The 52,328-nt window shown below is 66.9% G+C and carries 44 protein-coding genes, 2 tRNA genes and 2 pseudogenes; 32 read left to right on the forward strand and 16 right to left on the reverse strand.

From position 1 onward, the window contains the following. Positions 1–484: 484 nt before the first annotated feature. Entirely contained in the window at positions 485–1,114 is a 630-nt protein-coding gene (locus tag X946_RS17035) for a glutathione S-transferase family protein (RefSeq protein WP_038749728.1), read from the forward strand. A 449-nt stretch (positions 1,115–1,563) separates the two neighbouring features. Here X946_RS17035 and proP read toward each other — a convergent pair whose 3' ends face one another. Further along, entirely contained in the window at positions 1,564–3,048 is a 1,485-nt protein-coding gene (proP, locus tag X946_RS17040) for a glycine betaine/L-proline transporter ProP (protein ID WP_038749730.1), read from the reverse strand. Between the two features lie 531 nt (positions 3,049–3,579). Between proP and X946_RS17045 the strand changes: the two genes are divergently transcribed. Then, on the forward strand, positions 3,580–3,912 hold the full coding sequence (locus X946_RS17045; RefSeq protein WP_038749732.1) for a YnfA family protein: 333 nt from the start codon (positions 3,580–3,582) through the stop codon (positions 3,910–3,912). Between the two features lie 653 nt (positions 3,913–4,565). On the opposite strand, the gene dnaQ is transcribed toward X946_RS17045, so the two are convergent. Genes dnaQ through X946_RS17065 form a run of 3 tightly spaced genes read right to left on the reverse strand, consistent with a single transcriptional unit; the run spans position 4,566 to position 6,600 of the window. Then, complete coding sequence (gene dnaQ / locus X946_RS17055) at positions 4,566–5,288, reverse strand: DNA polymerase III subunit epsilon (RefSeq protein ID WP_038749736.1); 723 nt, start codon at positions 5,286–5,288, stop codon at positions 4,566–4,568. Positions 5,289–5,344: 56 nt separating this feature from the next. Then, positions 5,345–5,791: a ribonuclease HI gene (rnhA, locus tag X946_RS17060; protein WP_038749739.1), complete on the reverse strand. Its 447-nt coding sequence runs from the start codon at positions 5,789–5,791 to the stop codon at positions 5,345–5,347. Next, positions 5,788–6,600: a class I SAM-dependent methyltransferase gene (locus X946_RS17065; protein ID WP_038749742.1), complete on the reverse strand. Its 813-nt coding sequence runs from the start codon at positions 6,598–6,600 to the stop codon at positions 5,788–5,790. The genes rnhA and X946_RS17065 overlap by 4 nt, the downstream gene beginning before the upstream one ends. A 20-nt stretch (positions 6,601–6,620) precedes the next feature. Between X946_RS17065 and gloB the strand changes: the two genes are divergently transcribed. The 3 genes from gloB to X946_RS17080 all read left to right on the forward strand — a co-directional run bounded on the left by gloB (position 6,621) and on the right by X946_RS17080 (position 10,547). Next, the gene (gene gloB, locus X946_RS17070; RefSeq protein WP_038749744.1) at positions 6,621–7,427 is read left to right on the forward strand and encodes a hydroxyacylglutathione hydrolase; all 807 of its coding nucleotides are present in this window, start codon (positions 6,621–6,623) and stop codon (positions 7,425–7,427) included. A 153-nt stretch (positions 7,428–7,580) separates the two neighbouring features. Next, complete coding sequence (locus tag X946_RS17075) at positions 7,581–9,167, forward strand: transglycosylase SLT domain-containing protein (RefSeq protein WP_038749844.1); 1,587 nt, start codon at positions 7,581–7,583, stop codon at positions 9,165–9,167. Between the two features lie 150 nt (positions 9,168–9,317). Next, positions 9,318–10,547 (forward strand): MFS transporter, encoded by a 1,230-nt coding sequence (locus X946_RS17080; protein ID WP_038749748.1) that lies wholly within the window; start codon positions 9,318–9,320, stop codon positions 10,545–10,547. 146 nt (positions 10,548–10,693) lie between these two features. Here the strand turns inward: X946_RS17080 and X946_RS17085 are convergent, their stop codons facing one another. Further along, positions 10,694–11,836 carry a DUF6670 family protein gene (locus X946_RS17085; RefSeq protein WP_038749751.1) on the reverse strand — a complete coding sequence of 381 codons (1,143 nt, stop codon included), beginning with the start codon at positions 11,834–11,836 and terminating at the stop codon, positions 10,694–10,696. Positions 11,837–12,064: 228 nt separating this feature from the next. Between X946_RS17085 and X946_RS17090 the strand changes: the two genes are divergently transcribed. The 6 genes from X946_RS17090 (at position 12,065) to X946_RS17115 (ending at position 19,758) form a co-directional block, all read left to right on the forward strand. Further along, on the forward strand, positions 12,065–13,087 hold the full coding sequence (locus tag X946_RS17090) for an AraC family transcriptional regulator (protein ID WP_038749754.1): 1,023 nt from the start codon (positions 12,065–12,067) through the stop codon (positions 13,085–13,087). A gap of 407 nt (positions 13,088–13,494) precedes the next feature. Beyond that, entirely contained in the window at positions 13,495–14,640 is a 1,146-nt protein-coding gene (gene carA / locus X946_RS17095) for a glutamine-hydrolyzing carbamoyl-phosphate synthase small subunit (RefSeq protein WP_038749758.1), read from the forward strand. Between the two features lie 31 nt (positions 14,641–14,671). After that, a complete protein-coding gene (leuE, locus tag X946_RS17100) occupies positions 14,672–15,343 on the forward strand; it encodes a leucine efflux protein LeuE (protein WP_038749760.1) in 672 nt (223 codons plus the stop codon). A 51-nt stretch (positions 15,344–15,394) separates the two neighbouring features. After that, entirely contained in the window at positions 15,395–18,661 is a 3,267-nt protein-coding gene (gene carB, locus X946_RS17105) for a carbamoyl-phosphate synthase large subunit (RefSeq protein ID WP_038749763.1), read from the forward strand. Positions 18,662–18,778: 117 nt separating this feature from the next. Further along, positions 18,779–19,255: a transcription elongation factor GreA gene (gene greA / locus X946_RS17110; RefSeq protein ID WP_038749766.1), complete on the forward strand. Its 477-nt coding sequence runs from the start codon at positions 18,779–18,781 to the stop codon at positions 19,253–19,255. Next, positions 19,255–19,758 (forward strand): DUF4149 domain-containing protein, encoded by a 504-nt coding sequence (locus tag X946_RS17115; protein WP_038749769.1) that lies wholly within the window; start codon positions 19,255–19,257, stop codon positions 19,756–19,758. The genes greA and X946_RS17115 overlap by 1 nt, the downstream gene beginning before the upstream one ends. Before the next feature lie 92 nt (positions 19,759–19,850). On the opposite strand, the gene X946_RS17120 is transcribed toward X946_RS17115, so the two are convergent. Continuing rightward, positions 19,851–20,396, reverse strand: a complete 546-nt coding sequence (locus X946_RS17120; RefSeq protein ID WP_038749772.1) for a YhbY family RNA-binding protein — start codon at positions 20,394–20,396, stop codon at positions 19,851–19,853. 193 nt (positions 20,397–20,589) lie between these two features. On the opposite strand from X946_RS17120, the gene X946_RS17125 reads away from it, so the two are divergent. From X946_RS17125 to phoR, 11 genes are all read left to right on the forward strand, one after another. Beyond that, positions 20,590–21,252: an RlmE family RNA methyltransferase gene (locus X946_RS17125; RefSeq protein ID WP_038749775.1), complete on the forward strand. Its 663-nt coding sequence runs from the start codon at positions 20,590–20,592 to the stop codon at positions 21,250–21,252. 167 nt (positions 21,253–21,419) lie between these two features. After that, complete coding sequence (gene ftsH / locus X946_RS17130; RefSeq protein ID WP_038749778.1) at positions 21,420–23,306, forward strand: ATP-dependent zinc metalloprotease FtsH; 1,887 nt, start codon at positions 21,420–21,422, stop codon at positions 23,304–23,306. Positions 23,307–23,418: 112 nt separating this feature from the next. Further along, positions 23,419–24,309: a dihydropteroate synthase gene (gene folP / locus X946_RS17135; RefSeq protein WP_038749781.1), complete on the forward strand. Its 891-nt coding sequence runs from the start codon at positions 23,419–23,421 to the stop codon at positions 24,307–24,309. Between the two features lie 25 nt (positions 24,310–24,334). Beyond that, entirely contained in the window at positions 24,335–25,693 is a 1,359-nt protein-coding gene (gene glmM / locus X946_RS17140) for a phosphoglucosamine mutase (protein ID WP_038749784.1), read from the forward strand. Between the two features lie 560 nt (positions 25,694–26,253). After that, positions 26,254–27,282, forward strand: a complete 1,029-nt coding sequence (pstS, locus tag X946_RS17145; RefSeq protein ID WP_038749786.1) for a phosphate ABC transporter substrate-binding protein PstS — start codon at positions 26,254–26,256, stop codon at positions 27,280–27,282. Positions 27,283–27,388: 106 nt separating this feature from the next. Continuing rightward, positions 27,389–28,375, forward strand: a complete 987-nt coding sequence (gene pstC / locus X946_RS17150; protein WP_038749789.1) for a phosphate ABC transporter permease PstC — start codon at positions 27,389–27,391, stop codon at positions 28,373–28,375. Then, on the forward strand, positions 28,372–29,265 hold the full coding sequence (pstA, locus tag X946_RS17155) for a phosphate ABC transporter permease PstA (protein ID WP_038749792.1): 894 nt from the start codon (positions 28,372–28,374) through the stop codon (positions 29,263–29,265). Before pstC ends, pstA begins: the two co-directional genes overlap by 4 nt. A 15-nt stretch (positions 29,266–29,280) precedes the next feature. After that, the gene (gene pstB / locus X946_RS17160; RefSeq protein ID WP_038749794.1) at positions 29,281–30,129 is read left to right on the forward strand and encodes a phosphate ABC transporter ATP-binding protein PstB; all 849 of its coding nucleotides are present in this window, start codon (positions 29,281–29,283) and stop codon (positions 30,127–30,129) included. Between the two features lie 20 nt (positions 30,130–30,149). Continuing rightward, positions 30,150–30,854, forward strand: coding sequence for a phosphate signaling complex protein PhoU (gene phoU, locus X946_RS17165; protein WP_038749797.1), 705 nt, complete (start codon positions 30,150–30,152; stop codon positions 30,852–30,854). 30 nt (positions 30,855–30,884) lie between these two features. Beyond that, positions 30,885–31,586 (forward strand): phosphate regulon transcriptional regulator PhoB, encoded by a 702-nt coding sequence (gene phoB / locus X946_RS17170; protein ID WP_038749800.1) that lies wholly within the window; start codon positions 30,885–30,887, stop codon positions 31,584–31,586. Between the two features lie 69 nt (positions 31,587–31,655). Beyond that, the gene (phoR, locus tag X946_RS17175; protein ID WP_038749803.1) at positions 31,656–32,966 is read left to right on the forward strand and encodes a phosphate regulon sensor histidine kinase PhoR; all 1,311 of its coding nucleotides are present in this window, start codon (positions 31,656–31,658) and stop codon (positions 32,964–32,966) included. 196 nt (positions 32,967–33,162) lie between these two features. Here the strand turns inward: phoR and ppk1 are convergent, their stop codons facing one another. Then, on the reverse strand, positions 33,163–35,223 hold the full coding sequence (gene ppk1 / locus X946_RS17180) for a polyphosphate kinase 1 (RefSeq protein WP_038749806.1): 2,061 nt from the start codon (positions 35,221–35,223) through the stop codon (positions 33,163–33,165). 274 nt (positions 35,224–35,497) lie between these two features. Here ppk1 and ppx point away from each other — a divergent pair, with 274 nt between their 5' ends. Further along, positions 35,498–37,012, forward strand: coding sequence for an exopolyphosphatase (gene ppx, locus X946_RS17185; protein WP_038749808.1), 1,515 nt, complete (start codon positions 35,498–35,500; stop codon positions 37,010–37,012). Positions 37,013–37,334: 322 nt separating this feature from the next. Here the strand turns inward: ppx and X946_RS17190 are convergent, their stop codons facing one another. After that, positions 37,335–37,778, reverse strand: a complete 444-nt coding sequence (locus X946_RS17190) for a hypothetical protein (protein WP_038749846.1) — start codon at positions 37,776–37,778, stop codon at positions 37,335–37,337. Positions 37,779–38,414: 636 nt separating this feature from the next. Between X946_RS17190 and X946_RS17195 the strand changes: the two genes are divergently transcribed. Beyond that, complete coding sequence (locus X946_RS17195; RefSeq protein WP_038749811.1) at positions 38,415–39,485, forward strand: phosphatase PAP2 family protein; 1,071 nt, start codon at positions 38,415–38,417, stop codon at positions 39,483–39,485. Between the two features lie 139 nt (positions 39,486–39,624). After that, on the forward strand, positions 39,625–40,194 hold the full coding sequence (locus tag X946_RS17200; RefSeq protein WP_038749848.1) for a hypothetical protein: 570 nt from the start codon (positions 39,625–39,627) through the stop codon (positions 40,192–40,194). 384 nt (positions 40,195–40,578) lie between these two features. On the opposite strand, the gene X946_RS17205 is transcribed toward X946_RS17200, so the two are convergent. Further along, a tRNA-Pro gene (locus X946_RS17205) sits at positions 40,579–40,655 on the reverse strand. Between the two features lie 165 nt (positions 40,656–40,820). Between X946_RS17205 and sixA the strand changes: the two genes are divergently transcribed. Then, positions 40,821–41,279 (forward strand): phosphohistidine phosphatase SixA, encoded by a 459-nt coding sequence (gene sixA, locus X946_RS17210; protein ID WP_038749814.1) that lies wholly within the window; start codon positions 40,821–40,823, stop codon positions 41,277–41,279. 150 nt (positions 41,280–41,429) lie between these two features. Continuing rightward, positions 41,430–42,248: a GNAT family N-acetyltransferase gene (locus X946_RS17215; RefSeq protein ID WP_038749817.1), complete on the forward strand. Its 819-nt coding sequence runs from the start codon at positions 41,430–41,432 to the stop codon at positions 42,246–42,248. 357 nt (positions 42,249–42,605) lie between these two features. Here X946_RS17215 and X946_RS35715 read toward each other — a convergent pair whose 3' ends face one another. Further along, the gene (locus tag X946_RS35715; protein ID WP_038749819.1) at positions 42,606–42,776 is read right to left on the reverse strand and encodes a hypothetical protein; all 171 of its coding nucleotides are present in this window, start codon (positions 42,774–42,776) and stop codon (positions 42,606–42,608) included. Between the two features lie 168 nt (positions 42,777–42,944). On the opposite strand from X946_RS35715, the gene X946_RS17225 reads away from it, so the two are divergent. After that, entirely contained in the window at positions 42,945–43,136 is a 192-nt protein-coding gene (locus X946_RS17225; RefSeq protein WP_038749822.1) for a hypothetical protein, read from the forward strand. Positions 43,137–43,346: 210 nt separating this feature from the next. Here the strand turns inward: X946_RS17225 and X946_RS17230 are convergent, their stop codons facing one another. The 3 genes from X946_RS17230 to X946_RS17245 all read right to left on the reverse strand — a co-directional run bounded on the left by X946_RS17230 (position 43,347) and on the right by X946_RS17245 (position 46,992). Further along, the gene (locus X946_RS17230) at positions 43,347–44,741 is read right to left on the reverse strand and encodes an MATE family efflux transporter (protein ID WP_038749825.1); all 1,395 of its coding nucleotides are present in this window, start codon (positions 44,739–44,741) and stop codon (positions 43,347–43,349) included. A 7-nt stretch (positions 44,742–44,748) separates the two neighbouring features. Further along, positions 44,749–45,069: a DUF2288 domain-containing protein gene (locus X946_RS17235; protein WP_038749828.1), complete on the reverse strand. Its 321-nt coding sequence runs from the start codon at positions 45,067–45,069 to the stop codon at positions 44,749–44,751. 297 nt (positions 45,070–45,366) lie between these two features. Then, entirely contained in the window at positions 45,367–46,992 is a 1,626-nt protein-coding gene (locus X946_RS17245; protein WP_038749834.1) for an acyl-CoA synthetase, read from the reverse strand. On the opposite strand from X946_RS17245, the pseudogene X946_RS36295 reads away from it, so the two are divergent. Then, positions 46,981–47,082: pseudogene (locus tag X946_RS36295) on the forward strand (heavy metal-associated domain protein); the annotation flags it as partial. The gene X946_RS17245 and the pseudogene X946_RS36295 overlap by 12 nt on opposite strands. Before the next feature lie 265 nt (positions 47,083–47,347). Here the strand turns inward: X946_RS36295 and X946_RS17250 are convergent. Both X946_RS17250 and X946_RS17255 read right to left on the reverse strand, forming a co-directional pair. Further along, positions 47,348–48,049 (reverse strand): peptidoglycan DD-metalloendopeptidase family protein, encoded by a 702-nt coding sequence (locus X946_RS17250; protein ID WP_038749837.1) that lies wholly within the window; start codon positions 48,047–48,049, stop codon positions 47,348–47,350. A 257-nt stretch (positions 48,050–48,306) separates the two neighbouring features. Next, positions 48,307–49,215, reverse strand: coding sequence for an aldose epimerase family protein (locus tag X946_RS17255; RefSeq protein ID WP_038749839.1), 909 nt, complete (start codon positions 49,213–49,215; stop codon positions 48,307–48,309). A 542-nt stretch (positions 49,216–49,757) separates the two neighbouring features. Here X946_RS17255 and X946_RS17260 point away from each other — a divergent pair. From X946_RS17260 to X946_RS17270, 3 genes and pseudogenes are all read left to right on the forward strand, one after another. Continuing rightward, positions 49,758–50,588, forward strand: coding sequence for an undecaprenyl-diphosphate phosphatase (locus X946_RS17260; protein ID WP_038749841.1), 831 nt, complete (start codon positions 49,758–49,760; stop codon positions 50,586–50,588). Between the two features lie 165 nt (positions 50,589–50,753). Next, positions 50,754–50,830, forward strand: a tRNA-Arg gene (locus tag X946_RS17265). A 123-nt stretch (positions 50,831–50,953) separates the two neighbouring features. After that, positions 50,954–51,568: pseudogene (locus tag X946_RS17270) on the forward strand (IS256 family transposase); the annotation flags it as partial. 53 nt (positions 51,569–51,621) lie between these two features. Here the strand turns inward: X946_RS17270 and X946_RS34015 are convergent. Beyond that, positions 51,622–52,104 carry a hypothetical protein gene (locus tag X946_RS34015; protein ID WP_161788670.1) on the reverse strand — a complete coding sequence of 161 codons (483 nt, stop codon included), beginning with the start codon at positions 52,102–52,104 and terminating at the stop codon, positions 51,622–51,624. Between the last annotated feature and the right edge of the window lie 224 nt (positions 52,105–52,328).

A 52,328-nucleotide genomic window follows, 5' to 3' on the forward strand; every position in this document is an offset into this window, starting at 1 on the left:
CACGCCACACGCCACACGCCACACGCCACACGCCACACGCCACACGCCACACGCCACACGCCACACGCCACACGCCACACGCCACACGCCGACCGCGCCGCGCGAATCCGGTTCCCGCATTTCACGAGCGCCCGCTAGGGCCCGTTCCCGCTAATAACGGGCTTGCGCTGGCCGCCAGAAGGGCCGATCGCAAGGATTGCGACGAAGCGAATACTCGACGTATTCGCGAGGAGCATGGCGCAGCGATCGGCCCTTCTGGCGGCCAGCCCCTCGACGGATTTTTTTGATCACGGGAACGTGCCTTTGCGCCCGCATGGCGGCGTCGTTCGTCGTTGCAATAGCGACCGCTATTGCGCCTCCTCGCTCCTTGCCCTGCGGGCGCAAAGGCACGTTCGCAAGCCCGTTATTAGCGGAAACAGGCCCTAGGCGAAGCGGGCGCGACGCGCTAAAGTCGACGCTCCCCACGTCAAGCGGAGCATTACCGATGAAGCTGATTGGCATGCTGGATTCCCCATTCGTGCGGCGCGTTGCGATATCGGCGAAGCTGCTCGGTTTGCCGTTCGAGCACCGCTCGATATCGGTGTTTCGCCAGTTCGACGAGTTCAAGTCGATCAATCCGCTCGTGAAGGCGCCGACGTTCTTCACCGACGACGGCACGATGCTCGTCGATTCGTCGCTGATCGTCGATTACCTCGACCGGCTCGTCGCGCCGCAGCGGCGGCTGATGCCCGACGATCTGCCGGCGCGCGTGCGAGCGCTCGAGCTCACCGGTCTTGCGCTCGCGGCGGCCGAAAAGACGGTGCAGGTTGTCTACGAGCATGGCCTGCGGCCGGGCGACAAGCAGCATCAGCCTTGGCTCGACCGCGTGCTCGGCCAGCTCGACAGCGCATACGGCGCGCTCGACGCGCGCATCGCGGGCGCGGGCGGCTGGCTCGTCGGCGAGCGGATCACTCAGGCGGACGTGACGGTCGCCGTCGCGTGGCGCTTCACGGCGTTCATGAAGCGCGATTACCCGGACCTCGCGCGCATCGATCCGGCGCGCTATCCGGCGCTCGCTGCGCTGTCCGCGCGCGCGGAGGCGCTGCCGGAGTTCGAGAGCACGCCGCTCGATTGAGCGGCGCGAGCCGCGGCGCAATCGGCTTCCCATACGTTGCGTGATGCTTGATGCGCGACGCGGCATCCTGAACGCGGACTGCGGACTGCGGACTGCGGACTGCGGACTGCGGACTGCGGACTGCGAATGGCGGATCACCAACTACCGATAACCGACTACCGATAACCGACTACCGATAACTAGTCACTAGTCACTAGTCACTAGTCACTAGTCACTAGTCACTAGTCACTAGTCGCCGGTGACCGGTCACCGGTCGCGGCTCACCGATCCGAATGGCGCCCGGCCAGCCGGAATCGAGCGCCGCGCGGAACGCCGCCGATTTCGGCAAGCCGGCTGCCGCCGCGCGCAAAAAAACAGAGGCGGTCTCGCCACGCCGCCCGGGCGTCGCGAAACCGCCTCCGCGGTTCGTCATCGAAGGGCGCGCCTCCTAAGCGGCCGCGCGACGATGCTTACGCACGCAGCGCGGCGGCGGGCGCGTAGCCGCCGTCGTCGCGCTCGGCCGCCTCGCGGCGCTTGATTTCTCGCGCGAGCGCATGCGCCTCGCGGTGCGACGCGACGGCGGGCGGCGAGCCCTTGAGCGGCTGGCGCGCGCTCTCGGGCAGCGCGAGCACCGAGATCGCGCCGATCACGGCGGCGCCCATCAGGTAATACGCGGGCATCATCAGGTCGCCCGTCGCGTCGACGAGCCACGCGGCCGCGAGCGGCGTCGTGCCGCCGAACAGCGACACCGATACGTTGAAGCCGATCGCGAGCGCGCCGTAGCGGATCTCGGTCGGAAAGAGCGCGGGCAGCGCCGACGGCATCACGCCCGTAAAGCACGACAGCAGCGCGCCGAGGATCAGGAGGCCGCCGAACACGAGCGACGTCTCGCCCGTGCGGATCAGGAGCAGCGCCGGAATCGCGAGCGCGAAGAGCCCGATGCAGCCGGCGAGCATCACCGGCTTGCGGCCGATCGCGTCGGACAGCCGGCCCGTCGCGAGCGTCATCGGCATCATCAGCACCATCACGATCAGGATCAGCACGAGGCCGTGCGCCTCGTCGAAATGCAGCGTCGAGGACAGATAGCTCGGCAGATACGACAGCGCCATGTAGTCGGCCACGTTGAAGATCAGCACGAGGCCGACGCACAGCAGCAGCGCGCGCCAGTGACGCACGAGCTGCCGGCGGAAATGCGCGTTCGGCACTGCCTTGTCCTGCGCTTCGCGCGCTTCGGCCTGGCGCTTGAACGCGGGCGTCTCCTCGAGCTTCATCCGGATGTAGAGGCCGATCAGGCCGAGCGGGCCCGCGATCAGGAACGGCACGCGCCAGCCCCACGACAGCAGCGCGTCGTGCGACATCGACGCCGTCAGCAGCGCGACGACGCCCGCGCCCATCACATAGCCGATCAGCGTGCCGAACTCGAGGAAGCTGCCCATGAAGCCGCGGCGCTTGTCGGTCGAGAACTCGGCGATGAAGGTCGCCGCGCCGCCGTATTCTCCGCCCGTCGAGAAGCCCTGCACGAGGCGCGCGACGAGGAGCAGCGCGGGCGCGAGGAGGCCGATCGAGTCGTAGCTCGGGATGAGGCCGATCGCGAACGTGCCGACCGCCATCATGATCATCGTCATCGCGAGCACGCGCTGGCGGCCGATGCGGTCGCCGAGCGGCCCGAACACCATTCCGCCGAGCGGGCGCACGAGGAACGCGGCGGCGAACGTGCCGAACGTCGCGAGCAGCTGCGCGGACGGGCTGCTCGACGGGAAGAACACCTGGCCGAGCGTGACGGCGATGTAGCTGTAGACGCCGAAGTCGAACCATTCCATCGCGTTGCCGAGCGCCATCGCGCCGACCGCGCGCTTCAGGAGCCCTTGGTCGACGACGGTGATCTCGTGGGGGGCGGCGGACGCGCCGTCGGCGGACGCGATTGACGAGGAAGACGGGGCGGATGTTGCAGTCAAGGTCGAAAACTCCTGTGACGGCGGCCGAATCGCGCGAGGGGACGCGCGGTTCGCCACGGTTTGCCGGAGAGTGCGGTTCGCGATCGAACGAGGGTCGCGAGCGTGAAAGGGCGCATGAAGCGCTTAATCCGAAAGGAAGCCGATCCGGCGCGGACCCGATGGTCGTCGCGCACTCGCACTCGTGAGAAAGGCCGCCGTACGGGGACGGTCGGCCAACCGGCGCATCGCGTGGCGCTCGCGGCCGGCTGAATACCCTTCAAGGGCGTTGAAACGAAAAAAGCGGCCCGAAGGCGTGCTTTCTTGTGAGCGAAATTCCGGTCGATCCACTGCGGCGCAACGCCGAACGGCCGGGCGACCGAAATAAATGGCAGACGTAGACTGTTGAAAGAAGTGACATATTAGCACGATGGCGGAGGATCGTGCAAATTGACGTGCGGGCGCCGGTTTCTCCGGCGTCGGCTCGGGTATGATCGCGCTCGTTGCCGCGGCGTTGCGCGGCGTTTTCGACCCGCGCGTTGCGCGCCTCCGGACATGCTCCCACTCGCGAAGATCGCCGCGCTTTTCGTATTGACCGCTGTCGCCGAGATCGTCGGCTGCTACCTGCCGTGGCTCGTGCTGAAGGCCGGCAAGCCGGCCTGGCTGCTCGTGCCCGCGGCGCTGTCGCTTGCGCTCTTCGCGTGGCTGCTGACGCTGCATCCGGCCGCCGCCGCGCGCACGTACGCGGCGTACGGCGGCGTCTACATCGCGGTTGCGCTCGCCTGGCTGCGGATCGTCGACGGCGTGCCGCTGTCGCGCTGGGATGCGGCGGGCGCGGCGCTCGCGCTCGCCGGAATGTCGGTGATCGCGCTTCAGCCGCGCGGGTGAGGCCGGGGCGATGCGGCGGTGCGCGCCGGTTCGCGTCGCAGCGGGCGGTGCGGGCGATGCGGCGGCGAAAATCCGGGCGGTGCGGGGCGCGGTCTCCATGATCGGCGCGCGCCGACGGCCGGCGAGCCGCGCGGCGGCCGGGGCCGAGCACGGCGAGCGTCGACTAATCGCACGTGCGCATGATTCGGCCGAGCGGCGTTCGTTGGCCTGGGCGATTGCGCCGTCGCGACGGCGCGCCGCGCACATTTCCGGCTGATGGTCGATCGAACGTCGCGTGAAGTCGGGCGTCCGCCGCGCCGCGTGCCGCGCGGCGGCCGTCCGTCCGGAGAGCGGCCGATCGCGATTCAAATCGATTGCGGCGAGATTCGATTGTGGCCAGGTTCATCGTCGAGCGCGCGGCCGGCGGCGTGCGGCGGCCATGCGGGCTCCGATGATTCGCATGCGGCGCCCGACCCGCGGTGGCACATGAACGTGGCGCTGGCGCCGTGCGGCTCGCCGCGCCCTCGCGGCCGCGGATCAGCGGCAGATACCGCGCCCTGCGGCGCGGCCACGCACGCGTCGGCCGGGACGCGGAAAGGCTGAAAAGCCCAAAAGCCCAAAAGCCCAAAAGCCCAAAAGCCCAAAAGCCCAAAAGCCCAAAAGCCGAGACGCCGTCAGGCTTCGCCGGGCGTTTCCTTGCGCCACACGCACGCGCCCTTGACCGATTTGTCGAGCGCATCGAGCTGCGCTTCGTGCTCGGCGAGCTCTTCGTCGGTCGCGGCGAGCACCGGCAGGTCGAGCCCGCTGAACGCCATCCTCGGCTCGTCGCCGTTGCGGTGCTTGTCGCCGGCGTCGTCGAGCATGTCGATGACGAGGCTCTCCTGTCCGCGGGTCATCGCGAGATACACCTCGGCGAGCAGCTCCGAGTCGAGCAGCGCGCCGTGCAGCGTCCGGTGCGCGTTGCTGATGTCGAAGCGGTCGCACAGCGCGTCGAGCGAGTTGCGCTTGCCGGGGAACATCTGCTTGGCCTGCACGAGCGTGTCGATCACGCCCGCGCAGTGCTCGGTGAAAGGCGGCAGGCCGAGCAGCGAGAACTCGGCGTCGAGAAAGCCGACGTCGAACGGCGCGTTGTGGATGATGAGCTCCGCGTCGCGGACGAAGTCGCGCAGCTGGTCGACGATTTCCGCGAACTTCGGCTTGTCGCTCAGGAACTCGGTCGTGAGCCCGTGTACCGCGAGCGCGCCCGGGTCGCTGTCGCGCCCGGGGTTCACGTAGAAATGCAGGTTGTTGCCGGTGAGCCGGCGATTGAGCAGCTCGACGCAGCCGACTTCGATGATGCGGTCGCCCGCGCGTGCGTTGAGGCCGGTGGTTTCGGTATCGAGAATGATCTGGCGCATGTCGGAAAAACGGATGTCGGGTCAGTCGGGGAGCGAACAAGGGCGCGCGAGCCGGCTCATGCCTGCTCGAGCGATTCGACGCCGCGGTTCGCGAGCGCGTCCGCGCGCTCGTTTTCCGGGTGGCCGGCGTGCCCTTTCACCCAGCGCCATTCGACGTCGTGCTGCGCGACGAGCGCGTCGAGCTTCTGCCAGAGGTCCGCGTTCTTCACGGGCGTCTTCGCGGCCGTGACCCAGCCTTTCTTCTTCCAGCCGTGAATCCACTCGCTGATGCCCTTCTGCACGTACTGAGAATCGGTGTGGACGACCACCTTGCACGGGCGCTTGAGCGCCTCGAGCGCGGAGATCACCGCGGTGAGCTCCATCCGGTTGTTGGTCGTGCCGGCTTCGCCGCCGAAAAGCTCCTTCTCCTGCGTGCCGTAGCGCAGCAATGCGCCCCAGCCGCCGGGGCCCGGATTGCCCTTGCAGGCGCCGTCGGTATAGATGTCGATGGTTTGCAACGTCATGAATGTTCTTGGTGAGTGGTCGGGGTGGCGGCGGGCGTGAGGCCCGGCGCGAGCACCGGCTTTTTCATCTTGATCGGACCGACGAGTCGCATCCCGCGCACGCGCTTGATCGCCGTCACCATGTAGACGGCGCCGAAGATCGGCCACCAGCGGTCGCCCGCGGCCTCCATGAACGCATAGCGGGACAGCCACTTGTCGGTGGCGAGGGGCGGCCGGTAGCAGCCGAAGCGGCCGCGCTCGAGATCGAAGCCGAGCAGCTTGATCCAGTCCTTCAGCCGGATGAACGTGATCTGGTCGCGCGTCGCGGGGACGAACGGCCGGCTCGCCATCTTGCCGACCGATTGCCGCGCGCCCCAGAGGCTCAGCGAATTGAAGCCGGTGATCACGAGTTGGCCTTCCGGCATCAGCACGCGTTCCGCCTCGCGCAAGAGCCGGTGCGGATCGGACGTGAATTCGAGCGTGTGCGGCATCACGATGAGATCGACGCTTTGCGACTCGAACGGCAGGTCGAGCAGGTCGCACCACACGGTGCTGCGCCCGGCGGGCGCATGCTCGGCGCTGTGCGCCTCGCGCGCCCACGGGTAGTGATAGGGCGCGCTCGCGCCGCTCGCCGGATCGAGCACGAGGCCGCGGCACGGCATGCGGTTCTCGCGCAGCGCGTCGAGTTGCGGCAGCCCGAGCTGCAGCGCGTGGAAGCCGAACACGTCGGACACGGTGCGGTCGAGCTGCGCTTGCTCCCAGCCGAGCACGTAGCGCCCGGGCGGGGAGTCGGTCCAGGCGGGCCAGTCTATAATCGAACGGTCAGACATATCTCGGTGGTTGCGCGCCCATGAACGAGCTGGAATACGTGCCGGTGCCGGCATTCGACGACAACTACATCTGGCTCGTGTCGGACGGCAGCGATGCGGTCGCCGTCGATCCGGGCGAAGCCGCTCCGGTGCGCCGTCATCTCGACGCGCGAGGCTGGCGGCTGACCGCTATTTTACTCACGCACCACCACGGCGACCACGTCGGCGGAGTGGCCGAGCTGCTCGCGACCGCGCGCGAAGGCGAGCCGGTCGCGGTATTCGGCCCTGCGCACGAGGCGATCGAGCACGTCACGCGCCGCCTCGCGGGCGGCGAGCGCGTGCGCATCGGGTCGCCCGAGCTCGAATTCGACGTGATCGACGTGCCGGGCCACACGCGGGGCCACATCGCGTACTTCCAGCCGGCGGGGCGGGCGAATGCCGCGCCGCACCTCTTTTGCGGCGATACGCTGTTCTCGTGCGGCTGCGGCCGCCTCTTCGAGGGCACGCCCGCGCAGATGCTCGCGTCGCTCGACGCGCTCGCGGCGCTGCCGGGCGACACGCGCGTGCATTGCGCGCACGAATACACGCTGTCGAACATCAAGTTCGCGCTCGCGTGCGAGCCGGACAACGCGGCGCTCGCCGCGTGGCGCGACGAAGCGCTCGCGCGCCGCGCGCGCAACGAGCCGACGCTGCCGACGACGATCGCGCACGAGCGTGCGGTGAACCCGTTCCTGCGCGCGGACAGCCCGTCGATCCGCGCGGCGCTCGAAGCGCAGCTACACGAGGCGGTGCCGGACCGGCTCGCCGCGTTCGCGCTGATGCGCGAGTGGAAAAACCGTTTTCGTTGAACCCTGGGAGCGATCGGGTCAAGCTCAAGCGGAATCTAGGGAGTCGGCCCCAAATACCCGATTTAGCAGGTTTTTTCGGCCTTTTTGTTGACGCGAAGCACGCACTTTCGTACTATCGCCTGCAATTTCCAGCTGTTGGAAGCCGAGATTTTCATGCGATTCCTCCTCAGTGCGCTGTTGGTCCTCACGCTCGCCGCCTGCGCGGGCACGGGACCGACCGCCCAAAATCCCGCGGCCGCCGACCCGCAAGCCGCTTCGGATTACTTGCGCAAGTCCGCCTCCGCGAAAGAAACCGTCGACGTCGACAAGCAATCGGTCGGCGATCTCACCACCGCCGACAGCGATCTCTGGGCGCGCATCCGCCGCGGCTTCCAGATGCCCGACCTGCAGAGCGACCTCGTCGACATGCAGGCGTCGTGGTACGCGCAGCGTCCCGACTACGTGCAGCGGATGACCGAGCGTTCGCAGAAGTATCTGTACCACATCGTCGAGGAGCTCGAGTCGCGCCATATGCCGACCGAGCTCGCGCTGCTGCCGTTCATCGAATCGGCGTACAACCCGCAGGCGCTGTCCGTCGCGAAGGCGGCGGGGATGTGGCAGTTCATGCCGGCCACGGGGCGCACGTACAACCTCAAGCGCAACATGTGGCAGGACGAGCGGCGCGACGTGCTCGCGTCGACGAGCGCCGCGCTCGACTACCTGTCGCGCCTGCATGACATGTTCGGCGACTGGTATCTCGCGCTCGCCGCGTACAACTGGGGCGAGGGCAACGTGCAGCGCGCGATCGCGCGCAACCAGGCGGCCGGCTTGCCGACCGACTACCAGAGCCTGCGGATGCCGAACGAGACGCGCAATTACGTGCCGAAGCTGCAGGCGGTCAAGAACATCGTGATGAACCCGCAGCAGTTCGGCCTCGCGCTGTCGGAGATCCCGAACCACCCGTATTTCGTGACGGTCACGACGTCGCGCGACATCGACGTGACGGTGGCCGCGAAGCTCGCGAACCTGCCGCTCGACGAATTCAAGTCGCTCAACCCGTCGTTCTCGAAGCCGGTGATTCTCGGCGCGACGCAGCCGCAGATCCTGCTGCCGTTCGACAACGCATCGGCGTTCGAGAAGGGCCTGAAGTCGTACGGCGGCCAGCTGTCGTCGTGGACCGCATATACCGTCACCGAGCGTTCGCGGCCCGCCGCGATCGCGGAGAAGATCGGCGTCGACGCGGACACGCTGATGCAAGTGAACAAGATTCCGGCCGGCATGCGGCTGAAGCCCGGCTCGACGATCGTCGTGCCACGCACCGACGACGACGACGAGGACATCAGCGCCGACGTCGCCGAGAACGGCGCGCTCGCGATGGAGCCGGACGTGCCGGACACGCGCAAGATGCTGATTCGCGTGCGGCGCAAGCAGTCGATGGAAGCGCTCGCGAGCCGCTACGGCGTGTCGGTCGCGCAGCTGCGCGCGTGGAACCGCACGCGCCGCGCGGTCGTGATGCCGGGCCAGACGATGGTGCTGCACGTGCCGGTCGGCCGCGCGGTGCCGGCCGAGCCGGGTCCGGAGCGGATCGCGACGTCGGTGTCGGGCGGCCACATCGAGCGCGCGAGCCTGCATACGGGCGGCAAGGCGAGCCGCGGCCGCAAGGCGGCGCCCGTGGCGTCGAAGGCGCCGGCGAAGGCCGCGAAGAGCAGCGCGAAGGCCGCGCCCGCGAAGGCCGCGAGCCACAAGGCGAAGAAAAAGTAAGACGAAATGGCGTGCGCGCGGTGGGGGCTTTTCGGCCGCCGGCGCGTAATCGACTACCATCGCGCAACGCCGTCACCCGGGTGACGGCGTTTTCGTTTGTGCGCGCCGCGCCGTGGGTCCGCCGGCCGGCCGCTTCACCGGTGAAGTGTGATGTCCGTTGTGCAATTTCGCGTGTTCGCGCTGTTCGCGATCGGCTATTTCGTTTCATACGTGTTTCGCGGCGTGAATCTCGGCTTCGCGCCGCTCATCACGCGCGACCTCGGCTTGTCCGCTGCCGACCTCGGCCTGCTGACGAGCCTCTATTTCCTCGGCTTCGCCTGCGCGCAGATTCCGGCCGGCGTGCTGCTCGACCGCTACGGTCCGCGCCGCGTGAGCGCCGTGCTGCTGCTCGTCGCGGCGGCGGGCGCGTGGGTGTTCGGCGCCGCGCACGACATCGGCACGATGATGGCCGGGCGTCTTTTGATCGGCGTCGGCGTGTCGGTGTGCCTCGGCGGCGCGTTCAAGGCGCTCGCGCAGCACTTCCCGGTCGCGCGGCTGCCGCTCCTGAACGGCTTCGTGATGGCGGTGGGCGGCCTGGGCGGCGTTGCGGTCGGCTCGCCGCTCGAATGGCTGCTCGGCTTCGCCGGCTGGCGCGCGGTGTGCGCGGGGCTCGGCGCGTTCACGGTGGCGGTGGCGGCCGCATTGTGGGCGTTCGCGCCCGACGCGCGACAGAGCCGCCACGATACGAGTGTCGTCGAGCAATTCGCCGGCACGTGGCGAATCGTCACGAACCGCACCTTCTGGAAGATCGCGTCGTTCTCGGTCGTCACGCAGGGCGTGTTCTATGCGATGCAGTCGCTGTGGGTCGGCGCGTATCTGCGCGACGTGAGCGGCTTCGCGCCGCGCGATGCGGCCGCGCTCGTGTCGGTGCTCGGTTTCGCGATGATGGCGGGCTGCGTCGGTTTCGGCGCGGCGGCGCGCGGACTCGAGCGGCGCGGTGTGTCCCTCTACGCGTTCTGCGGCTTCGGAATGGCGCTCTTCGTCGCGACCCAGGTCGCGATCATGCTGCGTGCGCCGCTGCCCGCCGCCGTGCTGTGGGCCGCGTACGGGGTGTTCGGCGGCGTCGGCATCCTGAGCTATGCGGTGCTCGCCGAGTATTTTCCCGTGCATCTGATCGGCCGCGCGAACACGACGCTCACGCTCGTCATCTTCGTGCTGATCTTCGGCTTCCAGGTCGGGGTGGGCGCGGTGCTGTCGCATTGGCCGACGCATGCGGGGCATTATCCGGCGGCCGCGCATCTGAGCGCCTGGAGCGTGCTCGTCGCGCTGCAGATCGCGAGCGCGGTGTGGTACGTGCTGCCCGACCGCGCGCTCGACAAGCCGGCCCGGCACGCGGGCTGATGCGCGTGCCGCCTGCTGCGGGCCAAGCAGTGGGCATGGACCGCGCTACGCGTTGCCATTGCCGGCGCGGTTCGCCGCGTGACATACCGCATTGGCGAATGCGATGCCGCGGGCGGTCGCGCACCGTTGCCGGCGCGCGGAGCGCTTCAACTGCGCCGATCGACGTACTCGATGTACCCGCGCCCGCCCGCAGGGCGGCCGTCGCGCTCGCCTTCCCATCGATAGCCGCCGACATAGCCGGTGCCGATGCCGAACAGCATCGGCGTGTCGACCGTCGCGTCGATGGCGAACAGATTGCGGCCATGCCGGTCGCGCACGCGCCACGTGAACGTCTCGGGCAGTCTCATCTCGTTGCCGTCCGGCGCGACGGCCGGCCGCGCCTGCGCGCTCAGCACGCGGAAATGGACATCGGCGTCGAGCCGGTGTGCGCATTGGCCGACGACGCGCAGATACGCGCTCGTCAGCGCCGAATGGCCGTCGACCTGAATGTGCGCGAGCAGCAACTGCGTGTCGGCGTCGAGGTCGATCACCTGATAGCTGAACACGTTCCACGGCAGCTTCGCGGCTTTCGGGAGGAAGCGGTTGTAGAGCAGGTACGGCGACGTGCCGCGCGCGTATTCGTAGGTGCAGAGGCCGGACACGGTGATCGCTGTGCCGCCGTGCTCGATCGTGCCCCGATAGCGGGTGACGAGCGCGATGTGTTCGTAGAAGCGGCCTTTCGCGAACCATGTAACGTCGCCTGTCGCGGTGAGCGCCAGATCGACCGCGAAGCCGTCGCGGCGGCTTTTGAGCCGGAACTCCGGGTAGCGGCCGCTCAGTTCCAGGTCGCCGCCGAGGCGCAGCAGGCTGCCGTCGGCGTGCCACTCGGTGTCACGCGGTATCGAGTAGTGCGTGAAATGGCGATCGACGGCGGCCGCCGTGCCGTGCACGAGCGTCGCGGTTTGCAGCGGGCCGTCGCCCGGCGCGGCCGCGAAGTCGGTGTCGAACACGCGCATGCCGGCGCTGCCGAGGATGATCGCGGTGGCCATGAATTGATGCGGCGCGGGCAGGTCCGGAATCATGATCCCGTAATGCACGAGGCCGAATCGGCGTGCGCCGCCGTCCGGCGCGAAGGTCATCGGCACGGGCAGTCCGTGCTGCACGGATGGTTCGACCGGCCGCAGAATCTGCGTGGCGACTTTGGTGAACAGATAGCCGCGCAATCCTCGCCAGCCGCGGTGGCGATGTTTGCTGTCGATGAGCGGCAGGGCGGGGGTGGTGCCCGGGGGCGGGGCGAGGGGGGTGCTCATGTCGTCTCCTGTTTGTCGCGCGAGCACGGCGTTGGGTGCGCGTGTGTGGCGAAGCGCCAGCGGCTTCGCAGTCGTCGAATATGTCGCCGATGCGATGGCCGCGTACTCGGCCTCGCGACCGTGGCCGGCGAGCGGCGATCGCCGGTGATTGGGCGTGCGGGAAAGATCGCATTGAGCGTTACATTGTGCAATGGCATATTGGGCGCATTCCGAACATTTGAGGCCATCTTGACCGTCAAGCTCGCCCACTGGGATTTCGTCCGGCCTGTCGGGACGACGCGCGTGCTCGTCGACGTGGGAGTCGAGCAGGGGATGGCCGTCGACCGGTGCCTGGGCGGCAGCGGCATCCCCTTCGATCTGCTCGACAAGCTGGACGCCGCAGTCGCCGCCACGCAGGAACTGTGCATCATCCGCAATCTGATGCGGCTGCTGGGGCCGGACTTTCCGCTCGGCATCGAGATCGGCCGGCGCTATCACGCGACCGCCTACGGCGTCTGGGGGTTCGCGCTCATGAGCAGCGCGACGTTCGGCGAAGCCGTGTCGGTCGGCTTGCGCTACCTTCAATTGACGTCGACCTTCTGCGACATCCGGCCGACCGTGCGCGGCGAGGATGCGACACTCGTGATCGGCGATCGCGACCTGCCCGGCGACGTGCGCGACGTGCTGGTCGAAATCACGGCGGCCGCGCTGATCACGCTGCAATTCGATCTCGATGCGACGAACTTGCCGGTCAAGCGGCTTGCGCTCAAGATGGAGGCGCCGCCGTACGCGGACCGCTTCCGGGCGCTGTTCGGCGTGTCGCCCGAGTTTGGCGCGGCGGAAAACGCGTTGTCGGTCGACGCGCGTTGTCTGAATCTGACGCTGCCGCAGCGCAACGCGCTGACGCGGCGGCAATGTGAAGACGAATGCCGGCGCGTGCTCGAGCGGCGTCGTCGACGCGAGGGATGGGCGGGGCGCGTGCGCTGGCGTCTCGCGGGCGATCCGGCGCGCGGCCCGACGATGGACGTGCTCGCGGCCGAGTTCGGCGTGAGCGTGCGCACGTTGCGGCGGCGGCTCGCGGACGAGGGGACGGATTACGAGGCGGTTGTCGACGAGGTTCGCGAAACGCTCGCCGAGGAATTGCTCGTGACCACGACGCTCACCGTCGCGGAAGTGTCGGAGCGGCTCGGCTATTCGGAGCCGTCCGCGTTCGCGCGCGCGTTTCGGCGCTGGAAAGGGGTGCCGCCGAACGAATTCCGGCGGTCCGTGTGAAGGCATGCCGCGTGCGCGCCGCGGCGGTGCGCGGCCGATGGCCGGAATCGGCGGCGTTGCGGCCGATGTCGGCGCGGCCGTGGTTTCGGCGCACAGCCGCCCCGGCGGGCGCGAGCCCGCACGAAATGCGCCGATCGATTGAAGATAAGGCCAATTTCACGCTATAATTTGAAAGTTTGTGCTAATCAACCTCGCACCCTAGCGCCTACCTCCTTCATCCCGTTCGTCCGCCGCACGCCGCTTGACGCAGGCGATGCCGCGAAACCCGCGCCCGCGCGCGCCGTTTCGCGCTCGACCGCAAGCCCGCGCGCGCAAGCGCCCACGCGCGCCGTGATGCGTCACGCGGCCCGCGAGCGCGCGGCAGGATAGACAGGTCGGCGGCAAGGGTGTCCCCCAAGGAGCCCCCCGTGTTGCCGTCTTTTTCTCCCGCATTGCTCGCACTCGCCGACGGCACGGTCTTTCGTGGTTATTCGATCGGCGCGGCCGGCCATACGATCGGCGAAGTCGTGTTCAACACCGCGATCACCGGCTATCAGGAAATCCTCACTGATCCGAGCTATGCACGCCAGATCGTCACGCTGACCTATCCGCACATCGGCAACGTCGGCGTGAACGCCGAGGACGTCGAGGCGACGAAAGTCCATGCCGCCGGCCTCATCGTGCGCGATCTGCCCGCGCTCGCGTCGAACTTCCGGATGGAGCGCACGCTCGGCGATTACCTGCGCGACGAGGGTGTCGTCGCGATCGCGGGCATCGACACCCGCAAGCTGACCCGCATCCTGCGCGACAAGGGCGCGCAGAACGGCTGCATCCTGACGGGCTCCGACGACGAGGCGAATGCGATCGCGCTCGCGCGCTCGTTCCCGGGCTTGGCCGGCATGGATCTCGCGAAGGTCGTGTCGACGGCGAAGCCGTTCGAATGGAAGCAGACCGAATGGCGCCTCGGCAGCGGCTACGGGATGCAGGAGACGCCGCGCTACCGCGTCGTCGCGTACGACTTCGGCGTGAAGTACAACATCCTGCGCATGCTTGCCGAGCGCGGCTGCCACGTGACGGTGCTGCCCGCGCAGGCGAGCGCGGCCGATGCGCTCGCGCTCAACCCGGACGGCATTTTCCTGTCGAACGGCCCCGGCGATCCGCAGCCGTGCGATTACGCGATCGCCGCGACGAAGGAATTCATCGAGCGCGGCGTGCCGACCTTCGGCATCTGCCTCGGCCACCAGATCATGGGCCTCGCGGTCGGCGCGAAGACGCTCAAGATGAAGACGGGCCACCACGGCGCGAACCATCCGGTGAAGGATCTCGGGAACGGCCGCGTCGTGATCACGTCGCAGAACCACGGCTTCGCGGTCGACGCCGATTCGCTGCCCGCGAACGCGCGCGCGACGCACGTGTCGCTGTTCGACGGCACGCTGCAGGGCTTCGAGCTGACCGACAAGCCCGCGTTCTGCTTTCAGGGCCACCCGGAAGCGTCGCCCGGCCCGCATGACATCGGCTATCTGTTTGACCGCTTCACCGCGCTGATGGACGCGGCGAAGACGCGCAGCGCCTGAGCCCATCGCATCGATCACGGAGTCTCGCATCATGTTCGGCCACGCACTCGGTATCACGGATCTCTGGACCTACGTGTTCGGAGTAGTGTTCATCATTCTGCTGCCGGGGCCGAACTCGATGTACGTGCTGTCGCTCGCCGCGCAGCGCGGCGTGAAAACCGGCTACCGCGCCGCGTGCGGCGTGTTTCTCGGCGACGCCGTGCTGATGGTGCTGTCGGCCGCGGGCGTCGCGTCGCTGCTGAAGGCGAACCCGCTGCTGTTCTCGGTCGTCAAGTACGGCGGCGCCGCGTACCTGCTGTACATCGGCGCCGGCATGCTGCGCGGCGCGTGGCGCAAGCTCGCCCGGCCCGCCGACGCCGACGCCGACGCCGGTGCCGACGTGCAGCGCGCGGTCGACGGCGAGCGGCCGTTTCGCAAGGCGCTCGTCGTGAGCCTTCTGAATCCGAAGGCGATCCTGTTCTTCATCTCGTTCTTCATCCAGTTCGTCGATCCGACTTACGCGCATCCGGCGCTGTCGTTCGTCGTGCTGGGCGCGATCGCGCAGCTCGCGAGCTTCCTGTATCTGAGCACGCTGATCTTCACGGGCGCGCGTCTCGCCGATCATTTCCGCCGCCGCCGCAAGCTCGCGGCGGGCGCGTCGGGCGGCGTGGGCGGCCTGTTCGTCGGCTTTTCCGTGAAGCTCGCGCTCGCGACGATGAGCTGAGCGCCGCCCGTCGTTCGCGCATCAACGATTATTTTTTGAATCTCAAGAGCCATGCCAAAACGCACAGACATCAACAGCATCCTCATCATCGGCGCCGGCCCGATCATCATCGGCCAGGCGTGCGAGTTCGACTATTCGGGCGCGCAGGCATGCAAGGCGTTGCGTGAGGAGGGCTACAAGGTCATCCTCGTCAACAGCAATCCGGCGACGATCATGACCGATCCGAACACGGCGGACGTCACGTACATCGAGCCGATCACGTGGGAAGTCGTCGAGCGCATCATCGCGAAGGAGCGCCCGGACGCGATCCTGCCGACGATGGGCGGCCAGACCGCGCTCAACTGCGCGCTCGACCTGCATCACCACGGCGTGCTCGAGAAGTACGCGGTCGAATTGATCGGCGCGTCGCCCGCGGCGATCGACAAGGCCGAGGACCGCCAGAAGTTCAAGGACGCGATGACGAAAATCGGCCTCGGCTCGGCGAAGTCCGGCATCGCGCACTCGATGGAAGAGGCGCTCAAGGTGCACGCGGACATCGCGGTGGCCACGGGCGGCAGCGGCTATCCGGCCGTGATCCGTCCGTCGTTCACGCTCGGCGGCTCGGGCGGCGGCATCGCGTACAACCGCGAGGAATTCGAGGAGATCTGCAAGCGCGGCCTCGACCTGTCGCCCACGCGCGAGCTGCTGATCGAAGAGTCGCTGCTCGGCTGGAAGGAATACGAAATGGAAGTCGTGCGCGACCGCGCCGACAACTGCATCATCGTCTGCTCGATCGAGAACCTCGACCCGATGGGCGTGCACACCGGCGACTCGATCACGGTTGCGCCCGCGCAGACGCTCACCGACAAGGAATACCAGATCCTGCGCAACGCATCGCTCGCGGTGCTGCGCGAGATCGGCGTCGACACGGGCGGCTCGAACGTGCAGTTCGCGATCAATCCGAAGGACGGCCGCATGGTCGTCATCGAAATGAACCCGCGCGTGTCGCGTTCGTCGGCGCTCGCATCGAAGGCGACGGGCTTTCCGATCGCGAAGGTCGCGGCGAAGCTCGCGGTCGGCTACACGCTCGACGAGCTGAAGAACGAAATCACGGGCGGCCAGACGCCGGCGTCGTTCGAGCCGACGATCGACTACGTCGTCACGAAGATCCCGCGCTTCGCGTTCGAGAAGTTCCGCGAAGCGGATTCGCGGCTGACGACGCAGATGAAGTCGGTCGGCGAGGTGATGGCGATCGGCCGCACGTTCCAGGAGTCGTTCCAGAAGGCGCTGCGCGGCCTCGAGGTCGGCGTCGACGGCCTCGACGAGAAGACGACGAGCCGCGACGAGATCATCCGCGAGATCGGCGAGCCGGGTCCGGACCGGATCTGGTACGTGGGCGACGCGTTCCGCGTCGGCATGTCGCGCGAGCAGATCTTCGAGGAGACGGCGATCGATCCGTGGTTCCTCGCGCAGATCGAGCAGATCGTGCTGAAGGAGAAGGCGCTCGCCGGCCGCACGCTCGCGAGCCTGACGAAGAACGAGCTGCACTACCTGAAGCAGGGCGGCTTCTCCGACCGCCGCCTCGCGAAGCTGCTCGGCGCGACGCCGGAAGACGTCCGCAAGCGCCGTCTCGAACTGAACGTGCGCCCGGTCTACAAGCGCGTCGACACCTGCGCGGCCGAGTTCGCGACGAAGACGGCCTACATGTACTCGACCTACGAGGAAGAGTGCGAGGCGCAGCCGACCACGAACAAGAAGATCATGGTGCTGGGCGGCGGCCCGAACCGGATCGGCCAGGGCATCGAGTTCGATTACTGCTGCGTGCACGCGGCGCTCGCGATGCGCGAGGACGGTTATGAAACGATCATGGTCAACTGCAATCCGGAAACGGTGTCGACCGACTACGACACGTCCGATCGCCTGTACTTCGAGCCGCTCACGCTCGAGGACGTGCTCGAGATCGTCGACAAGGAAAAGCCGGTCGGCGTGATCGTCCAGTACGGCGGCCAGACGCCGCTGAAGCTCGCGCTCGATCTCGAGGCGCACGGCGTGCCGATCATCGGCACGTCGCCGGACATGATCGACGCGGCCGAAGACCGCGAGCGCTTCCAGAAGCTGCTGCAGGATCTCGGCCTGCGCCAGCCGCCGAACCGCACCGCGCGCGCCGAGGGCGAAGCGCTCGCGCTCGCCGACGAGATCGGCTATCCGCTCGTCGTGCGGCCGTCGTACGTGCTCGGCGGCCGCGCGATGGAAATCGTCCACGAGCCGCGCGACCTCGAGCGCTACATGCGCGAGGCGGTGAAGGTGTCGAACGATTCGCCGGTGCTGCTCGACCGCTTCCTGAACGACGCGATCGAGTGCGACGTCGACTGCATCTGCGACGGCGACGCCGTGTTCATCGGCGGCGTGATGGAGCACATCGAGCAGGCGGGCGTCCACTCGGGCGACTCGGCATGCTCGCTGCCGCCGTACTCGCTGTCAAAGGAAACCGTGGCCGAGCTGAAGCGCCAGACGGGTGCGATGGCGAAGGCGCTGAACGTGGTCGGGCTGATGAACGTGCAGTTCGCGATCCAGCAGGTGCCCGCCGACGCGAATTCGGCGGACGGTTCGAAGCAGGACATCATCTACGTGCTCGAAGTGAACCCGCGCGCATCGCGCACGGTGCCGTACGTGTCGAAGGCGACCAGCCTGCCGCTCGCGAAGATCGCGGCGCGCGCGATGGTCGGCCAGAAGCTCGCGCAGCAGGGCGTGACGAAGGAAGTGGAGCCGCCGTACTTCAGCGTGAAGGAAGCGGTGTTCCCGTTCATCAAGTTCCCGACCGTCGATCCGGTGCTCGGGCCCGAGATGCGTTCGACGGGCGAAGTGATGGGCGTCGGCACGACGTTCGGCGAAGCGCTCTTCAAGTCGCAGCTCGCGGCGGGCTCGCGCCTGCCGGAGTCGGGCACGGTGCTGCTGACCGTGATGGATGCGGACAAGCCGAAGGCGGTCGAGGTCGCGAAGATGCTGCACGACCTCGGCTATCCGCTCGTCGCGACGCGCGGCACGGCCGCCGCGATCGAGTCGGCGGGTGTGCCGGTGAAGGTCGTGAACAAGGTGAAGGACGGCCGTCCGCACATCGTCGACATGATCAAGAACGGCGAGATCGCGCTCGTGTTCACGACGGTCGACGAGACGCGCGCGGCGATCGCCGATTCGCGTTCGATCCGGATGAGCGCGCAGGCGCACAAGGTCACGTATTACACGACGATGTCCGGCGCGCGCGCGGCAGTGGAGGGCCTGCGCTATCTGAAGAACTTGGAAGTCTATGATTTACAAGGCCTGCACGCTCGCCTAAACTAAGCCTCCAGTTACCTGTCGAAGCAATACGTGCCGCGATTAAGCGGCGTTTCCGATGTTTCGGAAATGCGCTTAATCGCGGTGATTTTTTTTATAGCCGTTTTAGCTATTGAGTCGTTTATGAGCACCATTCCGTTGACGAAGCGTGGCGCAGATCAACTGCGCGATGAACTGCAGCGCCTGAAGTCGGTCGAGCGGCCGGCCGTCATCAACGCGATCGCAGAAGCGCGCGCGCAGGGTGACTTGTCCGAGAACGCCGAGTACGACGCCGCAAAAGAAAAGCAGGGCTTCATCGAGGGACGTATCGCCGAAATCGAGTCGAAGCTGTCGGCCGCGCAGATCATCGATCCGACCGCGCTGGATGCCGACGGCCGTGTGGTGTTCGCGGCGACGGTCGAGCTCGAGGATCTCGAATCGGGCAATACCGTCAAGTACCAGATCGTCGGCGACGACGAGGCCGATCTCGATCACGGCCTGATCTCGGTCAGCTCGCCGATCGCGCGCGCGCTGATCGGCAAGTCCGAAGGCGACGTCGCGGCAGTTCAGGCGCCGAGCGGCGTGCGCGAGTACGAAATCATCTCGGTGCTGTACATCTGATGTCCGGTTCCGCGGCGCCGCACCGGCTGTTTCGCCTGCTGGCGACGATCTGGGTCGGCAGTCTGCTGACGATCGGCTATGCGGTGGCGCCGGTGCTGTTCGCGACGCTCGATCGGGCGACGGCGGGTTCCGTCGCCGCGCGCCTGTTCAACATCGAGGCGACGATCGGCGCGGTGTGCGGCGTGCTGCTGATCGGCTTGTCGAATCTGCTCGTGCGGCGCGGCCACGATTCCTACCGCCGGCTGCGCCGGCTGCTGGCCGCGATGCTCGGCTGCGTGCTGGTCGGCTATTTCGCGTTGCAGCCGTTCATGAACGCGCTGCGCGTCGCGGCGCTCGAGGCGGGCACCGACGTCGGCCATTCCGCGTATGCGGGGCGCTTCGCGCTCCTGCATGGCGTGTCGAGCCTCTTTTATCTCGTCGAGAGCCTCGTCGGCGTGTGGCTGATCTGGCGGCTGCCGGGGCACGGCGGCTCGAGCCCGCTTGGCGGCGCGCGGCGCGCATAGCCGGCGCATATCATCCGGCGCGGCGCACGCGCGCGCTGGAAGCGCGGGCTTGCCCGGCCGGCGATCCGGCCGTGTGGCAAGCCCGAAGGCGATTACTTCTCGTTCTGATGCTGGCGCTTCGCGCTCGACTGGCGTTTTTTCGCGCGCTTGACGTTGCCGCCCGCGGTCACGCGTTCGTTGCCGAGCACGCGCACTTTCTCCGGCTTCGGCCGGCGGACGGCGGGCGCGTTCGGCGATTGCTTCACCACCTTGACGACGCGCGGCGCGCGGCCCTTCGCGTCAGCCGACGGCGCGGCGCCCGCGCGGGCGGCCTCGCGCGCGCTCGGCACGCCGCGGCGGCCGCGCGGCGGCGCCTCTTCGGCCTGCTCGGGCTTCCAGATCACGAGCAGCTTGCCGATGTGCTGGATCGGCGCGGCATTCAGGCGGTCGCAGATTTCGTCGTAGATCGCGACGCGCTCGTCGCGCTCGTCGCCGAATACGCGGATCTTGATCAGCTGGTGCGCGGCGAGGTGGACTTTGATCTCGGCGAGCACGGCATTGGTAAGCCCTTCTGCGCCGATCAGCACGACGGGCTTGAGCGCATGGGCTTCGGAACGCAGCGCGGAGCGCTCGGCGGGGGAAAGCGAAAGGGCGGGCATCGGAATGAGGAATTCGAATCAAATTGACGGCGGGCGAGCCGGGAAGAGCGGCAAAGCTTTTCCGCGGCGGCGCGCCGAAACCACGTAAAATCGCGGCTTGGGCCCGTCGGGGCCGAAAGCCGCGCCAATAAGTCCCGTATTATCCGCCAAAAGTGCGGCTTCACGAAGCAATCGGCAGCAATCTCTCCATCGCATGGCAAAGAACCGCTTTAACCAATCCTGGTTGCATGACCACATCAACGACCCGTACGTCAAAATGGCGCAGCGGGAGGGCTATCGCGCGCGCGCCGCGTACAAGCTGAAGGAAATCGACGAGCAGGACAAGCTGATCCGTCCGGGCCAGGTGATCGTCGACCTGGGCGCCGCGCCGGGGAGCTGGAGCCAGTACGCGCGCAACAAGCTTGCGCGGGGCTTGCGGCGCGACGCGGTGCGTGAGGGCGGGATCGACGGCACGATCATCGCGCTCGACATGCTGCCGATGGAGCCCATCGCCGACGTCCATTTCATCCAGGGTGACTTCCGCGAGGAGGACGTGCTGCACCAATTGGAGGAAGTCCTCGCCGGGCGCTCGGTCGACCTTGTAATTTCCGACATGGCCCCCAACCTGTCCGGCGTGGCGGTCGCGGATGCGGCGCGGATCGAGCATGTCTGCGATCTGGCGCTCGAATTTGCGCAAAACCATCTGAAACCGGATGGGGCCCTTTTGGTGAAGTGCTTCCACGGCAGCGGCTACAGCCAGATTGTCGAGAAATTCAAGCACCAATTTAAAACGGTGGCGCCGCGCAAGCCAAAAGCTTCCCGCGACAAATCGTCCGAAACGTTTATTTTGGGTCGGCATCTGAAGCAACCGCGCTGAAGGTGGCATGGCGCGGCAGGATGCGCCGGAGCCCTTGCCAGTCGTGCCGCGCGCCTATCGGCGCGGTAGCGAATCCTTATGGCGAGGGGCTGCGGACTGGATTAGAATGCCTGAGGAGCGCCGCAAGGCAAATGTAGGCGCTCGTCTATGAGTGAAGGAGTGGTGCTTTGAACAACAATATGTTTTCGAAGGCAGCAGTGTGGCTCGTGATCGCACTGGTGCTGTTTACGGTGTTCAAGCAGTTCGACAAGCCCCGCGTCCAGGAAGGCGTCTCCTATTCGCAGTTCATGGATGACGCGAAGAACGGCAAGATCAAGAACGTCGTCGTGCAGGGGCGCAACCTCACCGTCACTCCCGCGGATGGTCAGAAATATCAGATCGTGTCGCCGGGCGACATCTGGATGGTCGGCGATCTGATGAAGTACGGCGTGCAGGTCAGCGGCAAGGCCGACGACGAGCCGAACGCGCTCGTCTCCGCGCTCTACTACCTCGGTCCCACGCTGCTCATCATCGTGTTCTGGTTCTACATGATGAGACAGATGCAGGGCGGCGGTAAGGGCGGGGCCTTCTCGTTCGGCAAATCCCGCGCGCGGCTGATCGACGAGAACAACAACGCGGTCAACTTCTCCGACGTCGCCGGCTGCGACGAAGCGAAGGAGGAAGTGTCCGAGCTCGTCGATTTCCTGCGCGATCCCCAGAAATTCCAGAAGCTCGGCGGCCGCATCCCGCGCGGCGTGCTGCTCGTCGGGCCTCCCGGCACCGGTAAGACGCTGCTCGCACGCGCGATCGCGGGCGAGGCGAAGGTGCCGTTCTTCAGCATCTCGGGCTCGGACTTCGTCGAAATGTTCGTCGGCGTCGGCGCGGCCCGCGTGCGCGACATGTTCGAACAGGCGAAGAAGCATGCGCCGTGCATCGTGTTCATCGACGAAATCGACGCGGTCGGCCGTCATCGCGGCGCTGGCATGGGCGGCGGCAACGACGAGCGTGAGCAGACGCTGAACCAGATGCTCGTCGAGATGGACGGTTTCGAGGCGAATTCGGGCGTGATCGTGATCGCCGCGACGAACCGCTCCGACGTGCTCGACAAGGCGCTGCTGCGTCCGGGCCGTTTCGACCGCCAGGTCTACGTCGGCCTGCCGGACATCCGCGGCCGCGAGCAGATCATGCGCGTGCACCTGCGCAAGGTGCCGATCGCGAACGACGTCGACGCGGCGGTCATCGCGCGCGGCACGCCGGGCTTCTCGGGTGCCGATCTCGCGAACCTCGTCAACGAGGCCGCGCTGTTCGCGGCGCGCCGCGGCAAGCGGATCGTCGAGATGCAGGATTTCGAGGACGCGAAGGACAAGATCTTCATGGGGCCGGAGCGCAAGTCGGCCGTGATCCGCGAGGAAGCGAAGCGCGCGACCGCGTACCACGAGTCGGGCCACGCGGTGATCGCGAAGCTGCTGCCGAAGGCCGATCCGGTCCACAAGGTCACGATCATCCCGCGCGGCCGTGCGCTGGGCGTCACGTGGCAACTGCCGGAGCATGACAACGAGACGTATTCGAAGGACTACCTGCTCGATCGCCTCGCGATCCTGTTCGGCGGCCGGGTGGCGGAAGAGCTGTTCCTGAACCTCGTCAGCACCGGCGCGTCGGACGACTTCAACAAGGCGACGCAGACCGCGCGCGCGATGGTGGCCCGCTTCGGGATGACCGACGCGCTCGGGCCGATGGTCTACGTCGACGACGAGAATGACGGCGGCCCGTTCGGCCGAGGCTTCACGCGCACGATTTCGGAAGCGACGCAGCAGAAGGTCGACGCGGAAATCCGCCGCGTGCTCGACGAACAGTACGGCCTCGCGCGCCGTCTGCTCGATGAGAATCGCGACAAGGTCGAGGCGATGACGGCTGCGCTGATGGAGTGGGAAACGATCGACGCCGATCAGATCAACGACATCATGGAAGGGCGTCCGCCGCGCTCGCCGAAGAGCGCGCCGCCGGCCGGCGATCCTTCGTCGGGCGGTTCGTCCGGCGCCGAAGTCAAGCCGGGCAACGCCACCGCGCCGGCATAAACGATCGCGGATTTCGTTCACGGGCTGGTGTGGCTGTCACACCGGCCCGTTTTGCTTTCTTGCCTGACGCATTTCATCGCTTCCCATCGCGTTCGATCCGACGCCCGAGCTCGTGTCCCATCCCGATTCCGCTTTTCCCGTTCCCGAACCGCTTCAATGCGGCCGCTTCACGCTGACCTTCGAGCGCCCCCTCGTGATGGGGATTCTCAATGTCACGCCCGATTCGTTCTCCGACGGCGGCCGCTATGTCGTTCGTGACGCTGCGCTCGCGCAGGCGGAGCGAATGATCGCCGAGGGCGCCGACATCATCGACATCGGCGGCGAGTCGACGCGGCCCGGCGCGCCGCCCGTGCCGCTCGACGAGGAGCTCGAGCGTGTGATTCCGCTCGTCGAAGCGCTGCGCGGCATGAATGTGCCGCTGTCGGTCGACACGTACAAGCCTGCCGTGATGCACGCGTCGCTCGCGGCGGGAGCCGATCTGATCAACGACATCTGGGGCCTGCGCCAGCCGGGCGCGATCGACGCCGTGCGCGACAGCGCGTGCGGCCTTTGCGTGATGCACATGCTCGGCGAGCCGCAGACGATGCAGGTGCACGAGCCCGACTATCGCGACGTCGTCGCCGACGTGCGTGCGTTTCTTGCCGAACGGGCCGACGCGCTGGTGCGGGCGGGCATCGATTTCCGGCGTATCAGCGTCGATCCGGGGTTCGGTTTCGGCAAGTCGGTGATAGAACACAACTACGCGCTGCTCGCGCATTTGCCGTTCACGGCGCCGACGCGGCCCGACGGGCGCGCGTATCCGATTCTCGCGGGCATGTCGCGCAAGTCCATGCTGGGCGCGCTGATCGGCAAGCCGGCGCCCGAGCGCGTCGCGGCGAGCGTCGCCGCGGCGGTTTGCGCGGTCGAGCGGGGAGCGGCGATCGTGCGCGTGCACGATGTCGCGGCGACCGTCGACGCACTGAAAGTATGGAGCGCCGTGCGCGATGCCGCGCGGCTAGCATAAGTCGAAACAAGGAGGAAGGTTCTACATGGGACGTCGTTATTTCGGCACGGACGGCATTCGCGGCAAGGTCGGCGAGGCGCCGATCACGCCCGATTTCGTGTTGCGGCTCGGCTATGCGGCGGGCAAGGTGCTCGCGAGCGCGTCCGGGCGCGCGGCGTCGGGCGCGCGCCCGACGGTGCTGATCGGCAAGGACACGCGCGTGTCGGGCTACATGCTCGAAGCGGCGCTCGAGGCCGGCTTCTCGGCGGCGGGCGTCGACGTGATGCTGGCGGGGCCGATGCCGACGCCGGGCGTCGCGTACCTGACGCGCGCGCTGCGACTGTCGGCGGGCGTCGTGATCAGCGCGTCGCACAATCCGTATCACGACAACGGCATCAAGTTTTTCTCGGCTGACGGCAACAAGCTGCCGGACGAAACCGAGGCCGCGATCGAAGCGTGGCTCGACAAGCCGCTCGAATGCGCGCCGTCGGACGGGCTCGGCAAGGCGCGGCGTCTCGACGACGCGGCCGGCCGCTACATCGAGTTCTGCAAGAGCACGTTCCCGGCGGCGTTCGATCTGCGCGGGATGAAGCTCGTTGTCGACTGCGCGCACGGCGCCGCGTATCAGGTCGCGCCGCACGTGTTTCACGAGCTCGGCGCGGACGTGATCCCGATCGGCGTCGCGCCGAACGGCTTCAACATCAACGACGGCGTCGGCGCAACCGCGCCCGATGCGCTGATGCGCGCGGTGCGTGCGAACCACGCGGATCTCGGCATTGCGCTCGACGGCGACGCGGACCGGCTGCTGGTCGTCGATCACACCGGCCGGCTGTATAACGGCGACGAGCTGCTTTATGTGCTGGTCAAGGACCGCATCGCAACTAACGGCCAAGTCGAGGGGGCGGTGGGAACGTTGATGACGAATCTCGCCGTCGAAGTCGCACTGAAAGACGTGGGCGTGCAGTTCGTGCGGGCGGCGGTTGGCGATCGCTATGTGCTCGAGCAGCTTCGCGAGCGCGGCTGGCAGCTCGGTGCCGAAGGTTCCGGCCACATTCTGTCGCTCGATCGGCATTCGACGGGCGACGGGATCGTGTCGGCGCTTCTCGTGCTCGCGGCGCTCAAGCGCAGCGGCACGACGCTCGCGCAGATGCTAGACGGCGTCACGCTGTTCCCGCAGAAGCTGATCAACGTGCGGATGAAGCCGGGCGCCGACTGGAAGGGCAGCGACGCGATCCGGCGCGCGATCGATTCCGCCGAAGGGGCGCTCGCGGGCAGCGGACGGGTGCTGATTCGTGCGTCCGGCACGGAGCCCGTGCTGCGCGTGATGGTCGAGGCTCGGCACGCGGCGGACGCGAACCGCCACGCGGAGGCGATCGCCGACGCGGTCAGGCAGGCGACGGCGTAAGCGCGGAGCGCTTACGCCGGGACCGAGCCGACCGAGCCGACCGAGCCGACCGAGCCGACCGAGCCGACCGAGCCGACCGAGCCGACCGAGTCAGCCGAGTCAGCCGAGTCAGCCGAGTCAGCCGAGTCAGCCGAGTCAGCCGAGTCAGCCGAGTCAGCCGAGTCAGCCGAGTCAGCCGAGTCGGGGTCGCAACACTACTCGGCGAGCTTCCATATCAGCGGGGCCGCCGATCCCCCCGGATCGGCGGCCCCGCGGCGTTTTCACGCCTTGCTCGAGGTCGTCCAATCAAATAGACCGTAGCCCGCGCGCCAGTCATCTTCTCCACGATCCGACCCCGCTACTCCCCCTCGCCAACATCGACCTTTTCTTTCGCGTGAATTTTTTCCTACGCTCTACAGGCGGCGTGCTCGCATTGGCCGGCGGCCCCGACGGAGGCCGTTGTCGCCTTTCAATCGAGTCATGTTACTGTCACAGCAGGTTCATCGAATGTCACATTACTGTCATGAGGAGCCCCTAATCTTCGCGGTGCCGTAGTCATCCGCTCACACACTGGAGGTCTCATGAAATTGATGCAAACCGCGTTCGCCGGTCTCGCCGGCGCGCTTTTCGCGGTCGCCGCACACGCCGACATCACCGGCGCGGGCAGCACCTTCGCCATGCCGATTTACACGAAATGGGCAGCCGACTATCAGCAGTCGGGCGGCGCGAAGGTCAACTACCAAGGCATCGGCTCGTCGGGCGGCCTGAAGCAGATCGTCGCGAAGACGGTCGATTTCGCCGGCTCGGATGCGCCTCTGAAGGATGACGAACTCGCGAAGGAAGGCCTCTTCCAGTTCCCGACGGTGGTGGGCGGCGTCGTGCCCGTCATCAACGTGCCGGGCGTGAAGGCGGGCGAGCTGACGCTGTCGGGCGCCGTCCTCGGCGACATCTATCTCGGCAAGATCAAGAAGTGGAACGATCCGGCGATCGCGGCGCTGAACCCGAAGGTCAAGCTGCCGGACACGGACATCGCAGTGGTTCGCCGCGCGGACGGCTCGGGCACGAGCTTCATCTGGACGAACTACCTGTCGAAGGTCAACGAGGAGTGGAAGTCGAAGGTCGGCGAAGGCACGACCGTCAACTGGCCGACGGGCACGGGCGGCAAGGGCAACGACGGCGTCGCGGCATTCGTGCAGCGTCTGCCGGGCGCGATCGGCTATGTCGAGTGGGCGTACGCGAAGAAGAACAACATGGCCTACACCGCGCTGAAGAACTCGACGGGCACGGTGGTCGAGCCGAAGACCGAAACGTTCAAGGCGGCTGCCGCCGGCGCGAACTGGTCGAAGTCGTTCTACCAGATCCTCACGAACCAGCCGGGCAAGGACGCGTGGCCGGTCGTCGGCGCGACGTTCGTGCTGCTGCACGCGAAGCAGGACAAGCCGGCGCAAGGCGCGGAAACGCTGAAGTTCTTCGACTGGGCGTTCAAGAACGGCGCGAAGGCGGCGGACGATCTGGATTACATCTCGCTGCCGGCGTCGGTCGAGACGGAAATCCGCAAGCAGTGGAAGGTGAAGGTGACGGACGCGGCGGGCAAGACGGTCGCCGAGTAAGCTCGACGGCAACGTCGCAGCGGTTCGCCGCCCGGCTGCACGGCCGGGCGGCGTTTGCGGTACAGGCGGGCGGCGCAAGCCGTTCGTCATTGAAAAACAGGCTCCCATGTCTGACATTCCTTTCGCGTCGACACGATCCGGCGGCCAGGCGCCCATGCGCGCGCCGAGCCGGTACGGCGACATCGTGTTCGGCGGCCTCACGCGCGTCGCCGCCATCGTGACGCTACTCCTTCTCGGTGGCATCATCGTGTCGCTCGTCGTCGCGTCGATGCCGACCATCGAAAAATTCGGCCTCTCGTTCCTTTGGCACACGGAATGGGACCCCAACTCCGATTTGTACGGCGCGCTCGTGCCGATCTACGGCACCATCGTCACGTCGCTCGTCGCGCTCATCATCGCGGTGCCCGTGAGCTTCGGCATCGCGCTCTTTCTCACCGAGCTGTCGCCTGTCTGGCTGCGCCGGCCGCTCGGCGTCGCGATCGAGCTGCTCGCCGCGATCCCGTCGATCGTCTACGGGATGTGGGGCCTCCTCGTGTTCGCGCCAATCTTCGCGACGTATTTCCAGAAGCCCATCGGCGCGCTGCTGGGGCCGATTCCGATCATCGGCGCGCTGTTCCAGGGGCCGCCGATCGGCATCGGCATCCTGGCCGCCGGCGTGATTCTCGCGATCATGATCATTCCGTACATCGCGTCGGTGATGCGCGACGTGTTTGAAGTAACGCCCGTGCTGCTGAAGGAATCCGCTTACGGAATCGGCTGCACGACGTGGGAAGTGATGTGGAAGATCGTGCTGCCCTATACGAAGACCGGCGTGATCGGCGGCGTGATGCTCGGCCTCGGCCGCGCGCTCGGCGAGACGATGGCCGTCACGTTCGTGATCGGCAACACGAACCTGCTCGACAACGTATCGCTGTATTCGCCCGGCAACAGCATCACGTCGGCGCTCGCGAACGAGTTCGCGGAGGCGGCGCCCGGCCTGCACACGTCCGCGCTGATGGAGCTCGGCCTCATCCTGTTCGTGATCACGTTCATCGTGCTCGCGATCTCGAAGCTGATGCTGCTGCGCCTCGAACGCGGGGAGGGCCGCAAATGAGCTCGCCGATTCTCAACATGCCGGGCCCGGACGGCGCCGCGCTCGACGCGATGCGCGCGCGCTTGCAGCGCCGCCGCAAGGCGACCAACGTGATCGCGTTGACGGCGTCGCTCGCCGCGATGGCGTTCGGCCTGCTCTGGCTCGTCTGGATTCTCTACACGACGCTGCATCTCGGGATCGGCGGCTTGTCGCTCACGCTCTTCACCGAATCGACGCCGCCGCCGAACACGGCGGGCGGCGGCCTCGCGAACGCGATCGTCGGCAGCCTGATGCTCGTCGCGCTCGCGACGTTCGTCGGCACGCCGATCGGCATCCTCGCGGGCGTCTATCTCGCCGAATACGGCCAGAAGAGCTGGCTTGCGAGCGTGATGCGCTTCATCAACGACATCCTGCTGTCGGCACCGTCGATCGTCGTCGGCCTGTTCGTGTATGCGCTCGTCGTCGCGAAGGCCGGCCACTTCAGCGGCTGGGCGGGCGTCGTCGCGCTCGCGCTGCTGCAGATTCCGATCGTGATCCGCACGACCGAGAACATGCTGAAGCTCGTGCCGAACGCGCTGCGCGAGGCCGCGTTCGCGCTCGGCACGCCGAAGTGGCGGATGATCCTGAGGATCACGCTGCGCGCGTCGGTGGGCGGGATCATCACGGGCGTGCTGCTCGCCGTCGCGCGGATCGCCGGCGAAACGGCGCCGCTTCTCTTCACCGCGCTGTCGAACCAGTTCTTCTCGGTCGACATGAATCAGCCGATTGCGAACCTGCCGGTCACGATCTTCAAGTTCGCGATGAGCCCGTTCGCGGAATGGCAGTCGCTCGCGTGGGCGGGCGTGTTCCTGATCACGCTCGGGGTGCTGGGACTCAACATCCTCGCGCGCTCGGTCTTCTCGAAAAAGTAACGGCGGAGCAATCCGATGAACATGGCAGAAAGCCACCTCGATCCTTCCCAACGCGCGACGGCGCCGGCCGGCTTCGGCGCGGCGGCGGGGCAGCGTCCGCTCGCGCCGCTGAACGCGAAGATCGAAGTCAAGAACCTGAATTTCTTCTACAACCAGTTCCACGCGCTGAAGAACATCAACCTGAGCATTCCCGAGGGGAAGGTGACGGCGTTCATCGGCCCGTCGGGCTGCGGCAAGTCGACGCTCCTGCGCACGTTCAACAAGATGTACGCGCTCTATCCGGAGCAGCGCGCGGAAGGCGAGATCCTGATGGACGGCGAGAACCTGCTTCAGACGAAGCTCGACATCTCGCTGTTGCGCGCGCGCGTCGGCATGGTGTTCCAGAAGCCGACGCCGTTCCCGATGTCGATCTACGACAACATCGCGTTCGGCGTGAAGATGTTCGAGCGGCTCACGCGCTCGGAGATGGACGATCGCGTCGAATGGGCGCTCACGAAGGCGGCGCTCTGGAACGAAGTGAAGGACAAGCTGAGCCAGAGCGGTTACGGGCTGTCGGGCGGCCAGCAGCAGCGTCTTTGCATCGCGCGCGGAATCGCGATCCGGCCCGAGGTGCTGCTCCTCGACGAGCCGTGCTCGGCGCTCGATCCGATCTCGACGGGCCGCATCGAGGAGCTGATCGCGGAGCTGAAGAGCGACTACACGGTCGTGATCGTCACGCACAACATGCAGCAGGCGGCGCGCTGCTCGGACTACACCGCGTACATGTATCTCGGTGAGCTGATCGAGTTCGGCGAAACGGAGAAGATCTTCATCAAGCCCGCGCGCAAGGAAACGGAAGACTACATCACGGGCCGCTTCGGCTGACCGAATGACGGAGAGCAACAATGTCGGATAAACATCTGTCGAGCCAGTTCGACGCCGATCTCAATGCGGTGTCGTCGAAGGTGCTCGAAATGGGCGGCCTCGTCGAAGCGCAGATCACCGAAGCGATGCGCGCGCTGAACGAGTTCGACCGCAACGCGGCCGAGCGCGTGATCGAAGCGGAAGACCGCCTCAATCACATGGAAGTCGAGATCGACGAGGAGTGCGGCAACATCATCGCGCGCCGGCAGCCGGCCGCGCGCGACCTGCGCCTGTTGATGTCGATCTCGAAGACGATCACGAACCTCGAGCGCGCGGGCGACGAGGCGGAGAAGATCGCCAAGCGCGTGCGCCGCCTCGTCGACGAGCCCGCCGCGCGCGGCGTGAACATCGCCGAGATCAAGGTGTCGGGCGACATGGCGGTCACGATCCTGCGCCGCGCGCTCGACGCGTTCGCGCGCCTCGACACGGTCGCGGCCGCGCAGATCGTCAAGGACGACAAGGAGATCGACCAGGAATTCCGCGCGTTCGTGCGCAAGCTCGTGTCGTACATGCAGGAAGATCCGCGGACGATCTCGGTCGGCCTCGACTATCTGTTCATCGCGAAGGCGATCGAGCGGATCGGCGATCACGCGAAGAACATCGCCGAATTCATCATCTACATCGTGAAGGGCACCGACGTGCGGCACCAGCCGCGCGACATGCTCGATCGCGAAGCCAATAGCTAACCCTGTCGACAAGGACGGACCGAGGTGCCGATGCCCAGCAACATTCTCGTCATCGAAGATGAGCCCGCGATTTCCGAATTGATTTCGGTGAACCTGCAGCACGCGGGACATTGCCCGATTCGCGCTTACAACGCGGAGCAGGCGCAGAGCCTGATCAGCGACGTGCTGCCCGACCTCGTCCTGCTCGACTGGATGCTGCCGGGCAAGTCCGGCATCGCGTTCGCGCGCGACCTGCGCAACAACGAGCGGACGAAGCATATTCCGATCATCATGCTCACCGCGCGCGGCGACGAGCAGGACAAGGTGCTCGGCCTCGAGATCGGCGCGGACGACTACGTGACGAAGCCGTTCTCGCCGAAGGAGCTGATGGCGCGGATCAAGGCGGTGCTGCGCCGCCGCGCGCCGCAGCTCACCGAGGACGTGGTGTCGATCAACGGGCTGCGGCTCGATCCGGCGACGCATCGCGTCGCGGCGCATGCGCAAGGCAGCGAGATCAAGCTCGATCTCGGCCCGACGGAGTTCCGTCTGCTGCATTTCTTCATGACGCATCCGGAGCGCGTCCACAGCCGCACGCAACTGCTCGATCAGGTCTGGGGCGACCACGTATTCGTCGAGGAGCGCACGGTCGACGTGCACATCAAGCGGCTGCGCGCCGCGCTCAAGCCCGCCGGCTGCGATGCTATGATCGAAACCGTGCGCGGCAGCGGCTACCGCCTCGCGAAACACGCGTAACGGCCGCGCGGCGCGAGGGGTGCGCGCCGTGGCGAGCCATCGTCTTCATCTTTCGTCGGGCGCCGAATCATGAACATCATCTGGGCGCGCTTTCTGGTGTCGCTCGTCTTGCTCGCGCTCGTCAGCGTGATCATCGGCGTCATCGCAGGCCCCGTGCCGGCGCTCGTCTTCGCGCTCGCGATGCTTGTCGCGCAGGGCTTCTTCAGCACGTTTCACACGCAGCGCCTCTGGCGCCTGCTCGATGCGCCCGTCTACGGCGAGGTGCCGAGCGCGCCCGGCATCTGGGGCGAGATCTACTACCGGCTGCACAAGCTCGCGAAGCAGTGGCACGGGCAGGTGCGCCAGGTCGAGCAGCAGCATTCGCGCTTCATCCAGGCCATTCAGGCGTCGCCGAACGGCGTCGCGATGCTCGACGACCGCGATCAGATCGAGTGGTGCAACGCGATCGCCGAAGTGCATTTCGGGCTCGACGCGAAGCGCGACCTGCGCCAGCACATCGCGCATCTCGTTCGCCATCCCGACTTCGTCCGCTACCTGAACGGTCAGCACTACGACGAGACGCTCGTGATGCGCGGAATGGGCGGCAACCGGCAGAACGTGCTCGCCGTGCAAGTGTTCCCGTACGGCGAGAATCGCAAGCTGCTGCTCACGCAGGACATCACCGAGCTCGAGCGCACCGACGCGATGCGGCGCGACTTCGTCGCGAACGTGTCGCACGAGCTGAAGACGCCGCTCACGGTGCTGTCGGGCTTTCTCGAGACGATGCGGGAGCTGCCGCTGTCCGACGACGAGCGCGCGCGCTATCTCGAGCTGATGGAGCAGCAGGCGTCGCGGATGCGGCACATCGTCACCGATCTGCTCGTGCTCGCGAAGCTCGAAGGCGAGAGCAAGCCGCCCGCCGATCGCGCGGTCGACATGCGCACGGTGCTCGAACACCTGAAGGACGACGCGCAGACGCTGTCGAACGGACATCACGAAATCACGTTCAAGGTGGACGAGACGCTCGCGGTGACGGGCGCGCAGACCGAGATCTTCAGCGCGCTCGGCAATCTCGTGACGAACGCGATCCGTTATACGCCGGAGGGCGGGAAGATCCGCGTCGAATGGCGGCGCGACGGCGCGCAGGCGGTGTTTTCGGTCACGGACAGCGGGCTCGGCATCCCGGCCGTCGATCTGCCTCGGCTCACCGAGCGCTTCTACCGCGTCGATCGCAGCCGCTCGCGCGACACGGGCGGCACGGGGCTCGGGCTCGCGATCGTCAAGCACGTGCTGCAACGGCACGATGCGCAACTGGCGATCCAGAGCGAGGAGGGGCGCGGCAGCACGTTCACCGCGCGCTTTCCCGCGCATCGAACGATCAGCCGGCGGCACGCCGCGTGACGCGAGGCGGCGCGCGCCGCCGCGCGTTCGAAGCGTGCGCGGCGCGTGGGCCGTCGCTGCTTCCTGTTTGCGGTTTTTGGATTCGGCGCGAAACGTAGCGCATCGTCACGGCGAGACGGCGCAGCCTAGCGGCGGCGATCGCGGCCGCCGCTTATGCGTCGCCCGCACAAGGCGCGGCGCGCCCGGCGCCGCCCGTTCAGCAGAATTTCGCGAGAAGCCCGAGCTGCGCGTTGCGCGGCGCCTTGCCGGCGCGGCGGCGGCGATAGTGGCCGTCGCTTTGCATGAGCCACGCGGACTGATTGTCGACGAGGAACACCGACAGCCCCTCGGCGATCACGCGGCGCTTGAGCTTGCGCTCGCGCACCGGGAACGCGACTTCGACGCGGCGGAACAGATTGCGATCCATCCAGTCGGCGCTCGACAGATAGACGAGCTCCTCGCCGTCCGCGTGGAAGTAGTAGATCCGGTGATGCTCGAGAAAGCGCCCGACGATCGAGCGCACCGTGATGTTGTCGGACAGCCCCGGCACGCCGGGCTGCAGCGCGCACACGCCGCGCACGATCAAGTCGATCTTCACGCCCGCCTGCGACGCTTCGTAGAGCTCGGCGATCACGGTCGGCTCGAGGAGCGCGTTCATCTTCGCGACGATCCGCGCCCGCTTGCCGGCGCGCGCGTGCTCGGTTTCCGCGCGGATGTGCTCGATGAGCTGCGGGTGCAGCGTGAACGGCGACTGCCACATCTCGTGCAGCTTCAGTTCGCCGCCGATGCCCGTCAACTGCTGGAACACGTGGTGGACGTCCTCGCACAGCGACGGTTCGGCCGTCATCAGCCCGAAGTCGGTGTAGAGGCGCGCGGTGCGCGGATGATAGTTGCCGGTGCCGAGGTGCACGTAACGGCGCAGCGCCGACTTGCCGTTGTGCGTCACGCGGCGCACGATCAGCATCATCTTCGCGTGGCACTTGTGGCCGACCACGCCGTACACGACGTGCGCGCCGACCGCCTCGAGCTGCGACGCCCAGTTGATGTTCGTCTCCTCGTCGAAGCGCGCGAGCAGCTCGACGACGACCGTGACTTCCTTGCCGTTGCGCGCGGCTTCCATCAGCGCGTCCATCAGCGGTGAATCGGTGCCCGTGCGGTAGATCGTCTGCTTGATCGCGACGACGCTCGGGTCCTGCGCCGCCTGCTGAAGCAGCTCGAGCACGGGCTGGAAGCTTTCGTACGGATGGTGCAGCAGGATGTCGCCGCGATCGATCGCATCGAACATCGACGGCGCGCTCGCGACCGCGTGCGGGATCGACGGCAGGAACGGCGTGAACTTGAGCTCGGGCAGATCGACGAGATCGGGCAACTGCATCAGCCGCACGAGATTGACGGGGCCGTCGACGCGATAGCAATCCTTCTCGGAGAGGCCGCTTTCGTCGAGCAGGCGCCGCACGAGGTGCGGCGGCGTGTCGGCCGACACCTCGAGGCGCACCGCGTTGCCGAGGTGGCGCGCGGGCAGCTCGCCCTGCAGCGCGACGCGCAGGTTCGTGATTTCGTCTTCGTCGACGAAAAGCTCGCTGTTGCGCGTGATCCGAAACTGATTGCAGTTCTTGACGACGAGCTTCGGGAACAGCTCGCCGACGAAGCGCTGCATCAGCGAGCTGAGCAGCACGAAGCCGTGCTGGAAGCCCGACAGCTCCTGCGGCATCCGCACGAGGCGCGGCAGCGCGCGCGGCGCCTGCACGATGCCCATCACCGCCTGGCGGCCGAACGCGTCGCGGCCTTCGAGCTCGATCACGAAGTTCAGGCTCTTGTTCAGCACGCGCGGGAACGGATGCGCGGGATCGAGGCCGATCGGCGTGAGGACGGGCAGCAGCTCGTCGAGGAAGTAGCGGCGCGCCCATTCGATCTGCGCGTCGCTCCAGGTCTCGGTGCCGTGGAAATAGATGCCTTCCTGCTCGAGCGCGGGCAGGATCGTTTCGTGCAGCATCGCGTATTGCCGGTGCACGAGACGCTGCGCGCGCTCGACGACGAGGTCGTACACGTGCTGCAACGACATGCCGTCGGGCGCGAGCGCGCCCGGATTGTCGCGCATCTGCTCCTGGAGCCCGGCCATCCGGACTTCGAAGAATTCGTCGAGGTTGCTGCTCGTGATGCAGATGAAGCGCAGGCGTTCGAGAAGGGGGACGTGAGGATCGGTGGCTTGGGCAAGCACGCGCTCGTTGAAGCCCAGGATGCCGAGTTCACGATTCAAAAGCGGATAGCGAAGAGGCATCGGCAGAGAATACGAAAGGTCAGACGCAGACTCGAAAGGTCGCTCGGAAATTCTCACGGTGCGATGACGTGCTGATGACAGTTTGATGTTTGTCGGCAAATCATACGCCGGAAACCCGGGGATTTCATAAAAGCGTCCTCTAGATACAATGAAAGCCGGTGTCCTCCGGCTCGCGGCCGACACCGGAAGCCGCGCAACGCTTAAAATGGCGCCTTTGATCCTTTCGGTACGCGCAGCATCGCCTGCGCGGCCAGGCGAGTACGGAGCCCTCTCGATGGTTACATCCCCGCATCTACTGGCTGCCGTCGATCTCGGTTCGAACAGCTTCCGGCTCATCGTCGGGCGCGTCGAGGAGACGCCCGCCGGCAGCCAGATCTATCCCGTCGACGCGCTGCGCGAGCCCGTGCGGCTCGCGGCGGGCCTGTCGCGCGACAAGATGCTCGACCGCGCGTCGCAGGAGCGCGGCTGGGAGGCGCTCAAACGCTTCGGCGAACGGCTGCGCGACTTTCACCCGGACCACGTGCGCGCGGTCGCGACCAACACGCTGCGCGTCGCGAAGAACGCCGGCGAGTTCCTCGCCGAGGCCGAGGCGGCGCTCGGTTTCCCGATCGAGGTGATCGCGGGCCGCGAGGAGGCGCGCCTCATTTACGCGGGCGCCGCGCACTCGGTGCCGGCGAGCGCCGGCAAGCGGCTCGTCGTCGACATCGGCGGCGGTTCGACCGAGTTCATCATCGGCCAGCATTACACGCCGCTCGTGATGGAGAGCCTCTACATCGGCTGCGTGAGCCACAGCCGCGCGTTTTTCCCGGCCGGCAACGTCGACGAATACACGATGCGCCAGGCCGAGCTCGCCGCGAAGCGCGAGATCCAGATCATCTCCGGCGAATACAAGAAGGCGGGGTGGGATCAGGCGATCGGCTCGTCCGGCACCGCGCGCGCGCTCGCGGAGCTCGTCGAGGCGAACGGCTTCAACGACGCGGGCGTGCCGCACGGCATCTCGCGCGGCGGCCTCGAGCGCCTGAAGCGCGCGCTCATCAAGGCCGAGAACGTGAACCGCCTGAAGCTCGTCGCGCTCAAGCCCGATCGCGTGCCGGTGCTCGCGGGCGGGCTGTCGATCATGCTCGCCGCGTTCGAGGAGCTCGGCATCGACTATGTCGACACGACGGACGGCGCGCTGCGCCTCGGCGTGCTGTACGACCTGCTCGGCCGCACGCAGCACGAGGACATGCGCGCGGTGACGGTCGACGGCTTCATGCGCCGCTACGGCGTCGATCGCGCGCAGGCGGCGCGCATCGGCGCGCTCGCCGCGCGCTTCTACGATCAGCTCGACGAGCCCGAAGGCGAGGCAAGCGACGAAAGCCGCACGTTTCTCGGCTGGGCGGCCGCGCTGCACGAGATCGGGCTGTCGATTTCGCACAGCGCGTATCACAAGCATTCGGCGTACATCGCGAGCAACGCCGACATGCCGGGCTTCTCGCGCACCGATCAGGCGCGGCTCGCCGCGCTCGTGCTGGGCCACGCGGGCAAGCTCGGCAAGCTGTCGCAGGCGCGCGACGTCGAGTGGCCGCTGCTGTTCTGCCTGCGTCTCGCCGCGCTGCTGTGCCGACGCCGGAACGACGCCGGGCTGCCCGACATCAACATCGCGCAGATGAAAAAGGGCGGCTACGAAGTGCACTTGCCGAGCGCGTGGGTCCAGCAGAATCCGCTCACCGACTACAGCCTCAGCCAAGAGGCGGCCGAGTGGGAGAAAGTCGGGATTCCGTATCGCGTCGTCTATACGGGCGCGTGATTCGCGTTGCGGCGGCGCGGCGCGCGTGTCGTCGCGTGTTTCGTCGCGCGTGTCGTCGGTAGGTCGCGGCGGGGCGGGGGGCGCGGGGCGTCGGTTGCCGTCGCGCGACCGGCGTTCACTTCACTCATGTCGCCGCGGATGCGCGCGTCGAACCTCGGCGAGCGCATGCCGCCTTGCACGACGCGCAAACTTGACGGGGTGGGGGCGCGGGCGACGCCGCCATGTTTGCGGCGCGGCTTTGATGCTCGATTTTGCGGCGCGGCTTTGTGGCTCGGCGTCGGGCGCGGGCCGCGCTGCAAGCCGGCCGCGCATTTCGGCATGCTTACGGCGACGTGCAGACGATCGCCGTCAGAAACGGAAACGCATCCTTGACGACCGCCTGGCTGCCCGCCTCGCGCACCTTCGCCTCCACCGCCTGCTTCGAGCCCCGCACGACGACGCCGTACGCCCAGTCGCCGATCGGTGTGCCGTCGCCGTGCGTGAAGATCGGATCGTTCGCCTGATAGCCGAGCACGACGTAGACCGGAAAACCGTAGGCAGTCAGCGAATGGTTCGTGCGGAACGCGTTCATCGAGTTCGCTTCGACGTGCATCGGCTGCGAGCGGATCGCGCCGCTCGCGACGAGCGGCGCGACGAACGCGTGGCCCGTCGACGAGCAGCCGAGCGCGGCGTCGAGCGCCAGTGAATCGGCGGATGCGGGCGATGCGCTCGCGAGCGTTGCGATCGGGATCAGGAGTCGGGCAATCAGGCGGAGTGAATCGTTCATGCGATGGCGCGCGCCGGACGGGCGGCGGGTTGTCGACGGCCCGGGGCGGGCCGCTCGGTCGGAGGCGGGCAAAACGGTGCGCGGCGATGCGGCCGCGGCCTGTTCGCCCGGCTTTTCTTTCGAGCCTGACGGATCGGGCGCGACTTGCCGCTTCGGGCTTGCCGGCGCCATTCGCCCGATGATAGCGAAAACGTCCGGCGCGCGCAGGCGAATCGGCGCGTGACGATTGCGACGGGCGCGTTGGCGAAACGCTTGACTGAGGGCGGGCGGATTCGCGGCGAGGGGACGCGAGCGCGCGTGGGCGGCGTGAAAGGAGGCGACATGCGCGTTCGCGACGTGTGCGTTTGCGACGTGTGCGTTTGCGACATGCGCGTTCGCGACGTGCGCGTTCGCGACGTGCGCATTCGCGACATGAACGTTCGTGACATGCGCTTGTGGACAGCGCATATGCATATTCACAACAATCGACTCGAGTGCGGCCAGCGATCTATGATGAGCGACGCCCGACGCCCGACGCCCGACGCCCGACGCCCGAGCCATCGGTCTCCGTCGTTTGGGAGGGCCGCGCGCGGCCGCATCCGCCGAACCGCGCCGGGAAGCGCCGCACGCAATCATTCGTAAGACAAGAGCGACCTCATGACGCATCGTGCCGACACCGCCCCATCCGTCGATCCGTGCCGCAGCACGCTCGCGCGGCACCCCTATCGGCTCGGCTGGGCACTGTGCGCCGCGGTGGCGCTCGTCGACGCCGTGTGGCTGCGCGCGGGCGGCTACGTGCTGCAAGGGGCCGGCGCCGTCGCGGCCGTGCGGGCTGTTGCCGTGTGCGCGGTGTTCTCGATCGTGCTGGGCGGCGTCGCGCGCATGCCGCGCTATGCGGACGTCGCGATGCGCTTTCGCTATCGCGAGGCGTCTCGCACGTTCGCGTGGCTGGCGCTGCTGGCCGCGTTCGTCGCGGCGGCGGGCATCCTGTCCTATCTCTGCGTGACGTTGAGGCCGCCGCTCGTCGACGACGCGTTGATTCGTCTCGACGCGCGTCTCGGCTTCGACTGGCTGGCCGCCTACGACCGGGTTCGCGCGCATTCGGCGCTGCAGCGCACGCTCGCGTTCGCGTACGACAGCGCGAAATGGCAGCTGATCGCGATTCCGATCTGGCTGGGCCTGACGGGGCGCGACGACGCCCTGTCGGAGTTCGTCTCGCTCTTCATGCTGACGAGCGTGCTGGTGCTGCTGATTTCGGCGCCGTATCCGGCGGCGAGCGCGTTCCTGCATTTCCGCGTGTCCGATCCGGCCGCGCTGTCGAGCGTGAGCGATTTCGTGCGATTGCGCGACGGGACGCTGCGAGTCTTCGATCCGTCGGCGCTGCAGGGGACGGTATCGCTGCCGTCGTTCCACACGGTGCTCGGCGTGCTGTTCGCCCATGCGCTGCGACGCGTGCGCGTCGTCGCGCCGTTCGCGCTGCTGTTCAACGGCTGGATGATCGCGTCGACGCCGACGCAAGGCGGGCATTATCTCGTCGACGTGCTGTCCGGGCTGCTCGTCGCGTTTGTCGCGATCGCCGCGCTCCGTCATGCGAGCAGTGCGCGAGCGGCCGCCGGCGCCGCGTTCGCCGGTCGCGGGCAGCCGGCGACGTCGGGGCCGTTGGCGGGCGGCGACGCGCCTTTCGCAGGCCGCGCGGCGCGAGCATCGCGATCGAACGGCGAAGCGTGAGCCGTCCGTGGGCAGCGCAATTCGATTGATTTTGCTCGATTCGCTTGCTATCACAGAGGACGGTGGCAGACGACAGCGGACGCACGCGTCGAGCGACGTCTGCCCGCCGTCGACGAAGAACGATAAGGAGGACGCGCAAATGGCCAGCCCGACTGCTCACAAGATCATGATCATCCGGCACGCGGAGAAACCGGACGGAAACGATGCGCCATACGGCGTGAGCGCGAAGGGAGAGCAGGACGTCGAGGCGCTCACGGTGTTCGGCTGGCAACGCGCGGGCGCGCTCGCGGCGCTGTTCGCGCCGAGCCGCGGTCCGCTGCAGAGCTCGGAACTCGCGACGCCCGATTGCCTGTTCGCGGCGGCGGTCGCGAAGCATGCGAAGAGCGCGCGTCCGATCGACACGGTCACGCCGCTCGCGCACAAGCTCGGATGCGCGATCAGCGACGCGTATACGAAAGGGCAGGAAAAGGAGCTGGCGCAGGCAGCCGCGGCGAGCAAGGGATGCGTGCTGATCGCGTGGCAGCACGAGGACATTCCGGCGATCGCCAATGCGCTGCCGCTCGGCAAGGCGACGGTGCCGCCGAAGTGGCCTGACGATCGCTTCGATCTCGTCTGGGTGTTCGATCTCGATGCGGCGAGCGGCGCGTATCGGTTCAGTCAGGTGCCGCAACTGCTGCTGAAGGGCGATCGGAACAGTGTGATCGAGTGACGGAGGGTTCGGTCAGGCGTGTCGATTCGCATCCGACGAGGGATGCGCGTTCGTCGAGCGTGCGCCCGCCGAAGACTTTCGAAGGGCGGAGATTTTTCGAGCGGCGCTGCGCGTCGTTGGAGGAAAGCGGAATGGCCGCCGTCTTTGGCGCGGGCGAATGCCTTTCGTAGCGGAATCGTTGAAAGTGACTTGATGGAGTTTATCGATATTGGAATGGGAGATGGCGTCCGCTAAGGCATCTTCGATTGCGGGGCCGTCAATGGATTCTTGCTTCGCAATTCACGGATTCCAACCAAGTCCGCGCCCGTTGACGGCAATGTCGAGTGCGCGAACCGGAAATGGAAAAAGGGGTGACGGCGATTAACCGTCACCCCTTGATGTTGCTGGTCGGAGCGATAGGATTCGAACCTACGACCCTCTGATCCCAAATCAGATGCGCTACCAGGCTGCGCTACGCTCCGACGAATCAATGATTGTATCGCTCTTGTACAAATCGGGTCAATCTCCGCGTGCAATCGCTCACGCGCGCGCATAGACTGCGCGAGAATGACGGATGTCGCGACATCGCGCATGCCGCGCCGCGAAGCCGCGGCATGCGGCTTCCATCATCCTGGAGACGTCTCGTGATGAACCTCATTCTCTGGCGGCATGCCGAAGCCGAAGACTACGCGAGCACCGATCTCGCGCGCCAGTTGACCGCACGCGGCCGCAAGGACGCGCAGGCCGTCGCGAAATGGCTGCGCGCGCGCATCGAGCGCCACGCGGTGGTACTCGCGAGTCCGGCCGCGCGCACCGTGCAGACGGCCGAGACGTTGACCGACCACTATCGGACCGCGGACGAACTCGCGCCCGGCTGCGACGTCGGCGACGTGCTCGCGGCGGCCGGTTGGCCGGACGGGATCGCGTCGACGGTCGTCGTCGTCGGCCATCAGCCGACGCTCGGCAGTGTCGCCGCGTATTTGCTCGCTGGTTCGGACGAAAGCTGGAGCCTCAAGAAGGGCGGTCTGCTGTGGTTTGTGAGCCGCGCCCGCGAGGGCAACGGGCAGACCGTGCTGCGTGCGGCCATTTCGGCCGATCTAGTCTGATTGGCCGCAATCAAACGCCATTTTCCGCTTTCTGCTAAAGTCAAATCGGCGACACGTCACCGAATGGACACCGTTTTGCCACGTAAGCGTCACGGCCGGTTACTACATTGGCGGGCATGTCGTCTCCTTCCTTACGACCAGGAATGCCTAATGCGAGAACTGCCGACGCCCACGCTTCCATTTGCCTCGCTATCTCTTGAGCAACCGCGCCGCCGTTTGCCACGCGCGTCCGAAACGGTCACCGCCGAATTCCGCCTGCGCGCCGCCTGGGCGCGCACCGAAGACGAACTGCGCGAAGCGCAGCGTCTGCGCCACAGTGTGTTCGCCGACGAAATGGGCGCGCACGTGAGCGGCCCGGCGGGCCTCGACGTCGATCCGTTCGATCCATACTGCGATCACCTGCTCGTGCGCGATCTCGACACGCTCAAGGTCGTCGGCACCTATCGCGTGCTGCCGCCGCATCAGGCCGCGCGTGTCGGCCGCCTGTACGCGGAGGGCGAGTTCGACCTGTCGCGTCTCACGCACCTGCGCTCTAAGATGGTCGAGGTCGGCCGCTCGTGCGTGCATCGAGACTATCGCAGCGGCGCCGTCATCATGGCGCTCTGGGGCGGCCTCGGCACCTACATGCTGCAAAACGGCTACGAGACGATGCTCGGCTGCGCGAGCGTGTCGATGGCCGACGGCGGCCACTACGCGGCGAATCTCTATCAGTCGCTCGGCGATGCGCTGACGGCGCCCGAGTACCGCGCGTTTCCGCACACGCCGCTGCCCGTCGACGATCTGCGGACGGGCGCGAAGGTCGCTCCGCCGCCGCTCATCAAGGGCTATCTGCGGCTCGGCGCGAAGATCTGCGGCGCGCCCGCGTGGGACCCGGATTTCAATTGCGCGGACTTCCTGACGCTGTTCCGCCTGTCGGACATCAACGCACGCTACGCGCGCCACTTCCTGAGCGATCCGCTGCCGCGGTGACGCCACCCGGCTCGATCCGAATCCGGGCGTGAACGACGGCACGGCGCATGCATCGCCGTGCCGTTGCTTTGTCTGCGGTCGTTCGGCGAATCGAAACGGTGGGCGGTGTCGTGTCGCCGTGTTGCGGTCGAGGTCGACGTGCGACGTGCGACGTGCGACGTGTGATGCGGGATGCGGGATGCGCTGCGATCGCGCGCATTCCGGTGCGCAAACAGCGCCCCTCCTGCTCGCCGCGAGCGGGCATTCGTGGTGACTCCGAACAGGCGCCGCCCGCGCTAGACGCAAGCGCGCCGCGCACGTCGGCGCGCGGCGTCGCGTTCGTCGTGCATGAGACGGTGGAAGAGAAGTGGCGGAGCGTCAGTGCTTGCGCCGCCAGTCGAGCAGGTGATGCTCGGCCATCCAGTGATGGATCATGCCTTCGCCGTTGTGCGTACGCTTGTATTCGCGCGATTCGTACACCGACAAACTGACGAGCACCAGCAACCCGATACCTAGGCCAATCAGGCCCGCAATCGATTCGGCATCCATGGCAGCCCTCCTTTTAAACCGGCATAGCGCCACGTCTACATAGTAGGACATGCGGGCGCGGACGCGAAGGAGCGCGGGGTCGTCGTCGGGCGCCGATTTCCAGTAGACTCGCCGGGCGCCATCCGGCGGAAACCGGGGCGCAATCGTCCATTCGTTCCGAGGAAATTCATGACCCGTATCGTCATTGCCGCGCTCGTGGCGGCCATGCTTGCCGGTTGCGCGAGCGATCCGCGGCAGGGCCGCCGTGGCACGCCGCCGCAAGATCCGCCCGATTATCAGGGCGTGCCGACCGACATGACGCCGCCGTCGATGCTAGGCGAACCCGGTGCGAGCGGCGCGCCCGCTGCACCCGCGAAATAGCTTCGACGAACGCCTCGGTCAGCCGCGAACGGACTGTGCTCGGCACGCTCGCTCGCGGCGAAGCGGGCGATGGTATGGCGCTCATATCCGCGCCGCCGCCGTACGGCATGCTTCGCCCGGCGATGCATGCGCGCCGCCGGCAACACGACATTCATCGACATCCGGCGCGGTACGGCGCGGCCCGTCGCCGCAGCCGGCGCGAGGCGCGCGTTAGCTTGCGGCGCGCGCCGCTGCCGATGGCGCGTCTGCCGCGACTGCTCGTTCGAGCCCGGGCAGGTGGCGCGCGAGCGTCGCGCCGCGCGCCGCCATGAACACGAGCAGCGCGGCCCAGAGCCCGTGATTGCCGAACGGGCCGACGAGCGCGAACGTCGCGGCGACGAACAGCGCGAACGATGCCGCCATCGCACGCATCAGCGCCCGCGTATGCATCGCGCCGATGAACACGCCGTCGAGCATGAAACCCCAGACCGAGATCACGGGCGAGAGCGCAGCCCATGGGAGATAGCGCTCGGCGACGCTGCGAATCGACGATTGATCGGTGAGCTGTGCGACGATCCAACCGCCCGCGCCCCAGTAGACGAGCGCGAACGCGAGCGCGCCGATTCCCGCCCAGAAGAACGTCGCGCGCAGCGCCTGCCGGAATGTATCGCGGTTGCGCGCGCCCGCCGCCGCGCCGACGAGCGCTTCGGCCGCATGCGCGAAGCCGTCGAGCGCATATGCCATGAAGGTCTGGAAATTGAGGAGGAGCGCGTTCGCGGCGAGCGTCGCGTCGCCTTGCCGCGCACCGAGATGCGCGAACCAGCCGAACGCCGACAGCAGGCACAGCGTACGGAGGAAGATGTCGCGATTGAGCGCGACGAGGCGTGCAAGCGCCGCGCGATCGAAGAGCTCGGCGCGCCCGATCTTCGGCAGGCCGCGGGGGCTCAGCCAGCGAAGCAGCAGCGCGCTGAGCGCGAAGCCCGCGATGTCCGCCGTCGCGGTGGCGGCACCGATGCCCGCGACGCCCCAGTCGAAGTGATACACGTACAGCAGCACCGCGCCGATGTTGACGACGTTGACGAACACCTGGATCGCGAGCGCGAGACGCACGCGCTGCACGCCGAGCAGATAACCCAGCACGACGTAGTTCGCGAGCGCGAACGGGGCGGCCCAGATGCGCGCATGCGTGTAATCGAGCGCGGTCGCGCGCACCGCATCGCTGCCGCCCAGCGCGGCGAACGCGAGGCCGACGAGCGGCGTCCGCAGCGCGAGCACCGCTGCGCCGAGCGCGAATGCAAGCAGCAATGCGCGCATCACGTTGATGCGGATGCCGGCAAGATCGTTCGCGCCGAACGCCTGTGCGACGAGCCCCGTCGTTCCCATCCTCAGGAAGCCGAAGCCCCAGTACACGAAGTTGAAGAAGAGACCGCCGAGCGCGACGCCGCCGAGATATTGCGGGCCGCTCAGATGGCCGGCGACGGCGGTGTCGACCGCGCCGAGAATCGGCTGCGTGAGGTTCGCGGCGATGATCGGCAGCGCGAGACCGAGCACGCGGCGGTGCCAGTTCGCGGTGGAGCGCGGCTCGGGGTCTTCGTCCGAGTGCGCGGAAGCGGAGGAGGCGGACATCGCGGCGTTACGTGCGTTCCTGCACGCACACCCACGGCGACACGACCACCGCCCACAGCTCGGGATCGCGCGTTGCGTAATCCTGCGCGGTGCCGGCCTGCATTCGCTCGACATGGCCCGCGGACAGCCAGCGCGTGACCTGCTCCTTGTCGTCGCCGGCGATCGCCTCGGCCACGCTCACGAGGTCGAGATCGCGCGCGACCGACAGCAGCTTGCCTTGCGCGAAAAAGCGCTCGAGATCGCACCAATCGATCTTGGCGGTTTCGCCGAGAAGCTTCAGATAGAGCGGGCTGTGCTGCGAGTCGGAGGAAGGGGTGTTCGAAGACATGGAATGGGGTGACTGAACTACGGTGAGCGCCACTATAAACCATTCGCGCGGCCCGCGAGACTCGGCCGTTCGGACGAGTTCCGCGACGGACGGCGGCGTGGGAGGATGGCGCCGTACGCATGCAGGTCAAGGCGCTCGAGCTGCGTGCGCCGGCGCTGTCTCGCGGTTCTTTCGGTGCGGATTTTGCGGCGGTTTCGGCGCGCGGTGCTCGTCGCTCGCGCGCGGCGCGCCGCTCGACATACGGCGCCCATGCGGCGAGCGCGACGCGCGTCGCACACGTCACGCACGTCACGCACGTCACGTATCGCGCAGCGCGCGGCGGATGATCTTGCCCGTCGCGGTCATCGGCAAGCTGTCGACGAACGCCACTGCACGCGGATATTCATGGGCGGCGAGTCGCGTTTTCACGTGCTCCTGCAACTCGCGCGCGAGCGCGTCGTTCGCTTGGTGGCCCGTGTTCAGCACGACGAACGCCTTGACGATCTCGGTGCGGGTCGCGTCCGGCACGCCGACGACGGCCGCCATCCGCACGGCCGGGTGCTTGAGCAGGCAATCCTCGATGGGAGCCGGGCCGATCCGGTAGCCGGCGCTCGTGATCACGTCGTCGTTGCGGCCGACGAAGCGGACAAAGCCGTCGGCATCGGCGAGCCCGACGTCGCCCGTCAGCAGATAGTCGCCGACGAATTTTTCGCGCGTCGCGTCGGGCTTGCGCCAGTAGCCGATGAACATCACCGGATCGGGCGCGCGAACGCCGATGTTGCCTTCGACGCCGGGCGGCAGCGCGTTGCCGGCATCGTCGACGATCGCGACGCGATGCCCGGGCACGGCCTTGCCGATCGTGTCCGTGCGCGGCTCGAAGAGCGTGCTGCACGACGACAGCACGACGTTGCATTCGGTCTGTCCGTAGAACTCGTTGATCGTCACGCCGAACGCGTCGCGGCCCCAAGCGACGAGTTCCGCGCCGAGCGATTCGCCGCCGCTCGCGACCGATTCGAGGGCGAGCGCGTAGCGTTCGCTAGGCTGCGCGACGGCGGCGCGCATCAGCTTCAATGCGGTCGGCGGCAGGAATGCGTGCGTGACGCCGTGCCGCGCGAGCAGCTCGAACGCGGCCGCGCCGTCGAACTTCTCGAAGCGGCGCGCGAGCACCGGCACGCCGTGATGCAGGGACGGCAGCAGCACGTCGAGGAGCCCGCCGATCCACGCCCAGTCGGCGGGCGTCCAGAACAGGCGCGCATGCGCGGGAAACAGGTTCTGCGACATCTCGACGCCCGGCAGATGGCCGAGCAGCGCCCGGTGCGCGTGCAGCGCGCCTTTCGGTTTGCCCGTCGTGCCGGACGTGTAGATGATGAGCGCCGGATCGTCGGCCGACGTGTCCGCGGGCGCGAACTTGTCCGACTCGGCCGCGAGCGCCGCATCGAATGCGAGCACGCCGGGCTCGGCGAGATCGGGCGCGCCGTCGATGCAGTAGATCGTCGCGAGCGACGGCAGCGACGCGTGCAGCGGTGCGATCTTCTCGTAGCCCGCGCGATCGGTGACGAGCGCGGCCGCGCCGCTGTCGCCGAGGCGGTATTCGAGCGCGTCCGCGCCGAACAGCGTGAAGAGCGGCACCGCGATCGCGCCGAGCTTGTACGCGGCCAGGTGGGCGATCGCGGTTTCCGGGCCTTGCGCGAGCAGGATGCCGATCCGGTCGCCGCGCTTCACGCCCGCGCGCGCAAAGCTGTTCGCGAGCCGATTAGAGCCGCTCCTCAGGTCGTCGAACGTGTAGCGCGCGACGCCGCCGTCCGCATGCTCGTGAATCAGCGCGACGCGGCCGCTGCCGTCGGCCCACTTGTCGCAAGCGTCGACGCCGATGTTGTAGCGCGCTGGAATGCGCCATGCGAAGCGGTCGACGAGCTCGGCGTAACTGGCGGCATGGGGCAGCATCGGGCGTCTCCGGTCGTTTTTTCGTGTGCCGTTTCGACGCACAGTACACCGAATCGCCGGGCCTACGCTCGCTCGTTAGGGTCGATCCTAGAAAGCACGGTCATGCGCAAACTACAAATGCTGCGTATGATCGTTTCACCAACGATAGATACGACCATGGACCTGTTTCTGATAGCTACGGGGCTCAGCGTGATAGGGATCGGCGCGCTGGTGGCGTTCGCGCGCCACGTCGATCCGGTGTCCGGCCGTCTGCACGGCCGGCTGCGCAAACGCTGATCGTTCTCTTGATCCGATCGCCCGGCTCACGCCGGAATGCGCACGACGCGCTGCGCCGTGCGCGAAGCGTCGCGCCGTGTCAGCGCGACGGCAGGTAGCGTGACGGATCGATCGAGCGGCCGCCGTAGCGCAGCTCGAAGTGCAGCGAGACGCGGTCGTTGTCGGTATCGCCCATCTCCGCGATTTTCTGCCCTTGCGCAACCGTTTGGCCTTCCTTCACGAGCAGCGCGCGGTTGTGCGCGTACGTCGTCAGGAAATCGGCGTTGTGCTTGACGATCAGCAGGTTGCCGTAGCCGCGCAGGCCGTTGCCTGCATAGACGACCGTGCCGGCCGCCGCCGCGACGATGGGCGTGCCCGCCGTGTTCGCGATGTCGACGCCCTTGGACTTCGAGCCGTCGAACGAGCGAATCACGTTGCCGGCGGCGGGCCACACGAGCGAGATGTTCGACGCGGGCTTCACGGACGGAGCCGACGACGTGGCGGGCGACGACGGCGCCGGGCGGCTCGGGCTGCGCGACGCGCTCGTCGCGCCCGACGACGATGCGGCGCCGGGCGGCGGCGCGACGCGCAGCACCTGGCCGACTTCGATGGCGTCGGGATTGGTGATCTGGTTCCAGCGAACGATGTTCGCGACCGGCTGGCGGTTCGCGCGCGCGATCTTGGAGAGCGTGTCGCCGCGCTCGACCCGGTAGAAGCCGGGGCCGACGGGCGCCGAGCCGCAGGCGGCGAGCAGTGCGGCAAGCGATGCGACGACGAGCCGTCTCGTTGTTTTCAGCAACATTGAACCTCGCAGGGCACCGCCGCGACGGCGCGGCGGTGGGTACAAAAACGTCTGATTTTAACGGGTTCGGCGGCGAGCCCGCCGTTTCGGGGCGGCAGGGCGGCGAAAGCGGGTGCTCGGAAGGCGCTCGGAAGGCGCGAGCGGGGGCCGAGCGGGGGCCCGAGCGGGGGCCCGAGCGGGCCGGCGCGGCAGCCGCTTGGAGCGGGCTGCCGCGCGATGTCGGGCGGGGTATGGCGGGGTGTGCGCGACCGAAACCGTTACGCGAGCGGCGTCACGCGAATGCGCAGCGCAGCGGTTTCGGTCGCGCCCGGCGCGACGTGGCGCAGGCCGAGGCCGTTGTGAATCGCGTCCGGCAGCCCGAGCCACGGCTCGACGCAGTAGAAATCCGATCCGGGCGCCTCGGTCCACGTCGTCACCGCATACCACGGCGCCGAGCCCGGGCGGTTCAGGTCGATCTCGACCGCATGCCCGCGGCCGGCCATCAGCACGCGCACCGGCTCGGCGGGGACGCCGCCCAGGCAGTGGAAGCGATCGAGAATGCTCGCGTCGTCGAGCGTGTAGCGGGGCAGGCCCGCCTCGGGCGCGCCGATCGAGCCGTCGTCCAGTTGGCGGCGGCGTTGCGTCGGCGGCAGCTCGAGCACGGTCGACGCGCGCTCGGCGTGCGGCAGCGCGAAATAGAAATGATGGCCGGCATAGTGCGGCAGCGGTGCGTCGCCGAGATTGGTCGTGGTCAGCTCGACGTCGAGCGTGCGCTCGTCGACGAGCCGGTAGCGTGCGGCGAAGCGGAATTCGAACGGGAAGCCGGCGCGCGTGCGATCGCTGCTTTCGAGCGTCAGCGTGACGCCTTGGCCGTCGGCGTCCGTTTGCGCGTCGAACGGCAGATCGCGCGCGAAGCCGTGCATCGGCAGTTCACGGACGACGCCCGCGCCGTCGCGCCAGAAGCCGATTCGTCCGTCGACCCGGTGACGGCCGAGAAACGGGAACAACAGCGGATTGCCGCCGCGGATCTTCGCCGGATTGGACCAGTCTGCGGCTTGCGGCCAGAAGACGATGCTCGCGCCGCCGATACTCCATGACAGCAGCCGACCGCCCGCTTGGGGCGCGACGCGCGCGAGCGACGCGCCGGCGGTGAGTTCGAGGATGTCCTGGTTCTGAAAAGAAGGCATGATGGCAGCCGTCGGCGTTCTCTGGGGTAGGGCCGCCAAGGATAGCGGAATCGCCGCGGGCCGGGGCGGCGCGTCGGTGCGGCAGATGACGGCGGCTACGGGAAAGCGCGCATGCGGGAAACCGAGAATGTCAAAAATGGCAAGCTGTAAGGACAATGACGCGGACCGGTCATTTTTTTAGCGCCGGATCTGTATCTAACAAGGAGCGAACATGGATCTGGCAACTGCGATGGCCCTTACGCTGTTCGGCATGTTCACCGGCAGCACCGTGCTGTTCTTCTACAAGGTCGGCCGCTGATTCGCCGCCTGTCGTCCGGGAAGCATTGTCGCGACGCGCGGCAACTCGCTTTCGCTCAAGCTTTCAATTGAATTAAAGATGTATCTGGCTGTTAGCCAGATGCCCGATTCGCGCCAAACGCCTTGGCGCGGTCACGCTCGCTCGGCATAATCGGGGCGCGGTTTTTCGGGCGGCGCGGCGATCCGCACGACGCCGTTTCCGTCTGTTCTCCTCGCTTAACCCTCTCCGACAAAAGGACCGACGCGTGAGCCTCTGGTTTCTGGTATTTCTGAGCGTCCTGCAGGGCGTCACCGAACTCTTTCCCGTCAGCAGTCTGGGGCATACGCTCCTCGTCCCCGCGCTTTTCGGCATGCACATCGACAAGCATGCGCCGCAATTGCTGCCGTTCCTCGTCGCGCTGCACCTCGGCACCGCGTTCGCGCTGCTGTGGTACTTCCGCGAGCGCTGGATCGCGCTGATCGCCGGCTTCTTCGCGTCGCTGAACGGGCGCAAGAACGACGAGGGCCATTTGATGTGGGCGCTCATCATCGGCACCATTCCCGCGGGGCTCGTCGGGCTGCTGCTCGAAAAACGCATCGAGCGGGTGTTCCACGACTTGCGCATCGTCGCGATCGCGCTGATCGTCAACGGCATCCTGCTGTGGCTCGGCGATCGCATCCAGCGCGCGCGCGCGCATCAACCGCCCGAAAAGCTGACGTTCAAGCAGGCGTTTTTCGTCGGTCTCGCGCAGGTCGGCGCGCTGATCCCGGGCTTCTCGCGCAGCGGCCTGACGATGATCGCCGGCAACGCGGCGGGGCTCACGGCGGAGAAGGCGGCGGAATTCTCGTTCCTGCTCGGCACGCCGATCATCTTCGCGGCGGGGCTGCTCGAACTGCCGAAGCTCTTTCATGCGCCCGATCAACTCGCCGACGCGCTGCTGGGCGGCGTGCTGACCGCGATTGCCGCGTATCTGAGCGTGCGTTTCCTGATGCGCTACTTCGAAGGGCGCGGGCGGCTCGCGTCGTTCGGCTTGTACTGCGTGCTCGCGGGCCTGCTCTGCCTCGGCTGGTTCATGTTTCACACGCAGCCGGTTTGATGCGCGATTGACGTTTTCGATCGCTTCCACGAAGCGATCGGGTATAATTGCCGGCTCGGTTTTTGCCGGGATCGTTGCGGGATTTTTTTGCAGTTGCCGGCGGCGTCCGGCAGCCTCCCGCAGCGTCAAATGCGCGGCGCTTGCCGCCATCTTCCTCCTCCGCGACCGCCCTTAGCTCAGTCGGATAGAGCAACGGCCTTCTAAGCCGTAGGTCACACGTTCGAATCGTGTAGGGCGGGCCAGAAATTCATGAAAGATCAATGGGTTACGAATCGAGCGCACTGCTGGATTGCACTCCGGCCAGCATGCGAAACTGCAGTCACCGTGCTCGAATACGCTCGCATTTTCGCTGACGCGTGGGCAGGCTCTGGATCGAGCAGACCGAGGGCGCCAAGTTCTGGCTGCGGGTCGTCAACGACCTGAACCTGCGTGGCGTGCAGGACATTCTGATCGCCGTAGTCGACGGCGTGAAGGGCTTCCCGGAAGCGATCAACTCCGTGTTCCCGGAAACGACGGTTCAGACCTGCATCGCGCATTTGATCCGGAACTCGCTCGACTTCGTGAACTGGAAAGATCGCAAGGCGGCCGCCGCCGCGCTCAAGGAGGTCTACCGGGCGCCGACGGCCGAGGCAGCCGCCGTGGCGCTGGATGCCTTCGACGCCGGCCCGTGGGGCACGAAATATCCGCCGATTGCCGCGCTCTGGCGCCGGGCCTGGGAACAGGTCATCCCCTTTTACGCGTTCGCGCCGGACATCCGGAAGATTATCTATACGACCAACGCGATCGAGTCATTGCACATGCAGCTTCGGAAGATCATCAAGGCACGCGGCCACTTCCGGTCGGACGAGGCCGCACTTAAGCTGATCTGGCTGATGCTGCGTAACGTCGTTGCCAAGTGGACCGGCTCCCGGCGCGATTGGAAAAGCGCGATGACGCAGTTTGCGTTGCTTTACCCGCAGCGATTCAGCATCGCAATCTGAGTCTTAACCCGCCTAACACACGAAAATCCTGACAGGCTCAAACTGCACTTCGCCTAATTCCACCCGGAATGGCATCCGTGCCGATGGGTGAGTTCATGTTCCAGCAACTCATCAGTTGTTCTGGCGAAGAACTCTAAGCAACTGAGAGCGTCGTCTACATACGCCATATCTAGCATGCCGGGCACAGCAAGGCCGGGGACGTTTGCGGGTATCGAAAAGCCATGGGCGAAAGCATGTCTGACGCTCATGATTCCATCAAAAAATACCTTAGTGTCTGTCTGATTTGTGAATTTTGGCGCCCAGATCCATGATGAGTATGGATCCATACCTGTGGCGGTCATCAGCAGCTCGCGCGCCTTTTCCCAGCTTGGAGTATTTAGATCGGCTGCCATCTTGTCGACTATCGTTTCGAACTGAGCAATTAGCCCCCAAGCTTTTCGATGCGCCTGTACGCGCGTGCGGGAAACGAATTCTCTCAATGCACCTTCTATGTAACCTTCCCAGCAGCCGACCGCAAGGGCGATCGCCGCTTTCAAGCACGTTTGATCGACGAAAGGCTGATCAGCGCATGCAGCCGACGACGTGCCGGCATGGGATTTCAACACCATCGCGCCAGTGTGAGTTGCCCGGAATTTGGTTAGTGCGCTGGATGGCATCTCAGTGGAGCAGCCCCCTGAAACACCGGACATAGCCTCTCACTTAAACTAGCGGGTAGGCATAAGACTGTGTTTTTGACTAACACCAGGCAGGAAGTGATGGA

This window comes from Burkholderia sp. ABCPW 111 (genome assembly GCF_000773065.1).
In the GTDB taxonomy this organism is placed as follows: domain Bacteria; phylum Pseudomonadota; class Gammaproteobacteria; order Burkholderiales; family Burkholderiaceae; genus Burkholderia; species Burkholderia savannae.

Coding starts and splice junctions, on each gene's coding strand:
- dnaQ (WP_038749736.1), bottom strand. CDS start 5,288: ATGCGCCAGATCATTCTCGATACCGAAACCACCGGCCTCAACGCACGC.
- sixA (WP_038749814.1), top strand. CDS start 40,821: ATGAACCTCATTCTCTGGCGGCATGCCGAAGCCGAAGACTACGCGAGC.
- X946_RS17215 (WP_038749817.1), top strand. CDS start 41,430: ATGCGAGAACTGCCGACGCCCACGCTTCCATTTGCCTCGCTATCTCTT.
- X946_RS17075 (WP_038749844.1), top strand. CDS start 7,581: ATGCGATTCCTCCTCAGTGCGCTGTTGGTCCTCACGCTCGCCGCCTGC.
- X946_RS17120 (WP_038749772.1), bottom strand. CDS start 20,396: ATGCCCGCCCTTTCGCTTTCCCCCGCCGAGCGCTCCGCGCTGCGTTCC.
- greA (WP_038749766.1), top strand. CDS start 18,779: ATGAGCACCATTCCGTTGACGAAGCGTGGCGCAGATCAACTGCGCGAT.
- X946_RS17255 (WP_038749839.1), bottom strand. CDS start 49,215: ATGCCTTCTTTTCAGAACCAGGACATCCTCGAACTCACCGCCGGCGCG.
- X946_RS17125 (WP_038749775.1), top strand. CDS start 20,590: ATGGCAAAGAACCGCTTTAACCAATCCTGGTTGCATGACCACATCAAC.
- X946_RS17235 (WP_038749828.1), bottom strand. CDS start 45,069: ATGTCTTCGAACACCCCTTCCTCCGACTCGCAGCACAGCCCGCTCTAT.
- ppk1 (WP_038749806.1), bottom strand. CDS start 35,223: ATGCCTCTTCGCTATCCGCTTTTGAATCGTGAACTCGGCATCCTGGGC.
- pstS (WP_038749786.1), top strand. CDS start 26,254: ATGAAATTGATGCAAACCGCGTTCGCCGGTCTCGCCGGCGCGCTTTTC.
- pstB (WP_038749794.1), top strand. CDS start 29,281: ATGAACATGGCAGAAAGCCACCTCGATCCTTCCCAACGCGCGACGGCG.
- X946_RS17225 (WP_038749822.1), top strand. CDS start 42,945: ATGACCCGTATCGTCATTGCCGCGCTCGTGGCGGCCATGCTTGCCGGT.
- X946_RS17230 (WP_038749825.1), bottom strand. CDS start 44,741: ATGTCCGCCTCCTCCGCTTCCGCGCACTCGGACGAAGACCCCGAGCCG.
- X946_RS17085 (WP_038749751.1), bottom strand. CDS start 11,836: ATGAGCACCCCCCTCGCCCCGCCCCCGGGCACCACCCCCGCCCTGCCG.
- X946_RS17035 (WP_038749728.1), top strand. CDS start 485: ATGAAGCTGATTGGCATGCTGGATTCCCCATTCGTGCGGCGCGTTGCG.
- X946_RS35715 (WP_038749819.1), bottom strand. CDS start 42,776: ATGGATGCCGAATCGATTGCGGGCCTGATTGGCCTAGGTATCGGGTTG.
- ppx (WP_038749808.1), top strand. CDS start 35,498: ATGGTTACATCCCCGCATCTACTGGCTGCCGTCGATCTCGGTTCGAAC.
- phoU (WP_038749797.1), top strand. CDS start 30,150: ATGTCGGATAAACATCTGTCGAGCCAGTTCGACGCCGATCTCAATGCG.
- glmM (WP_038749784.1), top strand. CDS start 24,335: ATGGGACGTCGTTATTTCGGCACGGACGGCATTCGCGGCAAGGTCGGC.
- X946_RS17245 (WP_038749834.1), bottom strand. CDS start 46,992: ATGCTGCCCCATGCCGCCAGTTACGCCGAGCTCGTCGACCGCTTCGCA.
- phoB (WP_038749800.1), top strand. CDS start 30,885: ATGCCCAGCAACATTCTCGTCATCGAAGATGAGCCCGCGATTTCCGAA.
- X946_RS17195 (WP_038749811.1), top strand. CDS start 38,415: ATGACGCATCGTGCCGACACCGCCCCATCCGTCGATCCGTGCCGCAGC.
- rnhA (WP_038749739.1), bottom strand. CDS start 5,791: ATGACGTTGCAAACCATCGACATCTATACCGACGGCGCCTGCAAGGGC.
- leuE (WP_038749760.1), top strand. CDS start 14,672: ATGTTCGGCCACGCACTCGGTATCACGGATCTCTGGACCTACGTGTTC.
- X946_RS17045 (WP_038749732.1), top strand. CDS start 3,580: ATGCTCCCACTCGCGAAGATCGCCGCGCTTTTCGTATTGACCGCTGTC.
- pstC (WP_038749789.1), top strand. CDS start 27,389: ATGTCTGACATTCCTTTCGCGTCGACACGATCCGGCGGCCAGGCGCCC.
- X946_RS17065 (WP_038749742.1), bottom strand. CDS start 6,600: ATGTCTGACCGTTCGATTATAGACTGGCCCGCCTGGACCGACTCCCCG.
- X946_RS17115 (WP_038749769.1), top strand. CDS start 19,255: ATGTCCGGTTCCGCGGCGCCGCACCGGCTGTTTCGCCTGCTGGCGACG.
- phoR (WP_038749803.1), top strand. CDS start 31,656: ATGAACATCATCTGGGCGCGCTTTCTGGTGTCGCTCGTCTTGCTCGCG.
- X946_RS17080 (WP_038749748.1), top strand. CDS start 9,318: ATGTCCGTTGTGCAATTTCGCGTGTTCGCGCTGTTCGCGATCGGCTAT.
- gloB (WP_038749744.1), top strand. CDS start 6,621: ATGAACGAGCTGGAATACGTGCCGGTGCCGGCATTCGACGACAACTAC.
- X946_RS17200 (WP_038749848.1), top strand. CDS start 39,625: ATGGCCAGCCCGACTGCTCACAAGATCATGATCATCCGGCACGCGGAG.
- carB (WP_038749763.1), top strand. CDS start 15,395: ATGCCAAAACGCACAGACATCAACAGCATCCTCATCATCGGCGCCGGC.
- X946_RS17250 (WP_038749837.1), bottom strand. CDS start 48,049: ATGTTGCTGAAAACAACGAGACGGCTCGTCGTCGCATCGCTTGCCGCA.
- X946_RS17190 (WP_038749846.1), bottom strand. CDS start 37,778: ATGAACGATTCACTCCGCCTGATTGCCCGACTCCTGATCCCGATCGCA.
- pstA (WP_038749792.1), top strand. CDS start 28,372: ATGAGCTCGCCGATTCTCAACATGCCGGGCCCGGACGGCGCCGCGCTC.